50 protein-coding genes and 1 pseudogene (1 of these 51 only partly in view) are annotated in these 57,671 nt (G+C 40.0%); 34 read left to right on the top strand and 17 right to left on the bottom strand.

The features are described 5' to 3' along the window. On the top strand, nt 1-476 hold the final stretch of the coding sequence (gene purF, locus CSC79_RS12685; protein ID WP_099296130.1) for an amidophosphoribosyltransferase. Its footprint begins 1,051 nt before the window's first position; the window shows 476 of its 1,527 coding nt (coding positions 1,052-1,527); the start codon falls outside the window, past its left edge; it ends in the stop codon at nt 474-476. 141 nt (nt 477-617) lie between these two features. Here the strand turns inward: purF and CSC79_RS12680 are convergent, their stop codons facing one another. Further along, nucleotides 618-1,217, bottom strand: coding sequence for a Yip1 family protein (locus CSC79_RS12680; protein ID WP_099296129.1), 600 nt, complete (start codon nt 1,215-1,217; stop codon nt 618-620). A gap of 203 nt (nt 1,218-1,420) precedes the next feature. On the opposite strand from CSC79_RS12680, the gene miaE reads away from it, so the two are divergent. From miaE to CSC79_RS12665, 3 genes are all read left to right on the top strand, one after another. Then, nucleotides 1,421-2,179 (top strand): tRNA isopentenyl-2-thiomethyl-A-37 hydroxylase MiaE, encoded by a 759-nt coding sequence (miaE, locus tag CSC79_RS12675; protein WP_099296128.1) that lies wholly within the window; start codon nt 1,421-1,423, stop codon nt 2,177-2,179. Between the two features lie 684 nt (nt 2,180-2,863). Then, entirely contained in the window at nt 2,864-5,086 is a 2,223-nt protein-coding gene (locus CSC79_RS12670) for an EAL domain-containing protein (protein WP_099296127.1), read from the top strand. Beyond that, nucleotides 5,079-7,004 (top strand): HAMP domain-containing sensor histidine kinase, encoded by a 1,926-nt coding sequence (locus tag CSC79_RS12665; RefSeq protein ID WP_099296126.1) that lies wholly within the window; start codon nt 5,079-5,081, stop codon nt 7,002-7,004. Before CSC79_RS12670 ends, CSC79_RS12665 begins: the two co-directional genes overlap by 8 nt. Nucleotides 7,005-7,016: 12 nt before the next feature. Here CSC79_RS12665 and CSC79_RS12660 read toward each other — a convergent pair whose 3' ends face one another. Then, nucleotides 7,017-7,748, bottom strand: coding sequence for a UDP-2,3-diacylglucosamine diphosphatase (locus CSC79_RS12660; RefSeq protein WP_099296125.1), 732 nt, complete (start codon nt 7,746-7,748; stop codon nt 7,017-7,019). A 123-nt stretch (nt 7,749-7,871) separates the two neighbouring features. Beyond that, nucleotides 7,872-8,363, bottom strand: a complete 492-nt coding sequence (gene ppiB, locus CSC79_RS12655; protein ID WP_099296124.1) for a peptidylprolyl isomerase B — start codon at nt 8,361-8,363, stop codon at nt 7,872-7,874. Between the two features lie 150 nt (nt 8,364-8,513). Between ppiB and cysS the strand changes: the two genes are divergently transcribed. Further along, nucleotides 8,514-9,893 carry a cysteine--tRNA ligase gene (gene cysS, locus CSC79_RS12650; RefSeq protein WP_099296123.1) on the top strand — a complete coding sequence of 460 codons (1,380 nt, stop codon included), beginning with the start codon at nt 8,514-8,516 and terminating at the stop codon, nt 9,891-9,893. 241 nt (nt 9,894-10,134) lie between these two features. Then, a pseudogene (locus tag CSC79_RS20255) lies at nt 10,135-10,246 on the top strand (transposase); the annotation flags it as partial. Nucleotides 10,247-10,323: 77 nt separating this feature from the next. Here the strand turns inward: CSC79_RS20255 and CSC79_RS12645 are convergent. Then, nucleotides 10,324-11,085, bottom strand: a complete 762-nt coding sequence (locus CSC79_RS12645; RefSeq protein ID WP_099296122.1) for an outer membrane protein assembly factor BamD — start codon at nt 11,083-11,085, stop codon at nt 10,324-10,326. 142 nt (nt 11,086-11,227) lie between these two features. Here CSC79_RS12645 and rluD point away from each other — a divergent pair, with 142 nt between their 5' ends. The 3 genes from rluD (at nt 11,228) to clpB (ending at nt 15,612) form a co-directional block, all read left to right on the top strand. Continuing rightward, nucleotides 11,228-12,205: a 23S rRNA pseudouridine(1911/1915/1917) synthase RluD gene (gene rluD, locus CSC79_RS12640; RefSeq protein WP_099296121.1), complete on the top strand. Its 978-nt coding sequence runs from the start codon at nt 11,228-11,230 to the stop codon at nt 12,203-12,205. 2 nt (nt 12,206-12,207) lie between these two features. Next, the gene (gene pgeF, locus CSC79_RS12635; protein ID WP_180270434.1) at nt 12,208-12,939 is read left to right on the top strand and encodes a peptidoglycan editing factor PgeF; all 732 of its coding nucleotides are present in this window, start codon (nt 12,208-12,210) and stop codon (nt 12,937-12,939) included. 96 nt (nt 12,940-13,035) lie between these two features. After that, on the top strand, nt 13,036-15,612 hold the full coding sequence (clpB, locus tag CSC79_RS12630) for an ATP-dependent chaperone ClpB (RefSeq protein WP_099296119.1): 2,577 nt from the start codon (nt 13,036-13,038) through the stop codon (nt 15,610-15,612). 61 nt (nt 15,613-15,673) lie between these two features. On the opposite strand, the gene CSC79_RS12625 is transcribed toward clpB, so the two are convergent. After that, nucleotides 15,674-17,221: a PAS domain-containing methyl-accepting chemotaxis protein gene (locus CSC79_RS12625; RefSeq protein ID WP_099296118.1), complete on the bottom strand. Its 1,548-nt coding sequence runs from the start codon at nt 17,219-17,221 to the stop codon at nt 15,674-15,676. A 423-nt stretch (nt 17,222-17,644) separates the two neighbouring features. Here CSC79_RS12625 and gshA point away from each other — a divergent pair, with 423 nt between their 5' ends. Continuing rightward, nucleotides 17,645-19,225 carry a glutamate--cysteine ligase gene (gene gshA, locus CSC79_RS12620; protein WP_099296117.1) on the top strand — a complete coding sequence of 527 codons (1,581 nt, stop codon included), beginning with the start codon at nt 17,645-17,647 and terminating at the stop codon, nt 19,223-19,225. Between the two features lie 122 nt (nt 19,226-19,347). Continuing rightward, the gene (locus CSC79_RS12615) at nt 19,348-19,956 is read left to right on the top strand and encodes a transglycosylase SLT domain-containing protein (RefSeq protein ID WP_099296116.1); all 609 of its coding nucleotides are present in this window, start codon (nt 19,348-19,350) and stop codon (nt 19,954-19,956) included. Between the two features lie 120 nt (nt 19,957-20,076). Here the strand turns inward: CSC79_RS12615 and CSC79_RS12610 are convergent, their stop codons facing one another. Continuing rightward, nucleotides 20,077-22,032 (bottom strand): fused MFS/spermidine synthase, encoded by a 1,956-nt coding sequence (locus tag CSC79_RS12610; RefSeq protein ID WP_237114014.1) that lies wholly within the window; start codon nt 22,030-22,032, stop codon nt 20,077-20,079. 174 nt (nt 22,033-22,206) lie between these two features. Between CSC79_RS12610 and CSC79_RS12605 the strand changes: the two genes are divergently transcribed. The 9 genes from CSC79_RS12605 to CSC79_RS12565 all read left to right on the top strand — a co-directional run bounded on the left by CSC79_RS12605 (nt 22,207) and on the right by CSC79_RS12565 (nt 30,521). Beyond that, nucleotides 22,207-24,207, top strand: coding sequence for a winged helix-turn-helix domain-containing protein (locus CSC79_RS12605; protein ID WP_237114013.1), 2,001 nt, complete (start codon nt 22,207-22,209; stop codon nt 24,205-24,207). Between the two features lie 48 nt (nt 24,208-24,255). Then, a complete protein-coding gene (locus CSC79_RS12600; RefSeq protein WP_099296114.1) occupies nt 24,256-24,624 on the top strand; it encodes a DUF4112 domain-containing protein in 369 nt (122 codons plus the stop codon). Nucleotides 24,625-24,979: 355 nt separating this feature from the next. Further along, entirely contained in the window at nt 24,980-25,795 is an 816-nt protein-coding gene (locus CSC79_RS12595; protein ID WP_099296113.1) for a tetratricopeptide repeat protein, read from the top strand. Between the two features lie 117 nt (nt 25,796-25,912). Next, entirely contained in the window at nt 25,913-26,149 is a 237-nt protein-coding gene (locus CSC79_RS12590; protein WP_099296112.1) for a hypothetical protein, read from the top strand. Continuing rightward, a complete protein-coding gene (locus CSC79_RS12585; RefSeq protein ID WP_099296111.1) occupies nt 26,146-26,619 on the top strand; it encodes a hypothetical protein in 474 nt (157 codons plus the stop codon). Before CSC79_RS12590 ends, CSC79_RS12585 begins: the two co-directional genes overlap by 4 nt. A 218-nt stretch (nt 26,620-26,837) precedes the next feature. Further along, on the top strand, nt 26,838-27,392 hold the full coding sequence (locus tag CSC79_RS12580; protein ID WP_099296110.1) for an elongation factor P hydroxylase: 555 nt from the start codon (nt 26,838-26,840) through the stop codon (nt 27,390-27,392). After that, nucleotides 27,382-28,524 (top strand): ATP-NAD kinase family protein, encoded by a 1,143-nt coding sequence (locus tag CSC79_RS12575; protein WP_099296109.1) that lies wholly within the window; start codon nt 27,382-27,384, stop codon nt 28,522-28,524. The genes CSC79_RS12580 and CSC79_RS12575 overlap by 11 nt, the downstream gene beginning before the upstream one ends. Further along, complete coding sequence (locus tag CSC79_RS12570; RefSeq protein ID WP_058560528.1) at nt 28,525-28,800, top strand: YfcL family protein; 276 nt, start codon at nt 28,525-28,527, stop codon at nt 28,798-28,800. It abuts the gene before it with no gap. Between the two features lie 161 nt (nt 28,801-28,961). Then, complete coding sequence (locus CSC79_RS12565; protein WP_099296108.1) at nt 28,962-30,521, top strand: AbgT family transporter; 1,560 nt, start codon at nt 28,962-28,964, stop codon at nt 30,519-30,521. A gap of 114 nt (nt 30,522-30,635) precedes the next feature. On the opposite strand, the gene CSC79_RS12560 is transcribed toward CSC79_RS12565, so the two are convergent. The 6 genes from CSC79_RS12560 to pspF are packed head-to-tail and all read right to left on the bottom strand — an operon-like array spanning nt 30,636 to nt 36,985. Next, nucleotides 30,636-31,397 (bottom strand): ATP-binding cassette domain-containing protein, encoded by a 762-nt coding sequence (locus CSC79_RS12560; protein ID WP_099296142.1) that lies wholly within the window; start codon nt 31,395-31,397, stop codon nt 30,636-30,638. Next, on the bottom strand, nt 31,397-32,389 hold the full coding sequence (locus tag CSC79_RS12555) for an oligopeptide/dipeptide ABC transporter ATP-binding protein (protein ID WP_099296107.1): 993 nt from the start codon (nt 32,387-32,389) through the stop codon (nt 31,397-31,399). The genes CSC79_RS12560 and CSC79_RS12555 overlap by 1 nt, the downstream gene beginning before the upstream one ends. Continuing rightward, on the bottom strand, nt 32,390-33,283 hold the full coding sequence (locus tag CSC79_RS12550; RefSeq protein WP_099296106.1) for an ABC transporter permease subunit: 894 nt from the start codon (nt 33,281-33,283) through the stop codon (nt 32,390-32,392). Beyond that, nucleotides 33,270-34,304: an ABC transporter permease gene (locus CSC79_RS12545; protein WP_099296105.1), complete on the bottom strand. Its 1,035-nt coding sequence runs from the start codon at nt 34,302-34,304 to the stop codon at nt 33,270-33,272. The genes CSC79_RS12550 and CSC79_RS12545 overlap by 14 nt, the downstream gene beginning before the upstream one ends. Beyond that, nucleotides 34,304-35,911: an ABC transporter substrate-binding protein gene (locus tag CSC79_RS12540; protein WP_099296104.1), complete on the bottom strand. Its 1,608-nt coding sequence runs from the start codon at nt 35,909-35,911 to the stop codon at nt 34,304-34,306. Before CSC79_RS12540 ends, CSC79_RS12545 begins: the two co-directional genes overlap by 1 nt. 15 nt (nt 35,912-35,926) lie before the next feature. Next, nucleotides 35,927-36,985 carry a phage shock protein operon transcriptional activator gene (gene pspF / locus CSC79_RS12535; protein ID WP_099296103.1) on the bottom strand — a complete coding sequence of 353 codons (1,059 nt, stop codon included), beginning with the start codon at nt 36,983-36,985 and terminating at the stop codon, nt 35,927-35,929. Between the two features lie 187 nt (nt 36,986-37,172). Between pspF and pspA the strand changes: the two genes are divergently transcribed. The 8 genes from pspA (at nt 37,173) to CSC79_RS12495 (ending at nt 43,721) form a co-directional block, all read left to right on the top strand. Further along, nucleotides 37,173-37,832, top strand: coding sequence for a phage shock protein PspA (pspA, locus tag CSC79_RS12530; protein WP_099296102.1), 660 nt, complete (start codon nt 37,173-37,175; stop codon nt 37,830-37,832). A gap of 71 nt (nt 37,833-37,903) precedes the next feature. Further along, a complete protein-coding gene (gene pspB, locus CSC79_RS12525) occupies nt 37,904-38,137 on the top strand; it encodes an envelope stress response membrane protein PspB (protein ID WP_099296101.1) in 234 nt (77 codons plus the stop codon). Beyond that, nucleotides 38,134-38,535, top strand: a complete 402-nt coding sequence (pspC, locus tag CSC79_RS12520; RefSeq protein ID WP_087530777.1) for an envelope stress response membrane protein PspC — start codon at nt 38,134-38,136, stop codon at nt 38,533-38,535. The genes pspB and pspC overlap by 4 nt, the downstream gene beginning before the upstream one ends. A 58-nt stretch (nt 38,536-38,593) precedes the next feature. Continuing rightward, nucleotides 38,594-40,009, top strand: a complete 1,416-nt coding sequence (locus CSC79_RS12515) for a YcjX family protein (RefSeq protein ID WP_180270433.1) — start codon at nt 38,594-38,596, stop codon at nt 40,007-40,009. Next, complete coding sequence (locus CSC79_RS12510) at nt 40,006-41,040, top strand: TIGR01620 family protein (protein WP_099296100.1); 1,035 nt, start codon at nt 40,006-40,008, stop codon at nt 41,038-41,040. Before CSC79_RS12515 ends, CSC79_RS12510 begins: the two co-directional genes overlap by 4 nt. A 134-nt stretch (nt 41,041-41,174) precedes the next feature. Then, nucleotides 41,175-42,356 carry a methionine gamma-lyase gene (gene megL, locus CSC79_RS12505; RefSeq protein WP_099296099.1) on the top strand — a complete coding sequence of 394 codons (1,182 nt, stop codon included), beginning with the start codon at nt 41,175-41,177 and terminating at the stop codon, nt 42,354-42,356. 213 nt (nt 42,357-42,569) lie between these two features. Next, on the top strand, nt 42,570-43,367 hold the full coding sequence (gene phhA, locus CSC79_RS12500; RefSeq protein WP_099296098.1) for a phenylalanine 4-monooxygenase: 798 nt from the start codon (nt 42,570-42,572) through the stop codon (nt 43,365-43,367). A 9-nt stretch (nt 43,368-43,376) separates the two neighbouring features. After that, nucleotides 43,377-43,721 carry a 4a-hydroxytetrahydrobiopterin dehydratase gene (locus CSC79_RS12495; protein ID WP_099296097.1) on the top strand — a complete coding sequence of 115 codons (345 nt, stop codon included), beginning with the start codon at nt 43,377-43,379 and terminating at the stop codon, nt 43,719-43,721. 57 nt (nt 43,722-43,778) lie between these two features. On the opposite strand, the gene CSC79_RS12490 is transcribed toward CSC79_RS12495, so the two are convergent. Then, nucleotides 43,779-44,072: a hypothetical protein gene (locus CSC79_RS12490; RefSeq protein WP_099296096.1), complete on the bottom strand. Its 294-nt coding sequence runs from the start codon at nt 44,070-44,072 to the stop codon at nt 43,779-43,781. Nucleotides 44,073-44,320: 248 nt separating this feature from the next. Here CSC79_RS12490 and hrpA point away from each other — a divergent pair, with 248 nt between their 5' ends. The 3 genes from hrpA to CSC79_RS12475 are packed head-to-tail and all read left to right on the top strand — an operon-like array spanning nt 44,321 to nt 48,923. Further along, a complete protein-coding gene (gene hrpA / locus CSC79_RS12485; RefSeq protein WP_099296095.1) occupies nt 44,321-48,208 on the top strand; it encodes an ATP-dependent RNA helicase HrpA in 3,888 nt (1,295 codons plus the stop codon). A gap of 32 nt (nt 48,209-48,240) precedes the next feature. Beyond that, entirely contained in the window at nt 48,241-48,618 is a 378-nt protein-coding gene (locus tag CSC79_RS12480; protein ID WP_099296094.1) for a response regulator, read from the top strand. An 8-nt stretch (nt 48,619-48,626) separates the two neighbouring features. Beyond that, nucleotides 48,627-48,923 (top strand): PilZ domain-containing protein, encoded by a 297-nt coding sequence (locus CSC79_RS12475; RefSeq protein WP_099296093.1) that lies wholly within the window; start codon nt 48,627-48,629, stop codon nt 48,921-48,923. Between the two features lie 14 nt (nt 48,924-48,937). Here the strand turns inward: CSC79_RS12475 and CSC79_RS12470 are convergent, their stop codons facing one another. Further along, nucleotides 48,938-50,128, bottom strand: a complete 1,191-nt coding sequence (locus CSC79_RS12470; protein ID WP_099296140.1) for a class I SAM-dependent methyltransferase — start codon at nt 50,126-50,128, stop codon at nt 48,938-48,940. Between the two features lie 137 nt (nt 50,129-50,265). Here CSC79_RS12470 and CSC79_RS12465 point away from each other — a divergent pair, with 137 nt between their 5' ends. Together CSC79_RS12465 and CSC79_RS12460 are read left to right on the top strand one after the other, a co-directional pair. Further along, complete coding sequence (locus tag CSC79_RS12465; RefSeq protein ID WP_099296092.1) at nt 50,266-50,925, top strand: HD domain-containing protein; 660 nt, start codon at nt 50,266-50,268, stop codon at nt 50,923-50,925. A 1-nt stretch (nt 50,926) separates the two neighbouring features. Beyond that, nucleotides 50,927-51,337, top strand: coding sequence for a VOC family protein (locus CSC79_RS12460; protein ID WP_099296091.1), 411 nt, complete (start codon nt 50,927-50,929; stop codon nt 51,335-51,337). Here CSC79_RS12460 and CSC79_RS12455 read toward each other — a convergent pair. The 3 genes from CSC79_RS12455 to CSC79_RS12445 form a co-directional block, all read right to left on the bottom strand. After that, nucleotides 51,320-52,309 carry a two-component system response regulator gene (locus CSC79_RS12455; protein ID WP_099296090.1) on the bottom strand — a complete coding sequence of 330 codons (990 nt, stop codon included), beginning with the start codon at nt 52,307-52,309 and terminating at the stop codon, nt 51,320-51,322. The genes CSC79_RS12460 and CSC79_RS12455 overlap by 18 nt on opposite strands. Continuing rightward, on the bottom strand, nt 52,309-55,659 hold the full coding sequence (locus CSC79_RS12450; protein ID WP_099296089.1) for an MHYT domain-containing protein: 3,351 nt from the start codon (nt 55,657-55,659) through the stop codon (nt 52,309-52,311). Before CSC79_RS12450 ends, CSC79_RS12455 begins: the two co-directional genes overlap by 1 nt. Before the next feature lie 165 nt (nt 55,660-55,824). After that, entirely contained in the window at nt 55,825-56,805 is a 981-nt protein-coding gene (locus CSC79_RS12445) for an ion channel (protein ID WP_099296088.1), read from the bottom strand. Nucleotides 56,806-56,960: 155 nt separating this feature from the next. Here CSC79_RS12445 and CSC79_RS12440 point away from each other — a divergent pair, with 155 nt between their 5' ends. Further along, complete coding sequence (locus CSC79_RS12440) at nt 56,961-57,614, top strand: SprT family zinc-dependent metalloprotease (protein WP_099296087.1); 654 nt, start codon at nt 56,961-56,963, stop codon at nt 57,612-57,614. Nucleotides 57,615-57,671: the final 57 nt, after the last annotated feature.

Genomic DNA, 57,671 nt, shown 5'->3' with positions numbered 1-57,671 from the left:
CTATTGATCGTGAGTTCAAAGGTAAAAATGTTCTATTAGTTGACGACTCAATTGTGCGTGGTACTACTTCAGCTCAAATCGTTGAAATGGCCCGTGAATCAGGCGCTAAGAATGTTTACTTTGCCTCAGCTGCACCAGAAATTCGCTTCCCGAACGTGTATGGTATTGATATGCCATCTGCTGCTGAGCTTATTGCTCATGGTCGTGAAGTAGAAGACATTAACGCTAGCATTGGCTCTGATGGTTTAATCTTCCAATCACTCGATGACTTAATTGCCGCAGTTCGCCAAGAAAATCCAGAAATTAGCCGGTTTGAAACTTCAGTATTTGATGGTCAATACATTACAGGCGGTATCGATCAAGATTACCTTAATCGTATTGATAGACTGCGTAATGACTCCGCTAAATCAACGCGAGAAAGCGCAATGTCTTCAGGGTTAGAATTACATAACCAAGAAGAAAACGGTTCAGATTAACTGAATTTGCAAGCGCAAAAAAAAAGGAGCTAATTTAGCTCCTTTTTTGCATAGGAAAGGAAAATAACGAAACACATTTAATAACTTCTTCACGCCTGTTTTCTACTTCAAAAATTGACTATCTCAGCTCAAGAACAACATTTATGTAAATGCTGGGTTAATAATGCCATTTGTCCACAACATAGCTGTGACGGCTAAAATAATTACCAATAGAATCAAGCCGCATGTAACAACTGAACTTGCGTAGATGAACCCCCTTTCTTCGGGAATATGCATTAAAATCGGTACGCCAGTGTAAAGCAAATAGACAGAGTATGCTAATGCGACCATGCCTGCGCATACTACGAACCACAACTCAGGTATAAATGCTGCTAGTGCAGACATAAACACCGGCGTTGAAGTATAAGCTGCAAGCTCGAGTGTTTGAGTGAAAGTGGGCTTTGCCCCGAACGTAACCGCCATCCAATGAGATAAATAGGCAAGTGCAAAAACACCTATAATTAATGCGGCATACATGGCGATCGCAATTAAAAGTGCACTGTCATGCGTGAGGAAAACAGGGTTTCCGGCGCCAATGCTCCAGCCTAGATACACTGAAGAGTAATACCCCATTGCAGATGGAAATAATGCAATAAGCAGGATGTGAGAAAGGCTATAGCTTAGGCTTTCATGACGGTTGTCTATCGTTTGCCACTCTTCAAGTGGGTGAGCATAAATGCCCCATAAATGGTTTAAAATCATTGCGTGCCCCTTAAAAGGATAAATTTACTGTTTTATTTTTATACAGCTTATATTAAGTTATGGTTCAGTAATTCGACCTTGTCAAGAAAGTGCCATTTGCTAAGGTGTATTAGACATTAGTAGAGGTTGGGCTGATTTATCTTTGTCGGTGTTCCATGGTAATATACGGTTTCTATTATTCTATTTTATGAGCAATTCCAACTGTGCCACATAGCGAACTTTTGCAACCAATCAACGACTTTTTAAACTGTGAAACGCCAAATGGTTGGATCGATAAAGCAACTAAAAAAGAAAACCTACCTATAATCCTAATCGATCACTTAATTTGTGAGTTAAAAGCCGCGCAAAGCGCAATGTTTTTAATAAGAAAATACGCAGTAGACAAGGAAAGTGGTGACGCTCTGCTTGAATGGCTTAAACCGTTTGAAACGCTTATTTACAAGCGTGAAGGAAATTGGCGTGATTTAGCATCTAAAAATAAACTAACGAAGTCTATTATTCCTAAATCTAACTCACCTTATGGGCAAGACTTAATTGACAAAATGGTGATGCTGATAAAAGAAGAGCTACATCATTTTTATCAGGTACTTGAAATTATGGATGAGTATGGCGTTGAATATAAAAGTATTACGCCGTGCCGTTACGCCAAAGGTATGTTACGCCACGTTAAAACCTTTGAACCAGACGCGTTAGTGGATAAACTGATAGTAGGTGCATATATTGAGGCCCGCTCATGCGAACGGTTTGCAAAACTTGCACCACATGTTGATAAACGCCTAGGTGATTTTTATATTTCGCTCCTGCGTTCTGAGGCGCGTCATTATCAAGATTACTTAGCCTTAGCGCAAGAAATTGCACAGTTTGATATTACGGAACGGGTTGAATTTTTTGGTAATCTAGAAGCTGAGCTTATCTCTAGCCCTGATGAGGACTTTAAGTTTCATAGTGGATTACCCACCTAAAAATACACTAAACACCAAGCATTAAATTAATCAATAAGACATGAGCGGCTTCCTAATACACTCGATATCTCCTTGTTTTGTGTATTAGGGCACTTATCTTTTAAGTTTTATAAATATTTCTTCTTCCTTTCAATCCATGATTATTTAATACATTTTTTTGATTTTTTTTAAATTTTTTATTTTTTCTTGGGCTCGGTGTTTGAGCGCCACATATAGCGGCTCTTTGGCGTTAACAATTGCTATATAACTTACCAAAATAAAACACATTTATTGCCAATATCCATTTTATTTCTGAAACAAATTGGACTCTTTACCATCTCTCTTCTAGTGTTAATTCAGGGTGTTCTCTAATTGGGTATTTAATTCAATTATTGAGATTTATTAATACCAAAGCCTCCTCAAGATGCGAGGGCCATTGGAATTAAAAATCGATGTAGCCAAGGTATTGATTGTAAATAATGGTTGTTACCTTGTTAAAATCAATAACGCAGTATACATCGCTTTTAAACCAACTCGCAGGGCGTTTCAAAGGTACTTACTCCCATCGCTGTTCCTTCTAAAAAGGGATGGCCATTGTTGAAAAGTAACGCTTTGATTTTAATTCCCTGTGCAACGCTGAGTTCTGTATTTTGAGGTGGCTTGGATTTATAAGGTTTACTCCTCTGTTTAATTTTGGTGAAAAGTATGAGCGATAAAGATGGATTGTTTTTATTTGCTGAAGAAGAAAAAGCAGTAGATAAAGACTTAAAGATATGGAAAATTTTAAGCGTTGAAGATGATTTAGATTATCAAAATGCGTTAATTAACAGCTTAAAAGTTCTAAATGTTAAGGACGGCTATAAGTTTGAATTACTGACGGCAAACTCCGTGTCACAAGCTGCCCTTGCGTTAAGTATGCACCCCGATATTGCTTTAATTTTTATTGATGTAGTGATGGAAGATGATGATTCTGGTTTACGCTTGGTCAATACAATAAGAGAAATCATTGGTAATGCTGAAATGAGAATTGTCCTGTTGACAGGACAACCTGGTTTTGCTCCCGAGGCTGAAGTAATGAAAGTGCTCGACATAGATGAGTATTGGAATAAATCAGACATTTCTGTTGAAAAATTACAATCAATCGTAAACAGTAATATGCGTACTTGGGAGTATATTTCTCAGATAAAATCAGCCAAACAAGGCTTGCAGCTAGTATTAGATGCGTCCCGTAGTATTAATAGTAAGCATGATATGGCTTCATTTTCATATGCTGTACTTGAAGAAATTAGTAATATTTTAAATATTACGCAAGGAGGCGGCATATTTTGTTCTAGCAATTCTTCTATTGATTGCAAAGCAACAATACTTTCTACTCAAGGTTGTTTCAGAGGGGCTAAGGGGACGCTTCATGAAAATACTTTATCTGAAGAGATTTACCAAGACTTTCAATCTGCAATTGAGCGTCGCCAACATGTTTTTGCCAAACATCACAGTGTGTTTTTCTTTGGTGCCCCAGCAGAGGGGGAAGTTGATTACATCACAATAGTAAAATCAAACAACCCCATCAATGAACAACATGAGTATTTACTAAAAGTGTTTAGTGAAAATGTTAATACTGGCTTTTCAAATATATCATTGTTGAACCGTCTAACTGAGCTTGCCTATACCGATGTCACACTTAACTTAAAAAATCGAAATTGGTTAATGCGAGAAATAAAAAACATGAACTCGCGCGAGCGCTTGAAAACCCGATTATTGCTTTTTGATATTTATCAGTTTGATGAAAAGTCATTCACATTTGGTCATGAGTTTTGTAATAAACTTATTAAATTAGTGCACGACAGTATTACATCAGTTTTCGCGCAAGAAATGCCTCGTATTGCGCTTATTAGTAACAGAGCATTTGGCCTGTTAGTTAGCGATGATTTTGATATCGCTGAAGGTGTAAAACTGTTTCAAAGCAAACAACAATATGAAATTGAAAACGTAAAGCAATTTATAGATGTTAGTACTTTGGAGCTTGAGCTGAGTTCAGTGATTGGATTATCACCAGATAAAATTATTAATTTGGCTGAGTCAAGTTTAACTATAAAGTCAAATCAAGTTCACTACATCAAACACACCAAAGAAAAAACACAAGCAATAGCGAGGCGTTATCAGTTAATGGCGCAACTCAGAACGGCTATTGGCACTAAAAGTTTAGAAGTGGCATTGCAGCCAAAAATGAGTTTATCATCGTTAACACCGGTTGGTTTTGAAGCTTTAGCAAGGTGGCGATTGGCTGACGGCTCGTTTGTGCGCCCAGATGAATTTATAGAGCTTGCCGAGACCGCTGGTTTGATTAATGAGCTCGACAATGTCATTTTTGAAAAAGTACTACAAAGTATCAAAGTGTTAAATAGTCACGGCTTTAATTTACCTGTAGCGTTTAATGCCTCTTCGTACGATTTAGTTAACCCAGATTATTTTAATCAGGTAAAGTCAAAAATTGACGCGCATGGAATTTCTCCTTCACAGCTCGAAATCGAAGTTACAGAGACGCAGGCGATAAGTAACTATGGTTTGATAAAAGAAACGTTAGAGCGATTTAAAGCCTTAGGCTTGAAAGTTAGTATTGATGATTTTGGGACTGGGTATTCATCGTTGGCACATATAAACGAAATACCTTCTACATCAATAAAAATTGATCAGTACTTTGTTACTAACCTCGAGTCTAACAAAAATAACCAGTATATGATTAAAATGATCCTCTCTTTAGCGGAGCAATATAATTTTCTTGTTATTGCGGAGGGAGTTGAAAATGAATTCGAGGCTAGCTGGTTGCTCGAACAAGGATGCGAAACAGCGCAAGGTTATTATTTTTCAAAACCCCAATTTATGGATGATTTACTGATTTGGTTAAATCGTTATACCGACAAACATGAATAACACTGATCCTACACTTACAGCGTCAAATAAAGGTTTAATATTAAAGTCTTTGTTTAGCGCGTTTATTAACCTATTAATTATGTGGTTGATTTATTCGCAGGTTTATCAAAGTGAAATAAATGAACTTAATGCGATACAAGATGAAAAGCTCACATTTATAAGTAATAGCCTTACGAGAGAAATAAGCAGCATTGAAAAATTGACAAAAATACTCGGGCAGGGTTCAGTTTTAAAAAAAAATGGATCTGAGGCGTTATCAACAATTTATGAGAAAAGGCCTCGCATCAATGAGTATTTTTTAAACTTTGCAGCAGCTACAAAAAATATTTCTCAAGTAAGGTGGATTGACTCGCAAGGCCAAGAGCGCTTTAGGGTTGATATCAGTCAGAATAAAAACACAATTGTTAAACAGCGCTTCTTGCAGAATAAAAAAAATAGGTATTATTTTATCCAAGGCATGCAAGTTGAAGCACCAAACACATTCACTTCACAGGTTGACTTAAATATTGAACGAGGAAAAATAGTTAAGCCGCATGAGCCCACAATTCGCGTAACATACAGAACAAATAGGAACGAGTACCTTATTGATGGCCTGATAGTCGTGAATTTTAACCTCGATTACTTGTTTAGAGAAATACAAACGTTTAACAAAAAAATGGCTCAAGTAAGTATTTTAAATCAAGATGGTTTTTGGCTTTTAAATAAAGATCCTGCGTTAGAGTGGGGGTTTATGTATAACAAACCAAACAATACGTTAGCCATTCGGTCTCCTGAACTTTGGAGTACGATGACACAGGGTCAAACAGGCATAAATTCCATCTTAATCGATAATAATATGTTTACGTATCGCCGTTTTTCGATGCATTCAATACCAGAAAGTAAAAACAATATCAGTGATGCGAATAAAGAAATAATCATTCTATTGAGCAGTCCAAATGGTTTAATTAATAATGAGAAGCGCTTTGCAGTTCAATTAACGGCTATAGTTGGTTTATTGTTAAGTTTGGTTAGTTTTGGTTTGATTTATCGTGATCATAAATACCAAAATAAATTATTAACTCTGTCGAATAAACTGTATGTTGACAAAGTCGAACTCGCAATTGTGAATCGTCAGTTAGATAAGACACTTAAACGGCAATTAGCATTGCAAGCAAGTTTAATTGAGGCACGTAAACTTTCTTCATTAGGTCTTCTTGTTGCAGGTGTTGCACATGAAATGAATACGCCTATTGGTGGTGCATTAATTTCAATATCTAACGCAGATTTAGCATTAAAAAAGTTAAGCAAAGCAGTAGAAAAAGGGTTAACCAAGTCAATGCTAGACGAAACAATGTTTAGCTTTAATGAGAATTTAGTACTCGCTAAAACGAACTTAGAAAAAACAGCTGTTCTTGTTAAAAGTTTTAAAAAAATGGCTATAGAACGTCACAGTGATGAAGTTGAGTTGTGTGATTTTGATAAACTAATAAAAGAATTGCTTCTTTCATTAAACTCACGGTTAAAAACTTCTTCTGTGAAAATTAGTACCCAACTTTTAACAGATAAACATATTGCCAGCCGCCCAGGTATTATTTCGCAAGTTATTGAAAATTTAGTTATGAATGCGATGAATCATGCATTCGACGAATTTCAATCGGGCGCAATAAACATTAAAGTCGAGCAATATAATGGTGAAGCTATAAGGCTTACAGTTTCTGATAGCGGGTGTGGTATTAGTGATGATGTAAAAAGTAATATCTTTGAACCATTTTATACAACAGCTCGAGGGAATGGGAACACAGGTTTAGGTTTATATATGGTACATCAATGGGTTACTGAGGTATTGCACGGTGAAATAACATTAGATTCGGACCCACAGACTGAGGACTTCTATAAAACCCAATTCACGATTACTATGCCAGATTTGGGAAGAAGCTAATTGCTTGTCAACTTAAAAAGGAGTCGACATGAGCTTTTGAGACTCAGGTGTCACAACTAAATATGACCCTTGCGTGTACCAATCGCCCAGGACTGTGCGAGTAAGGGCTTCACCATGTGCTTTATAGTGATGTACATCGGGGCGGTGAGTATGTCCGTGGATCATATTATTCACCTGATGTTTTGCAAAAACATTCAGCACGGCTTCTTCGGTCACATCGAGGATGTCTAATGATTTTCCGGCTTGGTTTTGCTTTGATTTTTCGCGTGCTTTTTTTGCCACACTTCGGCGATACCACAAGGGTAGTGCCAGCATTAAACGTGGCCACCACCAACCTCGACCTTTTTTACGAAATTTTTGGTATTCAATATCTTGAGTACACATTTCATCGCCATGCAATATGACAGTAGGTGTGCCATATAAATCAATCACCGTTTGTTCATCGAGTATAGTCATACCGGCTTTTTTAGCGTAGCCATCACGCATGATAAAGTCGCGATTCCCATGAATAAAAAACACTGACGTGCCGTTATTGCTTACCTGCTTGAGCCTTGCAGCGACGTCTGTGGATAATTGCGTGACATAATCATCGCCTACCCACACTTCAAAAAAATCACCCAAAATATACAAAGCATCGACATCTTTATTAACAATGTGGCTATCTAAAAACTGGTAAAAAGCAGCGGTGATATCTGGGCGGCTCTCAGATAAGTGTAGGTCGGCTATAAAGTAAGTTTGGCGCATTTTGACTCGAGTGCTGGATCTTAATAAATAAAAAGCGGATGATTTCACCCGCTTTTATAATATATCCAAACCACCTCAAGATGCGAGTTATGCACTTTTAGGTGGTTTGGGTGTAAACTTAACTTAGTCTACAGTTACGCTTTTGATAATAACATCATCAAGTGGTACATCTTGGTGGAAACCAGAGCTGCCAGTTGCAACTGACTTGATTTTCTCAACTACATCCATGCCTTCAACAACTTCAGCAAACACGCAGTAACCCCAACCTTGTGAAGTTTCGCTGCTAAAGTTTAAAAAATCATTGTCGTTCACGTTAATGAAAAACTGAGCTGTCGCTGAATGTGGATCCGGCGTACGTGCCATAGCCAATGTGCCTTTTTTATTTGAAAGGCCATTGTTTGCTTCGTTTTGAATAGGGTCATGTACTTCTTTTTGTGTCATACCTGGCTCAAAACCACCACCTTGAACCATGAAACCATCAATTACACGGTGAAAGATTGTGCCGTCGTAAAAGCCTGCATTCGCGTACTGCAAAAAGTTCTTAACAGTATTCGGAGCATCTTCTTTGTGCATGTTTATGGTGATATCACCAAAATTTGTGTGTAGAACAACCATGAGGTTTCCTATTAGCTGATTTATTTAGCACTATTTTATCTTAGTTAGCTAAGATTAACAAAGTGCTTATTGATTTGATAAAGCGCTAGAGCAGGGGCTTTTCAAGTGGTAACATAGCCAATCAAGTAAACAGTCAAGGACTTAAAATAAATGGTAAATATATACAACACACTCACGCGTCAAAAAGAGCAGTTTAAACCTATGGTCGAAGGAAAAATCGACATGTATGTGTGTGGTATCACCATTTATGATTACTGTCACATTGGCCATGCTCGTACATTTGTCGGTTTTGACGTTATCGTGCGCTACCTTCGCCACATTGGTTATGATTTAAAATATGTGCGTAATATTACCGATGTAGATGATAAAATTATTAAGCGTGCTAATGAAAACGGTGAAGCTATTAATGACTTAACCACTCGTATGACAGTTGCCATGCATGAAGACTTTGATAGTTTAAATATGTTGCGTCCTGATATCGAACCAACGGTAACAGGCCACATGGACGAGATCATCGAAATGGTTGAGCGTTTAATTGCAAAAGGCCATGCTTATGTTGCTGCGGATGGCGATGTATTGTTTGACGTATCGACGTTTGAGCAATACGGTGCGCTTTCGCAACAAGATTTAACAATGCTACAGGCTGGTTCACGCGTTGAAGTTGCACAAGATAAAGACGATCCACTTGACTTTGTATTGTGGAAAAAAGCCAAAGCAGGTGAGCCTTCGTGGTCGTCACCTTGGGGCGAGGGTCGCCCTGGTTGGCACATCGAATGTTCGGCAATGAGCTCTAAGCATTTAGGCGAGCATTTTGATATTCACGGTGGCGGGTCAGACTTGCAGTTTCCGCATCATGAAAACGAAATCGCGCAATCATGCTGTGCCAATAATGGTAAATACGTAAATACGTGGATCCACACTGGTATGGTGCAGGTAAACAAAGAAAAGATGTCTAAATCATTAGATAACTTTTTCACCGTACGTGATGTACTTAAAGAGTACGATGCTGAATCGGTACGTTACTTTTTGATCTCAGGTCATTACCGTAGCCAACTAAATTACTCGCAAGAGAATTTAGATCAAGCACGTTCTTCGCTTGAACGTATTTACACAGCACTGCGTGGAGTTGAGCCTATCGTATGTGAGCTTGAAAGTAACGAGTATGTCGCTAAGTTCAGAAAAGCAATGAACGATGACTTTAACACGCCTGAAGCACTACCTGTTTTATTTGAGCTAGCAAAAGAGCTTAATCGGGTTAAAAGCTCAGATGCTGATCAAGCAGGTAAAATTGCTTATGTTTTACGTTGTCTTGGAGAAGTGCTTGGCGTAGCTCAGCAAGCCCCAGAAACATTTTTACAAGGTGGCCAAGCTGATGAAGAAGTTGCCCAAATAGAGGCGTTAATTGTTAAGCGCAACGATGCTCGTACCAATAAAGATTGGGCTGCTGCGGATGAAGCTCGCGATGCACTCAATGCACTCGGTGTTGTGCTTGAAGATTCTGCTGGTAAAACTACGTGGCGTAAAGCGTAGGTATATCGGTTAAAAGTTTAAAAAGGTTGCCACATTGGCAACCTTTTTTTGTTTTCAGCACCTAGAGCATCTACTTTAGTTAAATAATCTGAACTCTGGATAATACATCTATCTCCAGCGGCTATTTTCAACGCTAACGGCGTTGAACTTGCTTTCAATAGACCAGCTATTGACGCGTAAATTCGCCTTTTTATCGCTAAAAGTCTTCGGCTGAAGACGGATAAATATATTTGTGTATTAATATCAATACATTAGAGTCTATCATGTGGGGTAGTCACTTTTGGCAGTGAGGGTATTTTGTTGATACGTCAGGCACAAACGAAGACGTAATACGAAGGTATGTGAGGAATTAGTAGAAAGAGAAAAGCAAGCACAAGCTTAACATTGGATTAAACAACGCCCCTTTTAGAGGCGTCGTGTAAGAAGAGTATTATTTCTTCTGGTTTAATTCACGCGTTAGTTTAGCGTGCTTACTAAGCTCGGGTAAGCCAAGTTTTTCATAGCTTTTTTCCATCATCTCGAGTGCTTGGTTCAAATAACTACTTTGAGAATAATGTTCAACAACGTATTTACCTCTATTTGCAGCAGCCAGGTATGCTTCACGCTCATAGTAATAGTCAGCCACTTTTAGTTCATAACGGGCCATTTTATTTAATAACCAAACTAAACGTCTTTTTGCCTCAGGCGCGTAGCTGCTGTCAGGAAAGCGATTTACTAATGTTGATAAATCAGTAAATGCTACTCGTGTACGCTTGGCATCGCGGTCAGCTCTGTCAACACCAAAATATTCTTGGAATGCATTTTCGTCCGCTTTGATATTCACCAGACCGCGCATGTAGTACATGTAATCCAAGTCTTTATGGTTTGGATTTAATCGAATAAAACGATCAATTGTTGCAAGTGCTTGCTCAGTATTACCTGCTTGATAATGAGCAAACACTAAATCCATTTGTACTTGCTTTGACATTGGGCCAAATGGGTAGCGAGAATCAATGGCGCTTAGTAACTCAATTGCTCGTGCATATAAACCAGAATCCAGCGTTTGTTTAGCATCTTCATAAAGCGCTTGTGCAGACTTATTAGGAACGCGTTGTATATCTTCTTGATCCGGAGCTGATGAACATGCCCCTAAACCAAGTAATGAAACTGTAAAAACGATGGCGAATGCACGTTTACCTATTCTATTTATCATTTTATTTGTTACCTTCGATGTCTTCGGCTAGGCCAAGTGGGTAAAACCGAGTAAACTATACTTATTATATAAATGCTTTTACTAAAAGCGATTCTAACCCAGTCGAGCACAGCTTGCACTGGTAAATTGGGTAAAGTTACTAATGTCAGAACAAATTTCACTTCAAGCCGAGGTGCCAACTGAGTTAGGCGGTAAACGTCTAGACCAAATATTGGCGCAATTGTTCCCTGATTATTCACGTTCACGCATAAAAACGTGGATTTTGGATGATAAAATCACCGTAGATGGTGAAATATTCAACACACCAAGAGAGAAACTGCTTGGTGGCGAGATGGTAAACGTTGAAACCAGCATTGAAGCGCCAAGAGAATATGAAGCGCAAGATATAAAATTAAACATTGTTTATGAAGATGATGATATTTTGGTCATCAACAAACCAATGGGCTTAGTCGTACATCCTGGGGCAGGTAATCCAGATGGCACGGTGTTAAATGCGCTATTGCATCATTTCCCAGAAATCATCAATGTCCCACGTGCAGGTATTGTGCATCGTCTAGATAAAGACACGACAGGCTTGATGGTGGTGGCTAAAACAATTCCAGCTCAAACACACTTAGTGACGGCATTGCAAAAGCGTGAAAACTTTACACGTGAATATGAAGCAATCTGTAATGGGACTATGACTGCTGGTGGTATGGTTGAAAAGCCAATTGGTCGTCACCCAACTCAACGCACGCACATGGCCGTGCATGAGCAAGGTAAGCCTGCTATCACGCATTACCGTGTAGCTGAAAAATTTCGTGCGCATACCCGTTTACGTTTACGCTTAGAAACAGGGCGTACACACCAAATTCGTGTGCATATGGCGTTTATTAATCATCCACTTATTGGTGATCGCTCATATGGCGGACGTCCTCGCCCACCTAAAGGTGCAACACCTGAGTTATTTGAAATGCTCAGAGCATTTAATCGTCAAGCGCTACACGCTGTAAAACTTAGTATTGCGCACCCAATTACGGGTGAAATGATGACGTGGCAAGCGCCAATCCCTGATGACATGGTCGCTATGACGCATGCTTTGCGTGAAGACACAAAAGCTAATCCTAATATCGATATTTAGTGATGCATTTGACACCTACATGGCATGCGCCAAATAACATTGGTGCACTGAGCACAACGCGAGAGGGTGGTTTTTCTGATGCCCCTTTCGCAAGTTTAAACTTGGGGCTTCATGTAGGTGATAATCAGCAACATGTACAACAAAATCGACAAATACTAACGACAGATTACTTACCTGCAAGCCCTATCTGGTTAAATCAAGTACATAGCAGTGATGTGGTCATTGTAGATGAGCACTTTGATTATAAAACCATTTTAACGGGGGATGCGCTTTTTACGCGCGAACAGAATCAACCTCTTGCTATCATGACAGCTGATTGCTTACCTATTTTACTTAGTACCCAATGTGGCAGTGAGATTGCTGCAATACATGGCGGGTGGCGGGGATTAAATGCGGGTATTATTACGAACACGGTGTCTAATTTTTCATTCCCAGCCTCAGATATTATTGCGTGGCTAGGGCCTGCAATTGGCGCACAGCAGTTTGAAGTGGGTGCTGAGGTGAAAGCTAGCTTTATTGAGCAATCAGTTGAGTATGAACAAGCTTTTTCACCATTAAAAATAAACAAATACCTTCTCGATATATATGCCATTGCACAGCTCCAATTACGGCAAACTGGAGTTAAAACGATTAGTGGGGGTGAGCACTGTACAGTGAGTCAGCCAGAAATGTTTTTTTCATACCGACGAGACGGTAAAACAGGGCGAATGGCATCTTTGATCTGGCGCAAGTAATTGTGTTCTACGCGGATTATATTTCTTCTCACACCTTGAACAAATCATCAAACATACCCATTAATTAACTAATTAATTTTTTAATAGGTAACCCTCATGCGTTTAGATAGATTTACCAGTAAATTTCAATCTGCGCTTTCTGATGCCCAATCATTAGCGCTTGGTCGTGATCACCAATTTATTGAGCCCGTACATTTGATGTATTCATTATTACAACAAAGTGGCTCAAGTGTTCGAGCGTTGTTTGCACAAGCCGGCGTCAGTGCTGATGAGCTAAATACTAAACTATCCAAAGAGATTGAAAAGTTATTCAAAGTGGAAGGTGTTGGCGGTGATGTTCAATTATCAAACAACATGGTTTCACTGATCAATTTATGCGATAAATATGCACAAAAGCGTAAAGACAAATTTATTTCGAGTGAATTATTTGTGCTTGCTGCGTGTGCTGATAAAGGCCCTTTGGGGGACGTGCTTCGGGCGTTAAACGTCACCGCACCCAAGATAGAATCAGCGATTGAAGCGATTCGTGGCGGTCAAAAAGTCGATGATCCAAACGCAGAAGAAACACGACAAGCACTTAAGAAATTTACTATTGATCTAACTGAGCGTGCTGAGCAAGGTAAGCTTGATCCTGTTATTGGCCGTGATGATGAGATTCGCCGTACTATTCAAGTACTGCAACGTCGAACTAAAAATAACCCCGTATTAATTGGTGAACCGGGTGTTGGTAAAACGGCGATTGCCGAAGGCTTAGCACAACGTATTATTAATGGTGAAGTACCAGAAGGGCTTAAAAATAAGCGAGTGTTGTCTCTTGATTTAGGTGCGTTGGTAGCCGGTGCTAAATACCGTGGTGAATTTGAAGAACGTTTAAAGTCTGTACTGAATGAACTGGCTAAAGAAGAAGGCCAAGTTATTCTGTTTATTGATGAAATCCATACTATGGTTGGCGCGGGTAAAACCGATGGGGCCATGGATGCAGGCAATATGTTAAAGCCTGCGCTAGCGCGTGGTGAGCTTCACTGTGTGGGGGCAACAACGCTTGACGAATATCGCCAATACATTGAAAAAGATGCAGCACTTGAGCGACGCTTTCAAAAAGTCTTGGTTGAAGAGCCATCCGTTGAAGACACTATCGCTATTTTACGTGGCTTAAAAGAGCGCTATGAATTACATCACAGCGTTGACATAACCGATCCTGCAATTGTGGCAGCAGCGCATTTATCGCACCGATATATAAGTGATAGGCAGCTACCAGATAAAGCCATTGACCTTATCGATGAGGCCGGTTCGTCAATTCGTCTGCAAATTGACTCAAAGCCAGAGTCCTTGGATAAACTAGAGCGCCGCGTTATTCAATTAAAGCTTGAAGATAACGCGCTTGCAAAAGAAAAAGACGAGGCCAGCCAAAAGCGTCGCTCAGAGATGCAAGAGTTGATCAGTGATTTAGAATCACAATATCGTGAACTCGACGAAGTGTGGAACGCAGAAAAAGCTTCGTTACAAGGCACGCAAGTAATTAAAGCGGAGCTAGAGCAGGCACGTTTAGATTTAGAGGTCGCAAGACGTGCAACGGATCTTCAACGTATGTCTGAGCTGCAATACGGTCGAATCCCTGATCTTGAGCGTAAACTTGATTTAGCGTCGCAAGCTGAAATGCAAGATATGAGCTTGCTAAAAAACCAAGTAGGTGAAGACGAAATTGCTGAAATATTATCGCGTTGGACGGGTATTCCAGTATCTAAGATGCTTCAAGGTGAGCGTGAAAAGTTATTACAAATGGAAGAGCAACTTCATGCAAAAGTAATCGGTCAGGATGAAGCAGTTGTTGCTGTATCAAATGCAATTCGACGTTCACGTGCAGGGCTTGCGGATCCTAATCGTCCTATTGGCTCATTTTTGTTCTTAGGCCCAACAGGGGTAGGTAAAACTGAGTTGACCAAAGCGCTTGCAACTTACATGTTTGATACAGAAAGCGCGATGGTGCGTATCGATATGTCAGAGTTTATGGAAAAACACTCTGTGGCACGCCTTGTTGGTGCGCCTCCAGGTTATGTTGGTTATGAAGAAGGTGGCTATTTAACAGAAGCTGTTAGGCGTCGCCCATACTCTGTAATTTTACTCGACGAAGTTGAGAAAGCACACCCAGATGTGTTTAATATTTTGCTGCAAGTTTTAGATGATGGCCGCTTAACTGACGGGCAGGGGCGCACAGTTGATTTTAAAAACACTGTGATCATCATGACCTCAAACCTAGGCTCAGATATCATTCAAGAGCAAGCGAGTAATAACGATTACGACACACTTAAAGAAAAAGTGATGGGTGTGTTAGTCAGTCAATTTAGGCCAGAGTTTATAAACCGAATTGATGAAACAGTTGTGTTTCATTCGCTGGCGAATGAGCATATTAAAGAGATTGCTGATATCCAATTAACTAAATTACGCGAGCGCTTAACGCAGATGGGTTACTTACTTGAAATAAGTGAAGGCGCATTGGAGCGTATTGCTGCAAGTGGGTTTGATCCTGTTTATGGTGCTCGACCGCTCAAGCGTGCTATTCAACATACTATCGAAAACCCACTAGCGCAGAAGCTTTTAGCAGGAGAATATCAGAGTGGCAGTATGATAGTAATAGATGCCGATGAAAACGGGCTTATCTTTACGGCACGTTAGTATTGGGGCTTTGGGTACATAAAAGGCCAGCAATTAGCTGGCCTTTTTTCTCAGTGACTATTTATACCTTAAAAGTTTGTAATATATCTCTGACTTTTGCTGAACCCTCAACAAGGTGAGCTGCATCTTGAGCTACTTTATAACTCATATTTAAGTTCTCATCACTAAAGCCTTTAATTTGCTCAATATTGTTGCTTATATCACCACTGACCACCTGCTGCTCTTCTGCTGCAGTGGATATTTGCGTTGCTAATTGAGAAATCTCGCTAATCTGTGCAAAAATACTGTCGAGCTCCACTTGGGTGTGACCTGTTGTATCTACGCATTGATCAGCTTGGGTTTTGGTGTTTTTCATAACAGACGACCAGCTAAATAAGGTGTCTTGTATTTCTTTTATAGAATTATGAATCTGTGATGTGGCTTTTTGAGTACGAGATGATAAAGCACGAACTTCATCGGCTACTACCGCAAAACCACGGCCATGTTCACCTGCTCGAGCAGCCTCAATTGCAGCATTTAATGCAAGTAAATTAGTTTGCTCAGCTATGCCCTCAATTTCAGTCATTACTTGACCAATTTTATCGGCTTCAGTGGCTAATGCGTTGGCAGTACTGGCCGCTTCCTCTACTTGAACAGCAAGGCTAGACACCATAGTGCTATTGTCTGCTATATGAAGCTTGATATCTGAGCAACTTTGGTAAGTCACATTTACTTTTTCTGCAGTATCATGTGTGCTACTAGAAATCTCACCAATAGTGGCGCTCATTTGTGACATAGCAGTGGCAATTTGACTAAGGCGTTCGCCTTGGGCAGAAATACCTTGCTCAGTAAGAGATGACTGATTGTCTAAGTTTGAAGCAATGGAATTAAATGTCGCAGTTGCATCTTTTATACGGCCCAAAACTGTACTTAGCTTTGCGTTCAGCATTTCATTATTATAGTGACTAATACTAAATGGATAAGCGCCAACATAGATATACCGAGAGACAGAATCAAACGTTGCTTTTTGTTGCTTTAATAAAGCTGGGGTGACAAAAAGCTCATCATAATTTAGTGCCATAACCACCAAACAAAATACGGTGGTAATTAATGCGATAGTCATAGAAGAATATATGGCTAATAATACTAGACCAATAAGTGTCACTATTGCAGATAAAGACTGCCTTAGAGTAACAAGCTCTCGGTATGAAGTAACTGATTTACCAGCGTTAATTTTCTTGTAAAGCGCAGCTGCACGTTCCTTTAATTGCGTTGTGGGTTTACTTCTTACTGATTGATAACCAACGAGTTGGTTATTTTCAAAAATAGGGGTTACGAATGCATCTACCCAATAGTAACGGCCATCTTTACAACGATTCTTTACCATTCCACGCCATGAGTGACCCGCTTTTAATTTTTCCCACATTTCTTTAAATGCTGCTTTAGGCATGTCTGGGTGGCGAACGATGTTGTGGTTTTTTCCCATTAACTCTTCTAGTGAATAGCCGGCAATGTTGCAAAATGATTCATTGGCATAAGTTATGATGCCTCGTAGGTCGGTTGTTGAAACGAGGGCTTCGTCTTGCGAAAATGAAACTTCTTCATCGATTAATTGTTGGCCACGACGCATGGGATATCCTTAAATACTCATTTATTAAGGCTATTATAGAGCTTAAATGATTATTACACACCTAAAATACTAGGTTTTGGGGGTGGGGCAAGCTTAAAGTCTACTATTAGTTTTAGTTTATGATTAATTACATTCTAGGCGAATGATTTTATGAGTTTACTAGGTCTATTATTATGCATTTATGGGCGGGGTTATATATTGGCACGACAGTGGTGCTATCAAAGCAATTGTATAATCCCCTTTTCAATGGCAAGATTAATAATAGTGAAAAAGTGTATGGGCATTGGTCACGCGTTGAATGTCGTATTCTTTCATGAACAGTAAGTAATAGATATTACGGTGATCCTGATTGTTTTGCCTTGAGTATTATCATTTCGCCCCCATAGACTTAGGATTATGCCACGTGGCTCGAGGAAGTATTTTTTGACTACACATGAACTAACTACAACGTTAACAGCGTTATCTTCAGAAAAAAATAAACACGCCATAAAAGGTATTCAACGTGGTATTGAAAGAGAAGCGCTTAGAATTAAGCCTAATGGCGTTATCTCTCAATTAGGGCACCCAAAAGGAGTGGGCTGTGCGCTAACAAATGGCCATATCACTACTGACTTTTCAGAATCTCTTTTAGAATTTATTACGCCTGTTAGTGAGTCAGCGGAAGAAACTCTTAAACAACTACAAGACTTGCAAAAATTTACATTATCAAAAATGGATGATGAATTATTGTGGCCAATCAGTATGCCGTGCTTTATCGATCATCAAGATGATATTGTACTTGCTCAATTCGGTGAGTCTAATGTTGGTCGCATGAAAACTCTATACCGTGAAGGTTTAAAAAATCGTTACGGCAGTATGATGCAGGCGATTGCTGGTGTTCATTTTAATATCTCATTTCCTAAAAGCCTGTGGCAATCACTCCAAGCTTTAAAAGGAGACACAGGGCCTTTAGATACATTTATTTCTGCAGGTTATTTGGGGCTTATTCGAAACTTTAAGCGCGAATTGTGGTTAATTAGTTATTTGTTCGGGGCATCACCTGCTTTATGCAGCTCTTTTTTGCAAGGTCGTAAAACAGATCTTCCGTTTAAAAAGCTGGGTAAGGGTACGTTGTTCTTAGAGACTGGCACTGCGTTGCGTTTAGGTGATTTGGGTTACACTAATAGCGCGCAGTCATCACTAAAAGTTATGTATAACTCATTAGATGAATATGTTGCAGGCCTAAAGCGAGCCATTCACTCACCTTCAGATATTTACGCTGATATTGCTGACTATAAAAGCGATGAACCAAAGCAGTTAAATAAAAATATCCTGCAAATTGAAAATGAGTTTTACTCGCCGATTCGCCCTAAGCGAAATGCGCAAAGTGGTGAAACTCCGACTGATGCGCTTTTACGCGGTGGTATAGAATATATTGAAATACGCGCTTTGGATGTTAATCCATTCAGTGAAACGGGTATTTCTTTAGAGCAAATACACTTCCTAGACGTGTTTTTAACGTACTGTTTATTAAAAGATTCCCCTGAGATGGATTGGGATTCGCAAACACGCAGTACTGAAAATCTAGACTCTGTCGTGAATAATGGCCGAGATGCGTCACTGTTATTGAATAAGTCTGGCAATCCAACGAACTTAGTGCAATGGGGTGAAGAGATATTCGCTCAGTTAGCTGATGTAGCAGATTATATGGATACAGCTTACGGTACGAGTCATTATGTGCAAACCATTGCACGATTGAAAACATGGTTAAACGACGCCTCGCTGACGTATTCAGGTCAATATGTTGCTCAGCTCAAAGAACAAGATGTTGATAATGGTCACTTTGCACTGGCACTTGCACAGAAGTATAAACAAAGCCACCAAGTGACTCCATATCATGTGTTTTCAGATACTTACTTGCAACAGCAAGCTGAACAATCGATTGTTGATGAACAAGCGATTACAGCTGCAGATAGCATTTCTTTTAAAGGCTATTTATCTGAGTATTTTAAAGGTAATCAATAAGCAAAAAAAAGCAGCCCAATGTGGGCTGCATAAAGATTCTTCAGGGATGAAACAATGCTAAACTGCGCATTCAAATAATCTGACTCACACTTTTATAAAAAGTTCAGCGAGAACGCAAAAAAATGAAAAAAAGTTTAATAATCTTATCGCTGGGAGCTATTTTAACTGGTTGCGCAACAGCGCCCCCTAAGCAACCTAATGATATATGTAAAATTTTTGAAGAAAAAAACGATTGGTATTATGATGCAAGAGATGCTCAAGAAAAGTGGGGATCGCCTAAACATGTTCTAATGAGCATGATGTACCAAGAAAGTTCTTTTCGTCATGACGCAGCGCCGCCGATGGAATATTTTTTATGGATAATTCCAACAGGACGAGCCAGTTCAGCCTACGGTTACTCACAAGCAAAAACCCCCACGTGGTCAGATTACATTCGTGAAACCGGTAATAATGGTGCCGACAGAGATGACTTTGATGACGCCATTGATTTTATGGCGTGGTTTGTTTATAAAACCAACAAAGTCAATGGCGTATCTAAATGGGATGCGTACGCGCAATACCTAAATTACCACGAAGGGTGGGGCGGTTATAAGCGCGGAACCTATAAAAAGAAAAAATGGTTAATGAGCGTTGCTAATAAAGTAAAAAACCGCGCAAGTCGGTACGGTGCACAATTAAAAAAATGCGAAGACGATTTGGACAAAGGTTGGCTAGAGCGCATATTTTCATAGCACCCATATTTTACGGATCTAAAGTTTCTTCTTATTAGCCTAAAGGGCTAACTACCAAAATGGGGCAAGATAGCTTGCCCCTTATTTGAATAAATTTCAATCACGAAAGGTCAACACGCCCTAGAGTTTTATTAGCGGTAATGCACTATTTTTTTGATCCGTCCAGTGTACTAACTGAGTGTTTGGGTAGGGTTTTATTGGCGATAATTCACTGATTTCTATGGCATCTAAAAACTGTTGGTTGCTGGTTAATACAACCCATTCAGAGCCTAATGCAGTTAACTTTTTTGCACTGTGCTTAAACTTTATTAATGCTTTATCAAAGTACCTACTATGCGCTTGGATCACTGGCAGTAAATCTATATGGTTATTTGATATATGGATGATTAAAATGCCATTTTTACTTAATCGTTGCCAGTAAAGCTCAAACGCTTCTTGAGTTAATAGGTGGGCGGGAATAACATCACTTGAAAATGCATCAATAACCAATGCGTTCATTAAAGGTGCATTACTTTTAAGCTCGTTTGTTAATGCGACTCTGCCATCACCAATGGTGACATTTATTTTGGCTGGGCTGTTTTTAAGGTAATCAAAATACCTATTTGCCATTGTATAAACCGCGGGGTTTAACTCATAAAAATGCACTGTTTCGTGCTTGTCTGCGAGGCTAGCTAAAACACCTGCACCTAACCCCACGACGCCCATGTTAAGCTTTTCTTGGCTTTTAAGTATCGCCAACGACTTAGCGACGCCTGTATGTTGATGATAGTAACTGCTAGTGAGTTCATCTTGACCATGTAAGGGTTGTGAACCATGCACCGTAGTACCATCAATTAAACGCCTTTGCGCAAGCTCAGGAGTATTGATATCTTTTACTGTTATGTAACCATAAAAATTCCTCTGCGATGCAACGTTATATTGATTAAAACTAGAATAAAGCACTAAATAGCAGCCACACCACAAAGCTGTCGCACCGAGCAATATCGTATTTATTTTTTTAATTTGAGTTAGATGAATGTAACTAATGAGAATAAGCAGTACTGCTAAAGCGACGATATACTCGGTGATTTGTTCAAACAGCAGCGGAGCAAGTAACGTTGTAAATAAACTACCAAGTGCGCCACCTAAAGCAATATACAAATAAAAGTGTGTTAGTAATGTACCTTGTGGTGCGAGTTGCCTAAGTTCACCGTGGCAAATCATGCAGCCACTCAATAATATAAAGCTATAAATAATAATTTGCGCAATTGCATTAAACTGACTTCCTAAGAAGTACATTATTAAACCTGCAAATGCGCTGAATATAAAAGCATAACCCCAAACAGAGCGGTTATAGTTGTTTTTATTGGCAAACGTATAACTAAAACTACCTAAATAGATAGCGAGAGGCACCACCCATACAAGTGGCATTGGTGGAATGTTGGTGCTGATCATTTGTGTGGTTGCAATTAGCAAAATTGAGCTTGTTGCGGATAAAATAAGCCAAAGCATATTGGGCTTTTTTAGAATGGTTTGTACGTGTGGTAGCGATGAGTTATTTTCTTTGCTGCTTTTGCCTAATAGTTTATAGGCTAAACAAATTAATAGTATGCAGTAGGTAAGCAGCCCTATTTGCCAGTAATTTTTTTGTTGCGGCAGTGAAAATAACACCTCAAATACGAGTGGGTAGCTTATTAAGGCTAATAAAGAGCCAAGATTAGAAACCGAATACCAATGGTAGGGCACTGCATTTTTACCACGCTCTATGTACCATCGTTGCATAAGTACACTTGTGGCGCTTAGCAACATAAACACTAAGCCAATTTGATTTAATAAGATTGCCATAACTGACCAGTTAGGGGCTAAATCTAAATTAACGTGGAATTTGTTTAGGCTAATTAAGCTCGCTACAACAACAAGCGAAATATGGATTACCATTTGTTTTTTTAAAGGGTAATGACTTAAAAAGTGTGCGTAAAAGTAACCAAGTAATAAAACAGTTTGATAAAAAAATAGACTAGCTGACCACACTGATGCGCCGCCTCCAAATCGTGGTAACAGCTCTTTAGATAGCATAGGTTGAATTTGAAATAGCAAAAAGGCGCTAACAAAAATGGTTAATAAGAATAAGATACGAAGCATGGATATTAATTATTAATGAATCATGTGAGCAGCATTGCGGGTAACAGATCAAGCAGCAATGGAATTAGCCTAGAGTTTCTCTTAAGAAAACCTTAATATATGATTTATAATAATTTATTGGAGTAGCCAGTGGGCAAGTTTGTAATAGGGGAATTCGCTATAGATGTCAGTAGATGTAAAATATCATCAGCTGATACAGAGCAAGTCGTTGAACCTAAAGTCATGGATGTACTGCAATATTTGTATTCTCATCGGGGTACTGTGGTTAGCCAGGAACAAATTTTTTCAGCTGTATGGCCAAATGCGACATTCAGCCCAAGCTATGTGCAGCGCTGTATAGCATTGCTTAGAAAGGCATTGAATGAAGATTCAAAAAATCCACGTTTTATTATTACTCACCCAAAGCGCGGGTACAGCCTCGAAGTAGCTGAGCCGCAGTTAAATAAACCCAAACGTCTATACTTACCAGCGTTGGCTATTTTAATCGTCATGTTGATTGGGATTGTAAGTTGGCTTTACCCTGATACACCGCAAGTAAAAACACACTTTACTAAATTGATGCCTATTTCTTCGAGTGAAGAAAATGAATCTAGTATTTCTTTATCACATAATGGTGAATATGTAGCCTTTGTGCGAGGTGATAAGTCAAACCAAACTATCTGGTTAAAAAACTTACGCTCAGGAAAAGAAATTAGGTTAACCCAAAAACAGTCAACGTATCACAGTCTTGGGTGGAGCAGCGACGACAGTGAAATCGTATTTGTGCACCAGCAAGATACCCAAACATTGGGGTATTTCACCTTAGATAAACTGACATTACAACCTGCAAACTACAGAGAAATTTATACTTTTAAAGACTTTAAAGTGACGAGCCAGCAGTTAGAGTGGGCCCATGACAACCATATTTATTTTATTGAAAAACGTCAAAGCGATAACCATACTCAGCTAAGTTCAATCGATTTAACAACCCAAGAAAAAAGAGTCATTAAGTCATCCGCTGGGCAAGATTGGATGAAGTTGCAGGCACTATCACCAAGTCAGCAGTCTATTGCGCTTGCCTCTGAGGCTGGGCAAAATAAATACAGAATTGATTTGTTCGACATTAAAACAAGCACAACAAAAACATTAGCGGTTGTTGAAGACTCAGTGCAAGGTTTGAGCTGGCACCCCGATGAAAAACAATTATTGATCAGTAATAAACATGAACTCCAGTTATTAAATTTACAGGGGCAACTAAAAAAGTTGGCGTTTAATAATTACCACATTATTAGAGACGCGCATTTCTCGCTGTCAGGTAACGAGATTTTAATGGAATTAGTTAAAGTTGATGTAGATATAATCCGCTCAACTCGTCAAGCGCCAACGCAATTCGAAACGCTCGTAGATACCTCATCGGTCGACTTTTTACCTGTGTATTCCCCTGATTCGTCAAAATTTGTATTTGAATCTCATCGGTTTGGTATAAAGCAATTATTTTTATATGAAAATGGCACGCAAACGCTGATTTTTTCTAACCCAAACAACGAAGAACTATTTGGTATAGTTTGGTCAAAAAATGGTGAAGAAGTGATCACTGCCAGTAAAAATACACTCTTCAGAATTAATCTAAAAGAAGAAAGCTTTGAAAGTATTCCTCACTCCTACCATTCATTTTATCTGCGAGAAATGTATCACCACGAAGACGCTATTTTAGTTTCTTATCGCGCTGCAGACGGGGTTACTTTTCATCCCGCTAAATTTGACTTAGAGACGCTTGAGTTAACATCTTATACAGGCTCAGGAGAACGCTTGGCATGTTACGCAATGGATATAGATGAGCAAGATCAGGTTTACTTTTCCAATGAAAAACAAGTGTTTAGATTGAACAAAAACAAAGCGCTTGAAACTGTTTGGCAATCATCTACAAAAGAGATCATCGGTTTGAGCGCCGGAGCTACGAAAATGACAGTCACCCTTGCAGATAAAGACGGTTATGAGATGAATGAAATAGATTTTAAAACAGGGAGTAATAAAACCATATTTAATGGCAAAGATGATGGAAAAATGCTGATAAATACATCCCATGATTTTCAGCAATTTCTTTATTTAACCGAGCCCAAAAGAACACGTACCTTAGTGCGCTTAAATTAATATTCTAGTGGATTAGGCGTTTATTTATGATGATTAAAGGAGGTTGTTATGAAAACGGACATTGAGCACCAAGCAACATTAAAACGCTTAGAAAGATTTAGCCGGTTTACCGACAGCAGTGTTGGTATACCTTTTACAAAATTTAAGTTTGGTATAGAAGCGCTGATTGGTATTATTCCCGGTATTGGAGATGCAGCAGGACTAATTCTTTCAAGTTATGTACTTTTTGAAGCGCAGCGTTTAGGTGTTGGTTGGCGCGTTAAATCAAGAATAATCACAAATATGCTCATTGATTTTTTTGTTGGCTTGATCCCTATTGTGGGTGATATTTTTGATGCTTTTTTTAAAGCAAATACCCGCAATACTCAGCTTTTAAAACGTTATCTTCATGAGCGAAGTAAGATAGAAGATTTATAAATTTGTAACTTTGTACTAGCTCATATCTGAGCTTACAGATTAAGTGAATAGGTTTAGACTTCATCTGACAGACAGCCATGAGCGATTAACGAACACTGCAAAAGTTAAATTTATTCCTATGTTTTAAGTAGAAATCTAATTTTGTCCAATAGCATTATTAAACGCCGTTTTGGTGCAAAATAACAAGCGTAATTCTCAGCCACTTTAATTACTTGTTTACAAAAGTAATTATTGGTGAAATTATCAAGGTCTGTAATATACGCCGTTTTAGTGTGTTATAAACCACCCAAATGGTGTTCAATAAGCTGTTAAGTTGCTATCTATATTCAGTATCAATCTAAGCCAAGGAAGAATCATGAAAAAAACAATTATCGCTTTAAGTTTATCGCTTGTTATTACAAGCTCCTATGCAGCGTCTCTTGAAAAGGCAAAGGTTCTATCTGAGCATGGTTTGAAAGACCAGGCTAAGATTGAGTTAATTGATATTATATTTAGTAAAACATCAGACTCCAACAAAGCTAAAGCCTACTATGAATTAGGGAGAGTCTCATTTGAAAGTAATCAAGTCACACAAGCCTTAAAAACATGGACTCAACTCTCTCTTAAATACCCCTCTTCAAATGAAGCTAAATCAGTTAAAAATAAAATTGATCAGTTATCTGAAATAGTAGGCGAAAGTGCTAAAGAGTCTGTAGATAATGCAATCGCTGCATCTTATTTAAAACACGCGGATTTTTGGTCATCAGATAAAGATAGTCGTTTTACAATTGACTCTAGTTGGATTCCAAAAGTAGAAACAGCTAACAAATGGTATGACAAAACGATTACTGAATTCCCAAATAGCAAAGCAGCAAGAATCGCCTACGAAGAAAAAATAAGAACTCTTTTGGGTTGGAAAGAGCGCGGCCAATATGGTTCTAGATTTGGTGTTGAAGAAGATTTTGCCAAATACATGCCTCAGGTTCTAAAAGCTTTTAAGGAGCTTGAAACGCAATTTTCAAAAGCTTCTACGTTACAAGCTTTCCGCTATCAAATTGCACAAGCTTATTGGAGTCAAAAAGACTGGGCAAATACTCGTTTGTGGCTGAATACCATTATCACAAAAGCAGGTGATACTGATAGTTTCTACAAAGACACTGCTCAGCGCCGTTTGCAAAAAGTAGAGTACTAGCAACTTAACAAGGCACTTAATCGGAAAAACTACAGTTAGCTTTTGCTCGTACCTCGCTAATTTTAGCCAAATTGTATTTTTCCGCTTAGTTTATCGTTACACGTACAAGGAGATATCGTGATTAAAACTGACCATATATCTATTCAATGCCCCCAGTGTGGACATACTGAATTTGAGCAACCAGAAAACCCAAAAGATGACGACTTCGTGAAATGTAATAGCTGTCATTTTAAAATCATGTTGGCAGACCTAAAAGAAGTGGGTATTGAGCAAGCTAAAGAAGTCGTCATTCCTGAAGCGAAGGCAGAAATTGAAAAAATGCTCAAGAAAACATTTAAGGGGCGTTTTAAATGAGTAAGTTTGAAACTCTAAGCTTACTTGTATCTGCTTTGGCAGCGATAATTTCTACCGTATCTTTGATGCGCACAAGGAAGTTAGCTAAAGAACATTTAGAACTTGAAAGGATCACCGCTGAGCTATCTAGGCTTCAAATTGAAAGTATCGCAGAAGAAAAATCAAATAGAACGAAGCCAAAATTCAATGTAAATCTCACGAAGCTTGGTAAGTCTTACAACTTTTATATTTCCAACACAGGACACGGTAGTGCCTACAATGTCAATTTTGAGCTAGTCGATTGCGAAGATAGTCCTTTGTCATCTCATGACCTAAAAGATAAGTTTCCTCACCAAGAGATAAAGGCAAACTCAAGAGTTAAGCTCTTAGCGGGAATACACACGGGAAGCCCCAAAAAGTATCAAGTTAAGTTAACTTGGGAAAGTGAGAACGGTGAGAAGTATGAGGAAATGTTTTGGCCCACTATATAGCACGTGTAAAAAGCGACTAAGTTTATGAGTGTCCGCAATTGGCACTATGCGACTGTCAGATTGATCAAAATCTAAAAGTCAAACCTGACAGATTAAGTTAAGACTTATTCACTTAGTCTATGTGTAACGCTTTTTACTTTCCCTTTAAAAGCCCGTACAATTCGCCTCGTTTTTAGCATGTACTTATTACAGTTTATTCAGGCGAATTATTAAACCTTATGCACCAAATAGCCGATCTAATATCTATTTTTGAGTCAACGTTTTATCAAAGCCATAATACGCGCTTAGTAAAAGGTGAGCATGAGCCCATTTATATTCCTGCTAGTGATGAAACAAGCTTTCACCAAATTATATTTGCTCATGGTTTTTATGCCAGTGCTCTGCATGAAATTGCTCATTGGTTAGTCGCTGGCGATAAACGACGATTATTAGAAGATTACGGTTATTGGTATTGCCCTGATGGCCGTGATAAAGCGCAGCAAGCTGAGTTTGAAAGCGTTGAAATTAAACCACAAGCCATTGAATGGGCACTTAGTGTTGCCGCTGGGGTTAATTTTAATGTCTCGGTTGATAATTTAAATGGCGAACAAACGTGCCGATTCGCTTTTCAAGCACGCGTATACCAGCAGGTTTTACATTTGCTACAAGTAGGCTTCAATGAGCGTACTAATCGGTTATTACATGCGTTAAGTTCATTTTATAAAACACCGTGGCCTATCAGTGCTACGCAATTTGAGTGGCAGCCCCCTGAGGAGCTAAAGAATGCAGTTTAAATTAGGCTTAATTGTAAACCCTGTTGCGGGTTTAGGTGGAAGTGTTGCATTGAAGGGCAGCGATGGTATTGATACCGCTGCAAAAGCCATTGAATTAGGCGCCCAGCCTAAAGCCAATTTACGCACTATAGCCGCGCTTGAGGTGTTGCTGCCTTATAAAGAGCAGTTAACCATTTTTACTGTTAATGATGTCATGGGTGAAAACACGGCTAAGGAACTTGGCTTTTCAACGCAGGTTATTTATCGCAGCGAGCACTCGACAACCAGTGATGATACAGAGCTTGCTGCAAAAGCCTTGCAGCAACTTGGTGTAGATTTAATATTGTTTGCTGGTGGCGATGGTACCGCACGCAATATTTGTCATGCGGTGGATGACAGCGTACCAGTGCTTGGCATTCCTGCTGGCTGTAAGATTCATTCAGGAGTTTATGCCATTACCCCTAAAGCAGCGGGTCGGGTTGTAGAGATGCTGGTTAAAGGCGAGCTAGTTACATTAGCAGATGCGGATGTCATGGATATTGATGAAGATGCTTTTCGCCAAGGCACAGTAAAAGCCAAGCGTTACGGTGAAATGCAAGTACCTAGTGAAGTACGTTATGTACAAGCCGTTAAAAACGGCGGTAAAGAAACTGATGAATTAGTACTTGCTGATATTGCAGCTTACGTGGTGTCAGAAATGGAAGAAGATACCCAGTACATTATGGGCAGTGGCTCAACCGTTGAGGCAATAATGGAAGAAATGGGCCTTAGTAACACCTTGCTCGGGGTTGATTTAGTGCAAGATCAAAGCCTCTTAGGCAACGACTTGACCGCTCAACAATTAATTGATTTAACGAAAGGTGTGCCAACAAAGTTGGTGATCACTTTGATCGGCGGACAAGGGCATATATTTGGTCGGGGTAATCAACAATTAAGCCCTGCACTTATTCGTGCAATTGGTAAAGACAATATTATCGTTGTGGCAACCAAAACAAAATTACAGGCCTTAAATGGCCGGCCGCTCATTGCTGATACTGGCGATAGCGAACTAGATGATGAATTAAGTGGTTATATGCGGGTTACAACCGGATTTAACGACCATGTTATGTATGCTGTGGGTCACCAAGACACCCTGCAAGTACAGGAGAATTAAATGAGTTTAGTAAGTTACATTGATGCAGCGCAGCAATATTTTGACGATTTAGTAGTAAAAGCCACTGATGATGAGCTTTTTGCAGGTGGTTATCTACGTGGTCATTTTGATTTAGCCGTAGGCTATGCACAAGTAGAAGAGCTTAATTTAGAAGTGTCAGAGCTTAATGAAACGGTTGAGAAAAGCTTAGTTAAAGCTTATCGCAATGGTGAACTAAACGAAGATGATAAAGCACTTGTAGTGCGTATCTGGGAAGAAGTAAAAGCACTCGCTTGAATGTGATTTATTGTTGTACAAATAAAAACGGCTGAATGGCCGTTTTTTTGTGCACTTACAAATGTTTGTTCCTAATTTACAGCTTTATTGTTTACTTAAAATTTACCTAACGCAGCATTTGCGGTAATGTATGCTGGTTAAACTTCTAGGGAACAAGCGAAATGAACAACAATAATGATGCGACAATGCCGACCGGGCTAGTTGCGCGATTTTTAAACTTTGTCGAAAGGGTGGGTAACAAACTACCTGATCCAGCAATTATCTTTCTATTTGCCATGCTACTCATTTGGGTTTTGTCGTGGTGGTTTTCAGGTATTCAGTTTGATGCAATAGATCCACGCACTGGCGAAGCCATTATTATTAATAATATGTTGGCCAGTGATTCACTCGCCACCTTCTTATCGTCTATGGTAAAAACATTTACCGGTTTTGCCCCATTAGGCGTGGTACTAGTAGCAATGCTGGGTGTCGGTGTCGCTGAGCATTCAGGCTTTATTAACACGGGCTTAAAGCTTATGTTAAAGGTAACGCCTAAACAGTTACTTACACCGTCTATTATTTTGGTTGCCATTGTTAGCCACACCGCAACGGATGCCGGATATGTATTAGTTATCCCACTCGCTGGCGTTATTTTTTATGCGGCAGGGCGTCATCCGCTTGCGGGTATTGCAGCGGCGTTTGCTGGTGTAAGTGGCGGTTTTGGTGCTAACTTTATTCCTTCAGGCATTGACCCATTATTGCAAAGCTTTACCCAAAGTGCGGCGCAAATAATTAACCCGACAATGTCGATTAACCCATTAAATAACTGGGCGTTCACTTCAGCTTCTAGCTTATTTATTGTTTTATTAGGCTGGTATATCACTGATAAAATTATTGAACCTCGATTGAAAAATACAGATCTTGACGGAAATGAAGAAGATCTTCCTGTGTTTGAAGATGCGCGTAGCGATGAAAAGCGAGCTTTCTTTATTGCAAGTGCAGTAATGGTGGCGGGACTTGCTTTATTGGCATTTGTTTCTGCACCAGCGGATTCAGCAATGCGCAGCGCTGATGGTTCACTTACTAATTTTAGTTCACCTTTAATGCAGTCAATCGTGCCGCTTATCTTTTTATTGTTTTGGATCCCAGGTGCGGTTTATGGTTTTACAGTTGGCACGTTTAAAAGCACTAAAGACATGATAGATGCAATGAGTAAAGCGATGAATGGCATGGCTTATTACATTGTAATGGCGTTTTTCTGTTCGTTATTTATTGCAGCGTTTAGTAAATCAAACTTAGGTGCGTTACTGGCAATTGAAGGCGCACAAATCTTAAAAGCAATGGAGCTACCGAGTGCTGTAACGGTTGTAGGTATCATCTTTTTGACTGGCTTTGTTAACTTATTTGTTGGTTCTAGCTCGGCTAAATGGGCGTTACTAGGTCCTGTATTTGTGCCTATGTTAATGCAACTGGGTATTTCACCTGATTTAACGCAAGCCGCGTATCGTGTAGGTGATTCAAGCTCAAACATTATTACTCCGCTAATGCCTTACTTCCCGCTTGTGGTGGTGTACTGTCAGAAGTATGTTAAAGGCACGGGCATCGGCACCTTGATTGCAATGATGCTGCCGTATTCAATTGCCTTTATGATTGGTTGGAGTTTGTTTTTACTAGGCTATTGGGCACTTGGTATCCCGCTTGGTCTTGATGCAAGCTACGTTTACCCTGCAGTTGCACCATAGCTTAACCATCTTATTTTTAAATTAAAAAAACCTCATCATGAAAATGGTGAGGTTTTTTTGTATTTACGATGTTTTATACCCTAGCTAATGTATTAAAAGCTAACAAGGAAGCAGTTAGCAGCTTAATAACTTTTGCGTAACTTTTGATTGAGGCTGACCAAAGATAGTTTCAGTTTTACCACTTTCAACAATTTCGCCGTGATCTAGCACGACTAAATGGTCGCTTATATGGCGAACTAAGCTTAAGTGATGAGTAATCAAAATATAGCTTAACCCAGTGTCTTGCTGTAATTTTAGCAACAAGTTAACGGTTTGAGCGCGCACAGAGGGATCTAACGAAGATAAAGCTTCATCTAATACAACAACTTTTGGATCGAGGATTAAAGCACGAGCCAGAGCGACTCGCTGCAATTGACCGCCGCTAAACATATGCGGGTAGTAATGTTGGTGGTCGTTCAATAACCCCACTTTATGTAAGGTCGCTGAGATTTTGTTGGCGCGAGTTTCTTTATCTAAATCACTATTGTATTGCAAGCAATCGTCGAGCATATCGCCAATGGTTAAGCCTGGATTTAATGAAGCTTCCGAGTCTTGGAAAATCATTCTTATATGGCGGCATTGTTGATCACGTATACCTTTATCTTCGATAATTGTGCCATCAAGTAATATTTGCCCGCTATCAGCGCTGTCTGCACCAGATAAAAGTTTCGCAAGCGTACTTTTTCCTGAGCCAGTTTCGCCAATAATGGCTAAAGTTTCACCTTGATTCAAACAAAACGAGATATTCTTCAAGACCTCAAAGCGTTTACGTGAAAACAGGCCTGCGCGTAAGTTAAAGCTCTTTGATAAGGCTTGTACCTTGAGCAATGGTTGCATCATTTCATCGCCTTAATTAATGGAAAATGGCAGGCATAACTATGGCCATGTTGTTTCGTTAATGGGGGAGTTACAACACAGGCCTTTTGTGCTTGTGGACAACGTGGTCCGAGCCTGCATCCAATGGGTAAATGCTGCAAGGTTGGAATAGTCCCTTTTAGCGCATAAAAAGGCTCTTTATGTGCTAAGCCTTGTTCATAATCTGGAAGGCTCTTTAATAGGGCTTGAGTGTATGGGTGACGAGGCTGTTTAAAAATTTTCCCCGTTGGACCTGCTTCAACCATTTGTCCGCAATACAAAACATGCATGCCATGAGACCAGTTCACGATTTCTTCAAGTTCATGAGAAATCATGAGGATCGACATGTTTTTAAGTTGATTCAAACTTTTTAGTAATCTGAATACTTGAGCACGAGTCGTGCTTTCAAGTGCGGTGGTGGGTTCATCTGCAATTAAAAGTTTAGGAGTACGAGCAATGGCCATTGCTATCATAACCTTTTGGCAAACCCCTTCAGAAAGCTCATGTGGGTAACTTGTTAAAACCTTTTCATGGTCTTTAATACCCACCTTATGAATAAGCGCTTTTACACGGTCTTTACGCTGACGATTGCGCTTTAAGAAAAAGCCCTTACTTTGAATTTCAGGTAAGGTTTCTGCTATTTGGTCAAATATTTTAGCTGTGGGGTCAAGGCAGCGACTTGGGTCTTGATATATCATTGCGATATCTTGACCAACAATTTTTCGTCGTTGTTCACTTGATAACCGCATTAAATCGACACCTCGCCAGTGCATACGATCGGCTGTAATGTGCCAGCGTTTATTGAGCACGCCCACAATGGCTTTGGCAATTAAGCTTTTTCCTGAGCCAGATTCACCGACTAGGGCGTGAACTTCACCCTCTTTTAAGCTTAAGCTCACTCTATCTACTGCACGAATTACAGTGTCTGAAGTTCTAAGCTCTATCGTTAAGTTACGTATGTCGAGTAATTGCATTTAATCTGCCTTACGTTCTTTTAACACTTGGCGAAGACCGTCACCGACTAAGTTAGTAGAGAGGACGGCTAAAAAGAGCAATACGCCGGGTAATCCAACTGTCCAAGGAGCCAAATAAATTAATCCAAGGTTTTCAGCTAAAATAGCCCCCCACTCAGTCGTGGGTGGTTGTGCGCCTAGCTTGAGAAAGCCCAGAGCCGCTATATCTAATATAGCTGTAGACAGCGCCATGGTAAAAATAACCACAATATGCTCATAAATGTTAGGGAAAATACCACGAGAAAGCACATGCCAGTTTGAGGCGCCATCAAGCTTAAAAGCGGTGATATAGTCTTTGTTAAGTTCTTCCACAATCAGGTTTCGCACTGAATGAATAAACTGAGGTAACAAGGCCAAAATAATTGCCCAAACAGTGTTCATCAAACCAGGACCTAGAATGGCAATAATAATAATGGCCAATAAAAGCGATGGAATGGATAACGTGATATCAAGTAAATGATTTAAAAAGCTCGAGCGTAAACCGCGGCTAATACCGGCAAACGTGCCCACCAAAACACCTATAACAGTGGTTATTAATGCCGCAATAACAGATAAACCAAAGGTATAAGTTGCCCCGTTCATTAAGCGTGACAGAACATCACGACCGAGGTCATCAGTGCCCAGAATAAAACGGACATCCCCAAGGTCATGCCATGAAGGAGGGATGAGCAATGCATCGCTGTGCTGTTGATTAACACCATAAGGTGCAAGAAAAGGCGCCGTCGTAGCCAACAAAACAAAAGCAATAAACACCCATAAGCCAACTAATGCCGGGTGATTAGACTTAAACTTTCGCCAAAATCGCGCTAGGGGCGATTTGTTAGACTCTTCTGAAAATAAATTAAACTTTGCCATGCGCTTGGTTCCGAGAAAGCGGATCGAACAGGGTATAGGTCAGTTCAGCAATGATAGTGGCTAAAATAACAAACATAGAAACCGCAAGTAAACCGCCTTGAATTGCAGGGTAATCACGTTGATAAATACTATCAATGAGCCAACGGCCTACACCAGGCCATGAGAAAATAACTTCTGTTATCATTGCAAGTGTGATCAAAGTACTAAATTGAAGACCGATTTGTTTAATAACAGGTAAAAGCGCATTACGCAGTGCATGATGCACTATTAATTGTGCTCTATTAAGCCCTTTAGCTCGTGCAGTTTTAATAAAATTTTGCTCAAGCACATTTAGCATCGATTCACGTGTAAAACGAATCAATACCGTGGTGGGGTACATGGCCAATACAATGGTCGGTAACGTTAAGTGATGAACTGCATCAATCATTGCCATGCCAGAGTAAGGAAACCCAGCCAAAGCAATATCAATGAGGATAAACCCTGTGTCTGGTGGGATTTCGTATAGCAGCCCCATACGGCCCGACATCGGAAACCAACCTAGTTGCAACGAAAAGACCATGATGAGCAATAGCGCCAACCAAAAAACGGGCATTGAATACCCAGCAAGTGTTGAGGAGTTAATCAGTTTATCTGGCCACTTTTTATAATAGGCTGATGCTATTATTCCTGCGGGCACGCCAACTATCACTGAAATAATTAACGCGTATAAACTTAGCTCAAGTGTAGCGGGAAATAAATCCACAATATGGTTAAAAACATTATCGCCAGAGGCAAATGATAACCCCCAATCCCCCGAACTTATACGCTCTAAAAAAGCAAAGTATTGAGACACGTAATTTTCGTTAAAGTGGTATTTTTCTTGAAGTTCACTCGTTTGTGAAAAGCTTGTATTAGAAATCCCGCTTAAATTACTTAATGCATCACCTGGAAACAAGTAACTAAGTGAAAATGTGAATATGCTTAAGGTGAGCATCATAAAAAAAAGTAAGCCCAAGCGCCGTAAGAAATAATCTAACACCATTACTTCTTCCTCGCATTAGCCAGCGAAATCCCGCCGAATGGCCCAAGCGGAATGCCTTCTACATCGCTGCTACTTGCTTGAAATCGCATACCATGAGCAAGCGGTAACAATGGAAGTTCATTGATAAGCATGGATTGCGCTTGTTGGTAATATTGTTTGCGCATAGCCAAATCAGTGCTATCAAGTGCCTGTGTCAACAATAAGTCAAACTTAGGGTCACACCAATTTGCAGGATTTTTACCACTAAAGGTGGCAGAGCAACTGAGTAAAGGACTAAAAAAGTTATCTGGGTCCGGTGTATCAGCAGCCCATCCAAGTAAAACACTATCATGGCGATGTTCACCAATACGTTGAATAAACGTATTCCACTCATATTCTACAATGCTGACATTGACACCAATTTTGCGTAAGTCGCTTTGCATTAACTCTGCCATTTTACGCGCATTTGGGTTATAAATTCGACTCACGGGCATAGCCCAAATAGTCATATTGAAACCGTTTTCCAGACCCGCTTCTTTTAAAAGTGCCATAGACAAGTCAGGGTTAAAATCAGGCATATTTTGTTGTGATTTAAATGCCCATGAGGTGGGAGGGAGAATAGATCTTGCTCGAATACCGTTACCATAAAAAACGGCTTGCATGATTTTTTCAATATCGATGGCATGAGCAAGCGCTTTGCGCACTCTTATATCATTAAATGGTGGTCGTTCAGTGTTAAACGCCCAATACCCCACATTGAGATTCGTTTCTTTTTGAACGTTTATGTCGTCGCGTTGCGCCAAAATACTCAATTGAGCGCTACTTGGGTGAGCTGTTACATCACATTCTTTAGTGAGCATTTTTGCAATACGTGTCGTACCGTTGGGCGTAATATCATAAACCAACTGCTCAAGCACGACTTTGTGTTTCCAGTAGTCGTTATTACGGTAATAACGTACTAAATGATCACGGCGGTACTCTTTATATATATAAGGACCAGTACCAATTGGGTATTGATCAAATAAATTGAGTTGCTCTTGTGCTTTTAGTTGCATCGCGTATTCACGAGACAATACCACTGCAAAATCGGTTGCCATATTAGCTAAAAAGCTGCTTTCAGCATTAAATAGCTCAAACCGAACTTGGTAGTCAGATACACGCACTATGCGGCGAATAAGTTGATCAATTCCCACACTTTGAAAGTAGGGGTAATTTGCATCACCAACAAAGTGGTAAGGGTTGTAGACATCAAATAAACGACTAAAAGTAAATATCACATCGTCGGCGTTAAAGTCTCGCGAGGGGGTAAAGTAATTAGTAGTGTGAAATTTAACGCCTTTGCGCAAAGTAAAGGTGACGGCTTTACCGTCGGGGCTAATTTTCCAATCTGTTGCTAGTTCACTTTGAAATTCAGCCGTAACAGGGTCAATGCTGATTAAGCGGTCATAAAGTTGATTGGCAATGATGTCAATAGTTGAACCAGTGGTTGTAACTTGTGGATTAAACGAAACAGGATTTGCCTCAGCGCAATACACTAAGCCTTGGTTCTTTTCTTCTAGCGTTTTTTCTTCGGTATCGATGCAGCCTGCTAGGCAGAGCGACAGCATACCAAGTAATAATTTATACACTCGTTCAACCTCTGACTATTGTTGTTGATCTAGCAAATTATATTTTTTCAAATAGCCTCTAAGTTGATGATACGTCAAACCAAGTACTTCTGCAGTCTTCTTTTGATTAAATTGACTGTATTCCAGTGCTTTTTTTATTAAATCAATTTCAAACTCATTTGAAAGATCTTTTAAACTGCATGGAAAACTATGAACCACAGGCTCACTAATCGGAGTAACTTCTTTAACAATCGGCGCATCTTGTGTTGATTGTTCAGCCTTAACAGGGGCTTTAATACGTTGTTTGGGTCTGAATTTACTTTCAAATGGATCTAAAACAATCTGGTGAACGGGAATATGTTCATTACCATGTCGGTATAAGCTTCGCTCCACGACATTTTTTAACTCACGAATGTTACCTGGCCAGTCATAGGTTTGCAGTATTTCAACGGCGCTTCGGGTAAAGCCACTAAAAAGCTCCCACTCTAAATCACGGGCCATATTAATGGCAAACTGCTCAGCTAATAACATGATGTCGTCTTGGCGCTCACGTAGCGGCGGCAGAGTAATTACATCAAAGGCAAGTCGGTCAAGTAAATCACTTCTAAATTCGCCTTGTTCGGCCAAATAGGGTAAGTCTTCATTGGTAGCACACACTAAGCGGGTATCTACTTTAACGGTTTGTTTACCACCCACCCGTTCAAACTCGCCGTATTCAATGACTCGTAGTAGCTTTTCTTGCACCATAGCTGAGGTATTGGCTAACTCATCTAAAAACAGGGTACCGGAATTAGCACGCTCAAAGCGACCTTCATGGCGTTTACTGGCACCCGTAAATGCGCCACTTTCGTGGCCAAACAATTCGCTTTCAAGTAGGTTTTCATTTAATGCCGCGCAGTTGAGCTTTACATAGTTTTGCTCCCAGCGTTTTGACAAAAAATGTAAACGAGCAGCAATTAACTCTTTACCTGTACCGCGCTCACCAATAATTAATACCGGTTTATCTAAACTTGCCAGCTGCGATACTTGATCCAATACAGCTAAAAAGCTGTCTGATTGGCCGAGTAAGTTATCCTGTTGACGAAATTGGCTCATATTCCCTAACTCTTAGTCATTTTTACTAACTGTTAGTGTATTTCATAATTCGGGAGAACTAAAGGAATTTGTATTTTTAGTTTAACTTTATGAAAATATTAATGTATTTTATGTTTTATAAAGTTGGCAAGCATATTGTAACAGTGAGTGCAGACCAATTAAGTTAAACATCACAGAGGTAAATGTTATGGGAATTTTTTCACGTTTTGCAGACATTGTTAATTCTAATATCAATGCCATTTTGGATAAAGCAGAAGATCCTGAAAAAATGGTTCGTCTTATCATTCAAGAAATGGAAGACACATTAGTTGAAGTTCGTTCAACATCAGCTAAAACACTCGCTGAGAAAAAAGAGTTAGTACGTCGCGTTGATACATTAAAAGCACAAGTGTCAGAGTGGCAAGACAAAGCAGAGCTGGCACTAAGCAAAGATCGTGATGACCTAGCGCGTGCCGCATTGCTTGAAAAGCAAAAGTCGGCTGACGCTGTTGCTGCCGTTGAAAATGAGCTTAGCCATGTAGAGTCTCATATCGAGAAATTGCAGCAGGAAGTGAGCACATTACAAGAGAAATTGGCTGACGCGAAAGCACGTCAAAAAGCTATTATCTTACGTCAACGCTCGGCTGAGTCGCGCCTTGAAGTGAAAAAAGCACTCGATAGCTCAAAAGTTGAAGATGCTTTAAATCGCTTTGAACGTTACGAAACTAAAATTGATGGTCTAGAATCTCAAGTAGAATCGTACGACTTAGGTAAAAAGTCATTATCTGATGAAATTGCTGATTTACAGCAAAATGAGAAGATTGACGACGAGCTAGCAGCGCTTAAAAAGAAGCTTGCTGACAAATAAAATATAATAATTAAGGGGGAATACTTTCCCCCTATGCTTAAACAAATAAACGGATTGTGCAGGAGAAGGTTATGATTGACGCAGATGTGCTGGTTGCCCCAATTATCATTTTTATGATTGTGGTTGCGCCACTATGGTTAATTTTACATTATCGTAGCAAAAAGCAGGTAAGCCAAGGCTTGAGTGAACATGAACATCGCCAGTTATTAGAGCTTGCTCAAAAGGCAGATAAAATGGCAGACCGAGTAGAAACACTAGAAGCACTACTTGATCAAGAGGCCCCACAGTGGAGGCGTAAAGTATGAATACTAAACGTGAACTGTTAAGAGACCCAGTACGAGGCAAAATTGCCGGTGTATGTGCAGGACTCAGTGATTACTTTAATATGGAATTGTGGTTAGTCAGAATTATTTTTGTCACCGCAGTTTTATTAGCCGGCGGTCCTTTATTTGTGGTTGCCTATATTGCAGCGTGGTTTATTTTAGATAAAAAGCCTGCAAATTCACCGGCAAGCTCTTATGCAACACAGCATGAAGACCCACTTGAAGTAAAATTTAAAGTATGGCAAAAAGGTGAGCCACCACGTCGCGCATTGCAAGATCTTAAAGATCGTTTAGGCCGTGTTGATTCTCGTTTGCAAGAGATGGAACGTTACGTTACTTCAACTGAATTTACGGTTAGCCGTGAAATCAATAAGCTTTAAAGGATTCAATAGCACTTTATCAGGCTCGTAAACTAAGTAGATAAAGTGCTCACTCATTATGATAAACACTTCATCTGCTAAAAAAGCCTTTAGTAAACTCAAAGGGAAAGCTGAAAAAGCGGTCCATCGCAGTCTAGATCAACACGTAAAGCTTGCCGTAACAGGCTTAAGTGGTAGCGGTAAAACCGCCTTTATTACCGCACTTGTTAAACATTTAACCAGTCAAGCTGACGATAAAAACTTACCTTTTTTTGATGTTATGCAGCAAAAGCGCCATATCGCCACTAAGGTGGTGCCGCAGCAAGCGCTAACTATTCCTACCTTTGCTTATCAAAATGCGTTAGGGGCATTACTGCCTCACGATGGCGAACCTATGTGGCCTGCCTCAACAGAGCGCATAAATACCCTACGTTTGGCTATTAAATACCAAAGTGGCTCGGGTTTACGCTCGCACATTGCACCACAGTCAACCTTATATCTTGATATTATTGATTACCCGGGTGAATGGTTGCTCGATTTACCGATGCTTGAGCAAAGCTACCAGCAGTGGTGTGAGCAACAATACGCGTTATTAGTGCAGCAGCCTCGCGTAGATAAAGCACAAAACTTTTTATCTGCACTTAATAATCTTGATTTGGATGCGCCTGTCGATGAGCACGCCTTAAGTGAAATTGCCAAACTCTACCAAAGCTTGCTAGTGGGTTTAAAAAAAGACACTAAACTTGCCATGCTCCAACCGGGGCGTATGCTGATGCCAGGTGAACTGCAAGGCGCACCACTTTTGTTGTTTTTCCCTGTGGCTGAATATGACTCTGAAGTCATACCCGGTTCAAATTTGGCACATTTACATAAGCGTTTTAACGCCTATGTAAAAGAAGTGGTGAAACCATTTTATACCCAGCACTTTCGTCATTTTGACCGTCAGATTGTATTGGTTGATGTACTGAGTGCATTAAATGAAGGACCTGAGACGCTGCATGAACAAAGCGCTGTTATTGGGCAATTACTGGCGCATTTTAATTATGGTGAAAATAGCTTCATAAAGCGTTTATTCAAACCCAATATAGATAAATTATTGTTTGCAGCTAATAAATCCGATCACATTAGCGGTGAACACCACAAAGATTTAGCCTTACTACTTGATTCATTGGTACATGAGCAAGCAAATCAGCTTAAGTTTGATGGGGTAAAAATTGAAACCATCGCCATGTCATCTATCGCCGCGACGCAACCGCGAAAAATTATTGAGCAAGGCAAACCCCTTAATTGTATTTATGGCAAGCCATTAAATGAGCAGCAATGGTTGACTTACTTACCTGGGCAACCGCCATCACGTATGTTGACTAAAACAGAATGGCCTGCAAACGGATTTGAGTTTTTGTCATTCTCACCTATGCCATGCCCAGATAAGCAGTTAAAGCATATTCGGTTAGATCATGTTATGCAGTACCTATTAGGAGATAAACTTACATGAGCGAATCAACTTCATTTCAAGCAGGAAGGCGTATTGAGTCAGAGCAGCCAGTTGCCGATCCTGAATTAAACTTGGTGACTGCAAAAATCGTTGAACACGGTGAATTTGAGCACCAAACAGAACAAGAGCCTGAGTTAGACGATGATATTGACTTAGCACCCGTTTATAAAAAATCAAAATGGCAAACCTTAAAAGGGGTATTTGTCGTAAGTTTTTTAACCTTAGTGCTCATGGAATTTGCATTTTCGCTAATGATTGCATTTCAACAATCAATTATTTTAGGCACTGTTTATTCGATTGCCGTTGTTACTGGCTTTTTGCTAATTGGCCGTTTGTTATGGCGTGAATACCGCATGTTACGCAGTTTAAAGCGCAATCAATTACACCGTCACGAAGCCGATAGGTTACTTAATTCAGAGCAGGTGGGTGGTGCCTTGCCTTGGCTAGAAAAGCTTAATAAGCATCAGCAATTAACAAGCTTTGAAGAGTTTAAAGCAAGTGTTGCAACGCACCATACAGATAAAGAAATCATGACCTTGTACGCTGATAGCTTATTGGTCGCGCAAGACACCCAAGCAAAGAAATTAATTAACCGCTTTGCCACAGAGTCTGGTTTGCTGGTGGCACTTAGCCCGATTGCATTAGTTGATATGATGGCTGTACTGTGGCGAGGCACTAAATTAATAGAGCAAATAGGGCGTATTTATGGTATTGGATTTGGTTATGCAAGCCGTATTAAGCTCTATAAAATGCTGATAAAACAAGTGATGTTTGTAGGAAGTGCAGAGCTGGTATCTGACTTAGCGGCAACCGCACTTAGTGCTGAGTTACTGGGTAAGCTGTCTGGTCGTGCGGCGCAAGGTTTAAGTGCTGGCATATTTACCGCGCGTATTGGTTATAAAGCGATGGAGTTAAGTCGTCCGCTACCTCGTCTTGAGCATAAACGCAGCTTGCTTAAAGGTACCGCCCAGCTTATTGCTAGTAAGATTGTGTCTCGTAAAAAGACAAGCCAAGATCAACAACCCCTATAGAACTGACAACATATCTGTACAGTGGCTATTAGGTGCTTAGCACTGAATAGCCATCTGTGCATCCGGCATGCTTGTTATCTATCAGCTGATACGCTTTGATTATCATATTAATAATAATCAAAAAAGATCAAACAATGAAAAAACTCCACATCGACAGTCAATGTATTCATGGGCCAAATAAAGCTAACGACCCACATGGTGCTTTAACATCGCCTTTATACCAAACCTCTACTTTTCACTTTACCGATGCAGCCCAAGGTGCAGCTCGCTTTGCAGGCGAAGAGCCTGGTTATATTTATACCCGTTTAGGTAACCCAACGACTACAGAGCTTGAGCAAAAGGTTGCTCAACTTGAAAACTGTGAAGCCGCTGCCGCCACTGCAACTGGCATGGGGGCAGTGTCAGCATCGGTGTTGAGCTTTTTATCACAAGGCGATCACCTTGTTGCGTCGAGTGCTTTGTATGGCTGCACATTTGCTTTTTTTGCTCATATGCTGCCGCGCTGGGGAATTGAGGTTAGCTTTGTTGATATGACGAATGAGCAAGCATTACGAGAGGCGATAAAACCCAACTCAAAAATGATTTTTGCTGAAACCCCGATTAACCCAACAATGGCGGTAATGGATTTAAACTTGATCAGTGATGTTGCCAAGCAGCATCAGCTTATTAGCGTTATCGACAATACTTTTTTAACGCCACTGCTGCAAAAACCAACCGATTATGGCATTGATCTAATTGTCCACAGCGCAACAAAATACCTAAACGGCCATGGTGATGTTGTGGCAGGTTTAGTGTGTGGCTCCGATGAGCATATAAACTTAATCAAAATGACAGTACTTAAAGACATTGGCGCAACCATCAGCCCCCATGATGCTTGGCTAATTAACCGTGGTTTAAAAACATTAGCAATACGAATGCAACGCCATTGTGAAAGTGCGCAAACTATAGCTGAATTTTTAGAGCAACATCCTCACGTTAATACTGTTTATTACCCAGGTTTGGAGTCCCATCCTGGTAATAAGTTTATTGGCACACAAATGAAAGCGGCGGGAGGTGTAATCGCATTTGAGTTAAAAGGCAGCTTAAAAGATGGCGAACAATTTATTAATAGCACCAAACTGTGCACATTAGCGGTGAGCTTAGGTGATGCTGAAACATTGATACAACACCCTGCGTCGATGACTCATTCGCCCTATACGCCAGAGGAGAGAGCAGCTGCAGGCATAAGCGATGGCTTAATTCGCCTTTCTGTTGGGCTTGAAGATGTTAACGACATTATTAACGATCTCAACCATGCATTTACTCAAATCATGTAGAGTGTAATCTTTTGTATACGGTAAAGTGTCGCTTCAGGCCTTTTAAATTAGGCCTGTAAATATTTTGCTTTATAACTGTAATTTTAGCTTTACGTTTTTTGTGTTGTGACCATCGGCTGATATTAACCCAGCTATTAAACTTTGCCTTACATTTGCTTAGTATCTGGGTAACACGTTGATACCGATATTCGGTTTAACAGCAAGAAGGTAATTATGGCTAAAGCAAGTAAGTACACCTCTAGAACACCTGATGAAAATGGGGTGATTCACTGGAGCGATGAAGAAAACAAAACATGGTCAGAACTCGTTGCCCGTCAATTAAAGTGTATTGAAGGCAAGGCGTGTGATGAATATATGGAAGGGCTAAAAAAAATAAACCTTCCTCATGATCGCATTCCGCAGTTAAGTGAGTTAAACGAAGTGTTGTTAGCAACCACAGGTTGGCAAGTAGCACCTGTGCCTGCATTGATTGACTTTGATGAGTTCTTTCGCTTATTAGCAAACAAGCAGTTTCCTGTGGCGACTTTTATAAGAACACGTGAAGAGTTTGATTATTTACAAGAACCAGATATTTTCCATGAAATTTTTGGCCATTGCGCGATGCTCACCAACCCTGACTTTGCTGAGTTCACTCATAAGTATGGCCAGTTAGGCTACGCAGCAGAGAAAAAAGATCGCGTTTATTTAGCGCGTATGTATTGGTTTACTGTAGAGTTTGGTTTGATGCAAACCGAAGACGGCTTACGTATTTACGGTGGTGGTATTTTATCAAGCCCAGGCGAGACACAATACGTCTACTCTGATAAGCCTGAAATTAACCCAATGAATGTACTTGATGTATTACGCACACCGTACCGCATTGATATAATGCAGCCTTTGTACTACACCATAAATTCTATCCATGATTTATTTGATATTTCACAGTTGGATATTATGGCGATAGTTGAGCAAGCAAAAGAGTTAGGGTTACACGACCCAAAATTTCCTCCTAAAGAAAAAATAGCAAGTTAAGGATTTAAAATGTCATCATTAAGCGCACAAAAGTGTGAAGCATGTCATGTTGATGCTCCAAAAGTGTCAGACGAAGAGCTAGCAGAACTAATTAAAATGATCCCGGACTGGGTGCCAGAAGTACGCGATGGCATTATGCAGTTAGAGCGTGTTTATAAATTTAAAAACTTTAAACAAGCTATTGCCTTTACTAATAAAGTGGGTGATATGGCTGAAGACGAAGGTCATCACCCGGGTTTATTAACTGAATGGGGCAAAGTGACGGTTACTTGGTGGAGCCATTCAATTAAAGGTCTGCATAAAAATGATTTTATCTGTGCTGCAAAGACTGACGATGTTTTTGCTGCGCTATAAGATGTTAATAAAACGACTCTTATGAAATTTCTAAAGGCGCATGTAAATGCGCCTTTTTTAAATCAAAGTCCATAAAGCGTATATTGGCAATAATATCGCCCAGATAGTGAGGAGGGTGAATAATATACTTGTCTGCCAGTAAGAAAACTTTTCAGGCTTGGGTTCTTGCCAGTTTTTATCGACAAGTATGATTGAATTAAAATCAGCTTGAAAATTTTCATCCACGGAATAAATTCGGTTATCTAGAGTGAAATCAATAGCGTTTCTGAGAGTTAATAACCCTTCTTTGTTTCCAAGAATACAGTCTGAGTTGACCTCATTATAAATTTTGATCCAAGGCTGTTCTGACATCTATGATCCTTTCATGCTTTTTAATACAGTATATAATAGTACGTTATATTTATTTTTTAAAAAATATGTCCAACAAACGCACTCATTATAACAAAAATATAAACCAGAACCCTAAATGGGTGACATCTACGGCTTATGATTTATAAACGTGTAATGACATTAAATATAGTAAGCTGACAAAGTTAACCCCTGCCAGGAAGTTTGATACAATCGAGCGTCTTTATTCAAAATTATTAAGGAAGTCGCGGGTGGTAAACCTAGGTCAATTGTTTGGTGAACTCAAAACGTGTTTAAGAAAAGATCAATTCATCTTCAAAAAGCGCCTTCATGGCATCAAAAAAATATCTGATGAAGCTAAACAAGCGGCTGTTATAGAAAAAATAACCGCTGATATAACACGTAGCCAACAGTTACGTGAGGTTCGCTTAGCCCAGTTACCAAAGGTAACGTACCCAGAGCAACTTCCGGTTAGCCAGAAAAAAGACGACATTAAAGACGCGATTGCCAATAACCAAGTGGTGATCATTGCTGGTGAAACAGGCTCAGGTAAAACCACGCAAATACCGAAAATGTGTTTAGAGCTTGGTCGTGGGGTTGATGGCTATATTGGTCACACCCAACCGAGACGTTTAGCAGCGCGCAGTGTTGCTGATCGTATCGCCAGTGAGATGCAATGCGAGCTTGGCCAACAGGTAGGTTTTAAAATTCGTTTTAGCGACCAAGTATCAAACAATAGTTACATTAAATTGATGACCGATGGTATTTTGCTAGCCGAAATTCAGCAAGACCGTTTTTTAAATCAATACGATACCATCATTATTGATGAAGCCCACGAGCGTAGCCTTAATATCGATTTTATTTTAGGTTATTTAAAAAACCTATTACCAAAGCGCCCCGATTTAAAAGTTATTATTACCTCTGCCACCATTGACCCTGAGCGTTTTTCAAAACATTTTAATGATGCACCCATTATTGAGGTATCAGGGCGTACTTTCCCCGTTGATGTACGTTACAGGCCGTTAATTGAAATTGATAAAGACGACATGGAAGCAGAGGGCGATCAACTACAAGGCATTTTTGATGCTGTGGATGAACTGTGCCAAGAAGGCCCCGGCGATATTTTGATCTTTTTAAATGGTGAACGGGAAATTCGTGACACCGCCGATGCACTCAGTAAACGTAACTTAAAAGGCGCTGACGTACTGCCTTTGTATTCGCGGCTATCAAATGCAGAGCAGAACCGCATTTTTGCTCCGCACAGTCGCCGTCATATTATATTGTCGACCAACGTGGCTGAAACGTCTTTAACGGTGCCGGGCATTCGTTATGTTATTGACCCAGGTACTGCGCGTATTAGCCGCTACAGCTACCGCACTAAAGTACAGCGCTTGCCTATTGAACCGATATCTCAAGCCAGCGCGAACCAGCGTAAAGGGCGTTGTGGCCGTGTTGAGGCGGGGATTTGCATTCGGTTATATAGTGAAGATGACTTTAATTCGCGTCCTGAGTTTACCGACCCTGAAATACTGCGCACCAACTTAGCCTCGGTTATTTTAAAAATGCTTGGCTTAGGCCTAGGTGACATGGCTAATTTCCCATTTGTACAAGCACCTGATAGCCGTAATATTAATGATGGTTTAACTTTACTCGAAGAACTTGAAGCGGTTAAGCCTAGCAAGCGCAATCAAGAAACACGATTAACTAAATCGGGCATGGATTTAAGTCGCTTGCCCGTCGACCCCCGTTTAGCAAAAATGGTACTGACTGCGCAAAAGCTGGGTGCATTGCGTGAAGTAATTATTATTGTTGCAGCTTTGTCTATTCAAGACCCTCGTGAACGCCCGCAAGAAAAACGTGCCGCAGCCAATGAAAAGCATGGCCGTTTTGACGACCCCGATTCAGACTTTATTGCGTTTTTGAACTTGTGGAACTATTTAGAAGAACAACAAAGCGAGCTCAGCAACAGCCAATTTAGAAAGCTTTGCCAAAAAGACATGCTGGCGTATATGCGTATCCGTGAATGGCAAGATATTGTTTATCAACTAAGCACGGTTTGTAACGAAATGGGCATGAAAGCCACTACCAATGTAGCGGATGGCGATAAAATTCACCAAGCATTGTTGAGCGGTATGCTAAGTCATATTGGTTTTAAAGACGAAAAGCAATTGTACAAAGGTGCGCGCAATAGCCAGTTTCATATTTTTCCAGGCTCAGGGTTATTTAAAAAGAGCCCTAAATGGATTATGTCGGCTGAACTGGTTGAAACCAGTAAGTTATATGCGCGTATCAACGCCAAAATAAACCTTGATTGGGTTGAACCCTTTGCTCAGCATTTAGTTAAACGTAGCTACAGTGAACCCCACTGGGAGAAAAAGCCGGGCGCTGTCATCGCATTTGAACAGCAAGTGCTTTACGGGTTGATTATTGTTTCTAAACGCCGTTGTGTGTATAGCAATATTGACCCCAAAGTGAGCCGAGAGCTATTTATTCGTAGTGCTTTGGTTGAACAAGAGTTGGGTCAAAATGAAGGCTTTTTACAGTTTAACCGTGAGCTGATCGAAGATATTCAAACACTGGAAAATAAAAGCCGCCGCCGCGATATTCTTGTCGATGAACAAACGCTTTATGAGTTCTACGAGAAAAAAATCCCGCAAGATATAAATAACCGTGCGGCATTCACTAAGTGGTACAAAACCAAAAAGCAGCAAGATAAACGTTATTTGCACATGAGTCGCGAAGACTTAATGCAACACGGCGCTGATAGTGTTACCGAGTTTGATTACCCAGATGTGTGGCAACAAAATAATTTAATGCTGCCGCTGAGTTATCATTTTGATCCCGGCCAAGCTGTCGATGGCGTTGCTGTGCAAATACCCGTCGCTTTATTAAATCAGGTTGAAGAAAGCGGTTTTGATTGGCATATTCCGGCGTTTCGCCATGAACTCATTACGGGTTTAATTAAATCATTGCCTAAATCGTTGCGCCGTAACTTTGTGCCCGCACCAAATTACGCCGATGCTGTACTTGCAGCCATTACGCCAATGCAAGGTAACTTTATTGAGGCGCTCAGTCATCAGTTGTTACGTATGACCGGGGTACGTGTTGAACCTGATGCATGGGATTTATCAACCCTCGCGACTCATTTACGTTTTCAGTTTGAAGTACGTGATGATAAAAATACTTTGCTTGCGCGTGGTATGGACTTAGCTAAGCTAAAAGCGCAGCTACAAGGTAAAGTAACGCAAACGCTATCAAAAGTAGCCGATAAAGGAATAGAAAAGGCCGACTTAACACAGTGGGATTTTGGTAAGCTCCCCGCTTCATATGTGAAAAAACAAGGCCAATACGAAATTAAAGCATACCCGGCCTTGGTGGATAAAAAATCTTCCACAGCTGTTGAGTTATTTGATAATGAAATCAAAGCGCAAGCTGCACATCAGCAGGGATTACGTCGGTTAGTGTTATTAAATGTACCTTCGCCAATAAAGTATCTACAACAAAACTTACCTAATAAAGCCAAACTTGGCCTCTACTTTAACCCATTTGGTAAAGTGGCTGATTTAATTGATGATTGTATTGCCGCAGGTGTAGATAGCCTACTTAAAAATTTAGGCGATGTGAGAACAGAGCAGGCATTTGAGCAAGTAAAAGAGCAAGTACGTGGTGAACTAGGCGATAGGGTTGTTGCCATTGCTACGCAAGTGGAGCAAGTATTAAGTATTGCCCACGCTTTACATAAAAAAATGAAAGGCCGAGTTGATTTGACCATGATCACCGCTCATGGTGATATTAAGAGCCAGCTTGAGTCATTAGTCTTTAAAGGTTTTGTTTCCTCTCATGGCGCTGAAAAACTAAGCGACTTAATTCGTTATTTAAAAGCGATAGAAAAACGCTTAGAAAAGTTGCCAGTTGACCCAAATCGTGACAGATTATGTGTACTAGAATTAGACAAGGTCGCACAAGAATATCAAAAGCAGCTTAATAAAGTGGCACCAGGACTACCTGTGCCCCAAATGCTAATTGATATTTTTTGGATGCAGCAGGAACTTCGCGTGTCACTTTTTGCGCAAACTTTAGGCACGCCTTATCCAATTTCTGCAAAACGTATTTTAAATGCTTTAAAAGAGTGTGAATAGCTTTAACAGAACAAGAAGGAACTAATCGTTATATGGATTCAATGGCTCGTTCGCGTCTACGGCTTCTGGTTGTAGACGATGAGTACTTTAATTATGAAATGCTAGCAACGGCGTTATCAAATAGTTTCGATTTGAGCTATGCTGATTCAGGGCAAAGCTGTTTAACTTCTGCCATTGCTAATCCTCCCGATGTAATATTGTTGGATGTATGCATGCCGGGGCTTGATGGCTACGATACCTGCCGGCTGCTAAAAAACACACCAGAGACACAAGATATCCCGATTGTCATGGTGTCGGGTTTGGAGTCTGAAAAAGAACAACAAGCTGGATTTGAAGCTGGCTGTGATGCCTATGTCATTAAACCATTTTCAGTCGTTGTACTAGTTGATAAAATTAATAGTGTTGTTTAGGAGACAGTATGCTTAATGAAGACCAACGTAATTTTAGACGGATGCAAATTAACGCAAAAGCCACTTTAACAACGTTAGAGCCAATTAAAGATGAGCACTACGATGCATTATGTGTTGATTTGAGTGCGACAGGCTTATCTTTACAATTAGACGATTTACTAGAGATAGGTACAATTGTTAAGGTTAAAATTGACTCCACGAGTCCTACAATTGCACCGTTAGATGCTGTTGCTAAGGTGATCCGTGCCTCTAAAGAAGAGGATGGCACGATCACCGCAGGCCTTGAGATTATGCAGTTTAATTAGGCTGCCTAGTCAGCCTAATAAACCTTACAAATTAGTCCTTTGAGGTAAAAACCTTCAGGGTAGCTACCAGCAATAGGGTGATCTGCAGCTTGGTTTAAACGCTCCATAATCAACAAGTCTTTACCGGCATCAAGCGCTGCATCGGCAACCACTTTTTGGAACAAGTTTTGTTCCATCAAGCCTGAACAAGAGAATGTGAGTAATGTGCCGCCGGGTTTGAGTATTTGCATGGCAATCATGTTGATATCTTTGTAACCACGACACGCGCCAGTGAGTTGCGCTTTATTATCTGCAAACTTTGGCGGGTCCATTACGATAGTGTCGAATAACACTCCCTCTTCACGGTATTGACGTAAGAGCTTAAAGACATCTTGTTTGACAAAATCGACTTTATTTAAATCAAGGTTGTTATGTTCGACGTTACGTTTTGCTGTATCAAGCGCAGGTTGTGACACATCAACATTAGTGACATGCTCACAGCCACCGCGTAATGCGTAAAGTGAAAAAGTACCGGTATAACTAAAGCAGTTAAGTACTTTTTTGTCTTTAGAAAAGCGTTCTAACGCGGCACGGCTATCACGCTGATCAAGGTAAAAGCCAGTTTTATGGCCTTCAATAATATCAACTTCGAGTTTTAAACCGTTTTCTTCTATTAATACTGGCTGCTGTGGTTTATTACCCCACAGTACACCTGTTGTAGGCTCTAAACCTTCTTTATTACGCACATCAACATCAGAACGCTCATATACATCACAACCAGGGAAAATAGTCATTAGAGCGGCAACAATTTCACCTTTATGACGCTCTGCACCTGCGCTCAACAACTGACAGACCAATACATTGTCAAACTTATCAATAGTGACACCCGGTAAAAAGTCAGACTCAGCGGCACATAAACGAAAACCCGTTAAACCACCTTCTTCAATAACTTGGGCGCGAGCTTCAAGTGCACGACGTAAACGGCGTTCAAAAAAGTTTTGGTCGATAACCTCTTTTTCATCAAAGCTCCAAACACGTGCACGAATTTGCGAGTGCGGGCTATAAGCGGCAGTTGCTAAAAATTTACCTTCGTTATCATGAATAGTAACGGTGTCACCTAGGCCAGGCTTGCCTTTAATTTTTTTAATAGCTTTAGAAAATAACCAAGGGTGCTTTCTCTTTAAAGATTTCTCACGACCAGCTTGCAGGTAAATAGCAGATGACATTTGCATACTCATAACAGATAAATTAGCTGTCATTTTAGTAAAGCGGGGTCGAACATACAATGAATGTTTTGCACAACTGGCTATAACCGCGTTAAAGTAGCCACAATATATTGTTTTACATTGAAACAGCGAAATTTATGGAACAGCAAATAGCGTTACCGGCGCCGCTACAACAACTTGAAAATGCATGTCGTGGTTTTATCTCGTCACTTATTTGCGCTGATGTAGCCCATGATATAACGCATATTGAACGGGTCGTCAGAGTAGCCAAACAATTATGCATTGCAGAGCAGGCCGAGATGGCTGTAGTGCTCCCTGCTGCGTGGTTACACGACTGCGTAGCGGTTGCAAAAAATCATCCCGATCGTGCCAAAGCTTCAACCATGGCGGCAGATAAAGCGGTTACCTTTTTAGCCTCTATCGACTACGACGAAAGTTACTTTGATGCGATTCATCATGCCATTGCAGCCCATAGCTTCAGTGCCAATATAAAAGTGCAATCGATTGAGGCACAAATCGTTCAAGATGCAGATAGAATGGATGCACTCGGTGCAATTGGGGTTAGCCGTTGTATGAAAGTAGGGGGCTCAATAAGCCGTCATTTATATCATCCACAAGACCCTTTTTGCCAAAACCGTGAAGCAGACGATAAACGTTATACGCTTGATCATTTCTTTATTAAGTTACTTCATGTTGCAAAGAGTATGAATACACCGTCAGCTAAAGCAGAAGCTCAGCGCCGCACTGATTATATGTTGGCATTTATTGAGCAGTTAAAATCAGAGGTCGGTGAGTAATATGACTACACCATTATTATCGGGAATTGATCACTGTCATCTAAACGTTGAAAACCTCACAGAGGCTGTTGTTTGGTATAAAGAGGTGCTCGGTTTTAATGTTGTGCCTGAGCTTGCATTTTGGGATAAAGGCAAAGGCCCGCTCACGCTCGAAGACGCAGCAGCAACAACACGACTGGCATTATTTGAACGCACAGGTTCAAGTAAAGGAATCGCGTTTGGTGCAACAGGGGAGCAATTTATTACTTGGCTTAACCATTTTGAATCGCAGAAAATTAAAACGATTGTTGCCGACCATGGTGTTACATTTTCGATGTATTTTAAGGATAACAGTGGCAATAATCATGAGATTACTTCCCATGATTACAACCACATCAGCAGGGCCATTGATAAATCAATCTTGGTAGGTTGAGTAGACTTTCATTATTTCATCAAGCTGGCCTTCAAACAGGTCAATAAGTTGCGGATCAAAGTGCTTACCTGCTTGTTCTCTCATGTGCGAGAGTGCTTCATCGACACTCCACGCTTTTTTATAAGGACGTTTAGAGGTGAGTGCATCAAATACATCGGCGATGGCGACTATGCGTCCTTCAATCGAAATTTCTTCACCTTTAACACCGTTAGGGTAACCTGTGCCATCCCACTTTTCGTGATGCTCCATAGCTAGGATATAAGCGAGTTGCAGTAATGGTGAGGTTGAGTTGGCTAATATTTTGGCGCCTATCTCAGCGTGCTGCTTCATGTAATCAAACTCATTAGATGTGAGCTTTCCTGGCTTTAATAAAATCGCATCAGGAATACCTATTTTACCTATGTCGTGCATGGGAGCTGCTTGCCTTAGAAGCTCGGCGTGCTGTTCATCCATCCCATAAGCGAGTGCCAATATCTTACTATACTTACTCATTCGAACAATGTGTTCGCCGGTATCAGTGTCCTTATATTCAGCCGCTTGCCCAAGACGGTGAACTAAATCAACGTGGGCGAGTTTCAGTTGTTCAGCTTGCACCAGTGATAGGTGTGTTTTTACTCTAGAACGAACAATGGCAGGGCTAATGGGCTTTGTAATGTAGTCAACAGCGCCTATTTCAAAACCTTTAAATTCATCGTTTTCATCAGCAAGCGCTGTAACAAAAATAATCGGGATATGCTGTGTTGCGGGGTTACCCTTTAACCGTTTGCATACTTCAAAGCCGTTCATATCAGGCATCATAATATCAAGCAATATAAGCTTAGGAGGCTCTTTATCTATAAGTGCAAGGGCGGCTTCGCCTGATTTTGCAAACGACAAACGGTATTGGTTACTTAACACCTCGCGCATGACTTTAAGGTTAGCAGGCTCATCATCAACAACTAATACACGAGGTCGGTTTGCGCTGATATCCATCACTGGGCCTCCATTTGTTCTGTTTTATTCAGCAGCTCGATTAACGCTATTAAGCTGTCTTGAGCTGCATCGAAATCAAATTCGTCGAAGTACTCAACCAAATTGTCTACCTCAGTTTGATAACCTTCAGGTGTATGACGTTTAATCATGTCTAAAAGTTCATCATTAAGCTCTGCATTCTCAGCGTCTTTATAAAGTTGCTCGCAAAGTCGTTTAAATTCATCAGTAGAGAGTGCACTCATGTGTGTTGAATTGTCATTTGTTATAGCAGGTTTACAGGCTAAGGTTTTCTCCTCGAGTAATAAGCGTACTGCTGTTAGTTCAACTTCGAGTTTAGAAATTAGCTCAGTTTGCAATTGTGGAGATTGTGCCTTTTCCAGCTCTGAAAATAATCCCATCATAGTCGGTAAACCTAAGTTACCTGCTAACCCTTTTAATGTATGCAGGTTACTTTGTGCATTGTCTAAGGCATCGATCCCACCACTAAAAAGGGCATCGCAAAGCGTTTGCTGTTGTTCAAGGAAACGCTGTATTTGTGTGATTTGTTTGCATTTAGTGCCCCACAGTTGGCGTCCTCTTTCAAAATCTATATGCTTTGCATTCGGGTCTTTTTGTTCTATGAGTACCTCTTTTTTCAGGCTATAGCCAAGTACCTGAGAGATTTCTTGATTGAGTTGGTTAATATCAACGGGCTTGTTTGCAAAGCCATTCATACCGGCTTTCTTAGCGGTTAGTTTATCTTGCTGTAAAACGCTCGCTGTTAAGGCAATAATTGGGGTGTTTTTTAGTTGCTTATGCTGTTCAAGCTCGCGTATTTTTTGAGTCGCTGTTATGCCATCACACTGTGGCATGTGAATGTCCATTAAAATCACATCAAAGTCTTGCTGCTCAAAAATAGCCAGAGCTTCTAATCCATTGTTAGCTGTGCTGACTGTATGATCGTCACGAGAAAGCAATAAGCGGAGCAGTTCTACATTTTGTTCAATATCGTCAACGACTAAGATTCGAAGTGCTGGTAATTGGGTATGTAGACCGTCAAAGTAGTCAATAAGATTTTCATTACCAACCTCTAAAGGAAGCGAGAAGAAGAAGCAGCTGCCTTTATTTTCTTTACTTACTAGATTGATAGTCCCACCCATAAGCTCAACTAATTGTTTACTAATAGTAGTACCGAGGCCTGTGCCACCAAAACGGCGTGTAGTGGTGCCATCAGCTTGTTCAAAAGGCTGAAATATTGCTTTTATGCGCTCTGGTGCAATACCAATCCCCGTGTCTTGGACTTCAAAAAACAGGTGATCATTTTGTGTTGTACTCACTGTTACATGAATAGAGCCTTGTTCGGTAAATTTAATAGCATTGCCAATCAAGTTTGTTAGAACTTGGCGAATACGATCGGGATCACCATAATAAGCTTTATGAACAGAGTTTTTGATCGTTAGCGTTATTTCAAGGTCTTTTTTCTTGGCCTCTAACCAAAAGGTTGAAATGATGCTGTCGAGTACAGGTTGCAAAGTAAAATGCACTGGCTCTATGGTTAATTTTCCTTTTTCAAGTTTAGCCGAGTCAAGTACCTCGTTTAACAGCCGAAGCAGCGAGCGCGCAGCGTTATTAACAGTCACCAGATGTTTTTGTTGCTCTTGATCAAGAGGCGTATCCATCAGCAAGTCACTAAAACCAATAATTGAATTCATCGGAGTGCGAATTTCATGACTCATGTTGGCCATAAACGACTGCTTAGCTTGTGCAGCTTCCTCTGCTGCAACCTTGGCAAGTTTTAGCTTGTCTTCGTACTCTCGTCGTTCACTGATATCGACTAAAACACCATCAATCCAAATAGCTTCGCCTTGCTGGTTAAATTCAAAGCTGCCTTTTTCTAGTATCCATATTAACTTACCATTACGGTGACGCACTCTGTATTCAATAGAGTATTCCTCTTTCTTAGCAATAGCATGCTCGACAGCTTTATTGATATGCGCAATATCGTCTTTAAATAGTAAATCGCCATATTCTATATCTTTGTTTATAAACTCATTAGGAATATAGCCAGTCATTTCATTGATGTTAGGGCTGATAAATATCATGCTCCACTTTTCGTTTATTTGGCAACGAAAAACAACACCGGGCATGTTATCCATTAAAGAGCGATATTGTTGTTCTTTGGTGACTAAATCTTGCTGTAGTTTGCGTTGCTCTGTCAGGTCTGTAATGAAGCCAACATATAATGGATCTTGATTAGGTTGCTCAACTTCCCCAACCCCTAAGCGGATGGGGAAGACATTTCCATTTTTATGCTTTGCAAAGACATCACGGTTGACCCCAATGACTGCTTTTACATCAAATGTATTCTTTTTTGCTTTAGATAAATAGCTATCATGATGTTTAGAAATCTCATCATCCATCAGCATTTTAACGTTATTACCTTGTACATCAGCTTCTTGCCAGCCGAAGATGTGCTCAGCTGCTTTATTGAAACTAAGGACGTTACCTTTTTGATCAATTGTCACTATTCCATCAATGGCGGTAGATAAAATTGCAGCGAGTCTTGACTCATTACTGGTCTTATCTTCCAGTAGCATTCTGTAGCGGACCATACCGTTTATAATAGCAACAATAGCAGTGAGAATAACTGTTGAGAAAACCACGCTAATAGCAATTAAGGTCAGCTCTGAACTTTGACCATCAGTGATTAAAGGTGATACTGCAACAAAGCGAGTTGCAGCCATTCCCATGTAGTGCATTCCTGCAACGGCAAAACCTAAAATAATTGCACTAATTAGGCGCGATTGCGTCACGTTTAATGTGGGGAACAATCGGTTGATATTAAAGCGGGCATACAGTGAAATGTAAGCAAGTACAACAGCAACCAAAATCGACAAACTGAATGTCAGCGGGTCATATCTTAGTAAAGGGCTAAGCTGCATAGCGGCCATACCACTGTAATGCATTGTTCCAATTCCAGCGCCTAGTAAAATGGCGGGAATGATTAGTTGTATATTCGATTTATCTTCTTTTACAAGCATCGATGTCGCCGTGAGACAAGCTAAAAATGCAGGAATAAAAGATAAAAAGGTCAGCGCTGGATCATAGCTAATATTTGTGCATAACGAGAACGCTAGCATGCCAATAAAGTGCATACTCCAAATACCGCCAGACAGCACTAATGCAGCCGTTGAATTAGCGAGTTTTTGGTAGTTATGAAATCGAGTTACTTTAGCAAGATCAATGAGTAGTGCTGCAAAATAAGCTGCAAAGATGGCAGTGAGGACTGATAATGTTACCAGTAATGGATTATAAGTCCCGTTAATAATGAGACTAGGATCCTGGTCGGTAATAAAAAAGGCTGACAGCATAGCGGCTCTAATCTTGTGATTACAATCAGATAACTCATTGATTGAAAGTGAAATGTGCGAAAATAATTAATTTTAAAAACAAAACTAACTGAAAAATATATTAGTAAATATCATACCATTAATTTTAATAGTAATTATAGCTTGGTTAAATATTTCTAACTTTTCCTATCGCGTCATTCGTTTTACAAATACGACTACGAATAAAGCGAGCGAAAAGCTTCCACAGAAAGCTTCAATCGCCGCAATTAAACGGGATACGCCAATGGGAGTAATATCGCCATACCCCAAAGTAGTGAAGGTCACTACGCTAAAATAAAAACTGTTTAGTAAGGCTGATAAATTGTCACTTAATGGAGCAGAAAAGTTGAGCTTTAGAAGAGTATCGTTGTATGTCACGCCAAATAGAAAATAGCATAAAGCACAGATAACGATGAGTGATAAACTAAAACGAATCACATTTTGTGGTTTTTCACCGTAACCACATAACATATTGATAAAACTTGAACTGAGTCGCTTTAAAGAATATTTTGGATATTGCTCATGTCGCATTCTCAGTTCATTAAATGTAAAATTACCCGCTAGTTCAAACAAACCCTGTTGCTCAGACGCCTTTCTCAAATTACGATAAATCTCTTCGGATTGTTCATAGAGATCGATTGCCTTAGCTACGTCTTGCTTTTTTAAAGAAGCTTTTGCTTGTTGTTCTTGAAGTAAGTGAATGCCTAAATCTATGTTATCGATTCGCGTATTGCTTAACTTTATACCTAATAAATTTGTATGCTGAAGATTACAATAATGTAGACTTGCTTCGTGAAGGTTTGCTTTCATCAATGAGGCGTGGGCAATTTTATTGTTAAATAAGTGAGCACCTGAAAGATTTGTGCGGTAAAAATTACTATAAGAAAGATCGAAACCTTCCTCCTCATCATGTTTAACCAAGTTTAGTCCGGTTAAATTTGCGCGCTGAAGCTCGAGCCCTTGGAGTAGGCCTCCTTTTTTTGCATAACGCTCTAATTTTTGAGTCAACTCAAGGCCAGTTTTATCAAATTTCTTATCGTGCCAAAAGCAAAATCCTGTGCCCATGTCGGTTTCTTGGCATTGTTTGTTATCAGGTGAGGTATAACTACAACAAGGCTTGTCTGGCATAATTGTTTCAGCTTCAAATTATTACACTTATTTATAGATTAGCAGTTATTTAGCAAGGTATTATGTCCGCATGCAAATTTCTTTATTAGCCCCCTCAAGAGTTTAAATTGGTTGAATACACATTAAAGCGAAGTCGTCGACGTAAAACGGTTGCGATGAAAATACAACAGCAATCATTAACGGTTTATGCCCCTTACGGTGTCGCGATTTCATCAATAGAACATTGGCTACAGACAAAACAAGATTGGATCCAATCACAGATAACAAAACAAAGTGAATTATCTCAAACGCAGCAGCTACCACTGAAAACCTTGCAGATAAACGCGTTTGGCTCGCCATTGAAGCTAAGCTTTAATATTGGAAAAAAAACGGCTGTGGATGCGATAGACAGTGGCACAATGTCGGGTCTAAACATTACAATCTCATCTCGTGTCAAACATAAAAAACAAATGTACCAAAGCCTGCTTGAAGCTTTTATGCATGAGCAATTAGAAAACTATATTGAAATGCGAATACATGAATATTGTATGCAAATGGGTGAAGAGTTACCGACTAAGTTAAAAATTATGGCTTATAAGCGACGTTGGGGCAGTTGTAATCGACGTAGGGAGTTGACGTTTAATCTTTTACTCGTCGGTGCGCCAAAATGGGTGATTGATTATGTGGTCGTGCATGAGTTATCACATTTAAAATACTTAAACCACAGTACTCAATTTTGGTTGAGAGTGGGGGAATTTTATCCGCAATACAAAAAGGCATCAAATTGGCTAAAGGAACATGGAATGAGTCTACAATGGGTATTTGATTAGCGTGCGGATTTAAGTAATAAAAAATTGAGGAAAAAAGAAGTGGTGGAGGGAGCTGGA

It is taken from the genome of Pseudoalteromonas sp. 3D05, from assembly GCF_002723455.1.
GTDB lineage: Bacteria > Pseudomonadota > Gammaproteobacteria > Enterobacterales > Alteromonadaceae > Pseudoalteromonas.
Note: the sequence above shows the minus strand (reverse complement) of the source record. Positions and strands in the feature narration are given on the sequence as shown.

What these genes read in the sequence shown, in the direction of transcription:
- CSC79_RS12680 (WP_099296129.1), bottom strand. Translation starts at nt 1,217, where the DNA reads ATGATTTTAAACCATTTATGGGGCATTTATGCTCACCCACTTGAAGAG.
- CSC79_RS12670 (WP_099296127.1), top strand. Translation starts at nt 2,864, where the DNA reads ATGAGCGATAAAGATGGATTGTTTTTATTTGCTGAAGAAGAAAAAGCA.
- CSC79_RS12665 (WP_099296126.1), top strand. Translation starts at nt 5,079, where the DNA reads ATGAATAACACTGATCCTACACTTACAGCGTCAAATAAAGGTTTAATA.
- CSC79_RS12660 (WP_099296125.1), bottom strand. Translation starts at nt 7,748, where the DNA reads ATGCGCCAAACTTACTTTATAGCCGACCTACACTTATCTGAGAGCCGC.
- ppiB (WP_099296124.1), bottom strand. Translation starts at nt 8,363, where the DNA reads ATGGTTGTTCTACACACAAATTTTGGTGATATCACCATAAACATGCAC.
- cysS (WP_099296123.1), top strand. Translation starts at nt 8,514, where the DNA reads ATGGTAAATATATACAACACACTCACGCGTCAAAAAGAGCAGTTTAAA.
- CSC79_RS12645 (WP_099296122.1), bottom strand. Translation starts at nt 11,085, where the DNA reads ATGATAAATAGAATAGGTAAACGTGCATTCGCCATCGTTTTTACAGTT.
- rluD (WP_099296121.1), top strand. Translation starts at nt 11,228, where the DNA reads ATGTCAGAACAAATTTCACTTCAAGCCGAGGTGCCAACTGAGTTAGGC.
- pgeF (WP_180270434.1), top strand. Translation starts at nt 12,208, where the DNA reads ATGCATTTGACACCTACATGGCATGCGCCAAATAACATTGGTGCACTG.
- clpB (WP_099296119.1), top strand. Translation starts at nt 13,036, where the DNA reads ATGCGTTTAGATAGATTTACCAGTAAATTTCAATCTGCGCTTTCTGAT.
- CSC79_RS12625 (WP_099296118.1), bottom strand. Translation starts at nt 17,221, where the DNA reads ATGCGTCGTGGCCAACAATTAATCGATGAAGAAGTTTCATTTTCGCAA.
- CSC79_RS12615 (WP_099296116.1), top strand. Translation starts at nt 19,348, where the DNA reads ATGAAAAAAAGTTTAATAATCTTATCGCTGGGAGCTATTTTAACTGGT.
- CSC79_RS12600 (WP_099296114.1), top strand. Translation starts at nt 24,256, where the DNA reads ATGAAAACGGACATTGAGCACCAAGCAACATTAAAACGCTTAGAAAGA.
- CSC79_RS12595 (WP_099296113.1), top strand. Translation starts at nt 24,980, where the DNA reads ATGAAAAAAACAATTATCGCTTTAAGTTTATCGCTTGTTATTACAAGC.
- CSC79_RS12585 (WP_099296111.1), top strand. Translation starts at nt 26,146, where the DNA reads ATGAGTAAGTTTGAAACTCTAAGCTTACTTGTATCTGCTTTGGCAGCG.
- CSC79_RS12580 (WP_099296110.1), top strand. Translation starts at nt 26,838, where the DNA reads ATGCACCAAATAGCCGATCTAATATCTATTTTTGAGTCAACGTTTTAT.
- CSC79_RS12575 (WP_099296109.1), top strand. Translation starts at nt 27,382, where the DNA reads ATGCAGTTTAAATTAGGCTTAATTGTAAACCCTGTTGCGGGTTTAGGT.
- CSC79_RS12570 (WP_058560528.1), top strand. Translation starts at nt 28,525, where the DNA reads ATGAGTTTAGTAAGTTACATTGATGCAGCGCAGCAATATTTTGACGAT.
- CSC79_RS12565 (WP_099296108.1), top strand. Translation starts at nt 28,962, where the DNA reads ATGAACAACAATAATGATGCGACAATGCCGACCGGGCTAGTTGCGCGA.
- CSC79_RS12560 (WP_099296142.1), bottom strand. Translation starts at nt 31,397, where the DNA reads ATGCAACCATTGCTCAAGGTACAAGCCTTATCAAAGAGCTTTAACTTA.
- CSC79_RS12555 (WP_099296107.1), bottom strand. Translation starts at nt 32,389, where the DNA reads ATGCAATTACTCGACATACGTAACTTAACGATAGAGCTTAGAACTTCA.
- CSC79_RS12550 (WP_099296106.1), bottom strand. Translation starts at nt 33,283, where the DNA reads ATGGCAAAGTTTAATTTATTTTCAGAAGAGTCTAACAAATCGCCCCTA.
- CSC79_RS12545 (WP_099296105.1), bottom strand. Translation starts at nt 34,304, where the DNA reads ATGGTGTTAGATTATTTCTTACGGCGCTTGGGCTTACTTTTTTTTATG.
- pspF (WP_099296103.1), bottom strand. Translation starts at nt 36,985, where the DNA reads ATGAGCCAATTTCGTCAACAGGATAACTTACTCGGCCAATCAGACAGC.
- pspA (WP_099296102.1), top strand. Translation starts at nt 37,173, where the DNA reads ATGGGAATTTTTTCACGTTTTGCAGACATTGTTAATTCTAATATCAAT.
- pspB (WP_099296101.1), top strand. Translation starts at nt 37,904, where the DNA reads ATGATTGACGCAGATGTGCTGGTTGCCCCAATTATCATTTTTATGATT.
- pspC (WP_087530777.1), top strand. Translation starts at nt 38,134, where the DNA reads ATGAATACTAAACGTGAACTGTTAAGAGACCCAGTACGAGGCAAAATT.
- CSC79_RS12515 (WP_180270433.1), top strand. Translation starts at nt 38,594, where the DNA reads ATGATAAACACTTCATCTGCTAAAAAAGCCTTTAGTAAACTCAAAGGG.
- CSC79_RS12510 (WP_099296100.1), top strand. Translation starts at nt 40,006, where the DNA reads ATGAGCGAATCAACTTCATTTCAAGCAGGAAGGCGTATTGAGTCAGAG.
- megL (WP_099296099.1), top strand. Translation starts at nt 41,175, where the DNA reads ATGAAAAAACTCCACATCGACAGTCAATGTATTCATGGGCCAAATAAA.
- phhA (WP_099296098.1), top strand. Translation starts at nt 42,570, where the DNA reads ATGGCTAAAGCAAGTAAGTACACCTCTAGAACACCTGATGAAAATGGG.
- CSC79_RS12495 (WP_099296097.1), top strand. Translation starts at nt 43,377, where the DNA reads ATGTCATCATTAAGCGCACAAAAGTGTGAAGCATGTCATGTTGATGCT.
- CSC79_RS12490 (WP_099296096.1), bottom strand. Translation starts at nt 44,072, where the DNA reads ATGTCAGAACAGCCTTGGATCAAAATTTATAATGAGGTCAACTCAGAC.
- CSC79_RS12480 (WP_099296094.1), top strand. Translation starts at nt 48,241, where the DNA reads ATGGATTCAATGGCTCGTTCGCGTCTACGGCTTCTGGTTGTAGACGAT.
- CSC79_RS12475 (WP_099296093.1), top strand. Translation starts at nt 48,627, where the DNA reads ATGCTTAATGAAGACCAACGTAATTTTAGACGGATGCAAATTAACGCA.
- CSC79_RS12470 (WP_099296140.1), bottom strand. Translation starts at nt 50,128, where the DNA reads ATGTCATCTGCTATTTACCTGCAAGCTGGTCGTGAGAAATCTTTAAAG.
- CSC79_RS12465 (WP_099296092.1), top strand. Translation starts at nt 50,266, where the DNA reads ATGGAACAGCAAATAGCGTTACCGGCGCCGCTACAACAACTTGAAAAT.
- CSC79_RS12460 (WP_099296091.1), top strand. Translation starts at nt 50,927, where the DNA reads ATGACTACACCATTATTATCGGGAATTGATCACTGTCATCTAAACGTT.
- CSC79_RS12455 (WP_099296090.1), bottom strand. Translation starts at nt 52,309, where the DNA reads ATGGATATCAGCGCAAACCGACCTCGTGTATTAGTTGTTGATGATGAG.
- CSC79_RS12450 (WP_099296089.1), bottom strand. Translation starts at nt 55,659, where the DNA reads ATGCTGTCAGCCTTTTTTATTACCGACCAGGATCCTAGTCTCATTATT.
- CSC79_RS12445 (WP_099296088.1), bottom strand. Translation starts at nt 56,805, where the DNA reads ATGCCAGACAAGCCTTGTTGTAGTTATACCTCACCTGATAACAAACAA.
- CSC79_RS12440 (WP_099296087.1), top strand. Translation starts at nt 56,961, where the DNA reads ATGAAAATACAACAGCAATCATTAACGGTTTATGCCCCTTACGGTGTC.